The following is a 54,609-nucleotide window of genomic DNA, read 5'->3' as shown; positions in this document are numbered from 1 at the left end:
GCTCCGGCATGTTCTCTCCTGATTTGCTGCAAGTGCGCATTCCAACGCCTGCACCATGTCGTCATGTCCGGTTACATATCTCAGAAACCTCGCCCTCTGCCCATCCCGAACCATGCAGGAAACCGAGTCCGGTAAGATATCATTGGCAAAATTCTTTCGCGCTTAATCCAGCTTTTCACCAACTCCTTCCGTGCGGCGAACGCGTGAGATCGTGCGATAGGCTGCCCACGCCCGCCAGGTGACAAATAGAAGAGGCAGACCAACACTTAAAAATATTGCAATAACAGTGAATTTTGGCATGTCAAAAGAACCACTTATCTAAACTGTCTACCGTCTTAAGCAACGACTTGGGAAAATCTGTGGCACATCTGCCAATTCGTCGCCCCCTGCTACCATTTCGCGCGATTGTCTTCCCGGCGCTGAGCCCTATAAGGATGGGCAACACTGGCAAAGGCGTCACTTTCATGTCCGACACCAACGACAAGACCACTCATTTCGGGTTTGAAACCGTGCGCGAGGCTGACAAGGCCGGGCGCGTGCAAGGCGTGTTTAACTCGGTTGCCTCGAAATACGACGTGATGAACGATGTCATGTCGATGGGCATTCACCGGGTCTGGAAAGACGCGATGATGGATTGGCTGGCCCCACGCCCGGGTCAGCGCCTGCTGGATGTGGCGGGCGGTACTGGCGACATTTCGTTCAGATTTCTGAAACGCGCGGGCCATGGCCACGCCACCGTTCTGGACCTGACCGAGCCAATGCTGGTCGAAGGCCGCCAACGGGCCGAGGCTGATCAGATGGCCGACAGCCTGAACTGGGTGGTCGGTGATGCCATGTCCCTGCCCTTCGAGGATAACACGTTCGACGTCTACACCATCTCTTTTGGCATCCGAAACGTGACCCGCCCGCAAGAGGCCCTGAACGAAGCGTTCCGCGTTCTGAAACCCGGTGGTCGCCTGATGGTTTTGGAATTCAGCCAATTGCCAAATGACGGGCTGCAGAAACTCTATGATCTTTACAGTTTCAACGTCATCCCTCGGATGGGCAAGCTGATCGCCAACGACTACGACAGCTATCAGTATCTGGTGGAATCGATCCGCAAGTTCCCGGATCAGGAAACCTTTCTGAACATGGTTCGCACCGCCGGGTTCGATAACGCCAAATACCGCAACCTCAGCATGGGCATCGCCGCGCTGCATTCCGGCTGGAAGATTTAATGCGTGGTCCTCACAACATCATCCGCCTGATCCGCACAGGTGCCACGTTTGAGCGCACAGGCGCCATGAACGTGGTGCTCGACGCATTTGAGGCCCCCCGTGCGCTGCGCTTTCTGGCACATGCTTTGGGCAAGCCGTTTCAATGGCTGGGCTACAAGGGCGATCCCAACATGCCGCCCGCCACGCGCGCGCTGACAGCGCTGGGTCCGGCTTATATCAAATTCGGTCAGATTCTCTCGACCCGCCCCGACGTGGTGGGCCACGAACTGGCCGCGCAACTGCGCGTGCTGCAGGACAAGCTGCCGCCTTTTTCCCGCGCCGAGGCCATGGCCGAAGTGGAAAAAGAACTCGGCCAACCGGTCGAAGAGGTTTTCGAAGACTTCAGCGAACCGATCGCTGCTGCTTCGATCGCTCAGGTCCACAAGGCCCGGCTGGTCAAAACCGGTGAATACGTTGCCGTCAAAGTCCTGCGGCCGGGAATCGAGCGCGCCTTTCACAAGGATGTGGATGCATTTTATTTCGCCGCTCGCATCGTCGACCTGTTTGCGCCAGGTGCCCGTCGCCTGCGCCCAATGGATGTGATCGAACATTTCGACGGTGTCGTACGCGGCGAACTTGACCTGCGTTTGGAAAGTGCCGCCGCCTCGGAATATGCCGCCAACACCAAGGACGATGCCGGGTTCTGGCTGCCCCCTGTGGTTTGGTCTTTGTCGGCACGGCGGGTGATGACGCTCAGCTGGGCGGATGGGATTGCACTGGGTGACAATGCGGCGCTGGATGCTGCTGGTCACAATCGCCGCGATCTGGCCGAACGGGTGCTGCGGCTGTTCCTGCTGCATGCCTTGCGCGACGGGTATTTCCACGCTGACATGCATCAAGGCAACCTCAAGGTCGCGGCCAATGGCGACATAGTTGCCTATGACTACGGCATCATGGGTCATATCGACGAATACACCCGCCGGGTCTATGCCGAGATCCTCTTTGGTTTCATCCGCCGCGACTACAAGCGCGTGGCCGAAGTGCATTTCGAGGCAGGCTATGTTCCCGCCAACCAGGACGTTGACGAATTTGCTCGCGCGTTGCGCGCTGTGGGCGAACCGATATTCGGCATGGACGCCACACATATATCCATGGGCCGGTTGCTGAGCTACCTGTTCGAAGTGACCGAACGATTTGGAATGGAAACCCGGACCGAGTTGATCTTGCTGCAACGCACAATGGTTGTGGTCGAAGGGGTTGCGCGCTCGTTGGATGACCATATCAACATCTGGGAAACCGCCCGCCCCGTGGTCGAGGATTACATTAAACAATCCATCGGCCCGCGCTCCGCCTTGCGGGACTTCGGCAAAACCGCAATGGTTCTTGCCCGCTTCGGACCGCGCCTACCTGCCTTGGTCGAAAACGCGCTGATCGCGCAGACACAAAAGGACGAACCACAAAAGTCACCCTTGTGGTCCGCCGCCCTGCCCGCCGCCATCGGCGCAGCTGCGGGCGCCACATTGGTCTTGGTGATCACCGCGTTCAGCTAATCGCCGCGCGCTTCATCTGGCTAAAAATATCTTCGGGGGGAATCGCGCCCGAGCGCGATGGGGGGCAGACAGCCCCCCTGCCCGGTCACCAATCAGAGCCGCTCGATGGCAAGCGCGATACCCTGCCCACCACCGATACACATCGTCACCAACCCCTTGGAACCGCCGATACGGTTCAATTCATACAACGCTTTCAAAGTGATGATTGCCCCAGTCGCCCCAACCGGATGCCCCAGGGCAATCGCCCCACCATTTGGGTTTACCTTGGCCGCTTCCAAACCAAGTTCCTGATTGATCGCCAGCGCTTGCGCCGCAAAAGCCTCATTACTCTCGATGACATCAAAGTCGTCCACTGACAGGCCGGTTTTTTCCATCAGGTTCCGCACAGCGGGAACCGGTCCGATCCCCATCACCTCGGGCCGCACGCCAGCGTGGGCATATCCCAATACGCGCGCCTTGGGCTTCAACCCGGCTTTCTCGGCAGCATCCGCTGTTGCCAATACCATCGCCGCCGCCCCGTCATTGATGCCCGAGGCATTGCCCGCTGTCACACGCCCATCCTTTTGGAACACCGGCCGCAACCCGGACAGAGCCTCGATGGTGGTGGCCTTGGGATGCTCGTCGACCTTGAAATCAACCATGTCCCGCTTGACCTTGACCTGAACGGGCGCGATCTGGCTGTCGAAATACCCCGCATCGATAGCTGCCGCTGCGCGCGTCTGGCTGGTCATCGCAAACTCATCCATCTGCTCACGGCTAATCTGATGTTCGTCGGCGACGTTCTCCGCTGTCACACCCATATGCCCGGTTCCGAACGGACAGTTCAGCGCCCCAAGCATCATGTCCAGCGATTTCACATCGCCCATCTTCGCGCCCCAGCGCGCCTGCGACACGACATAAGGGCTGCGCGACATGCTCTCGGCTCCGCCCGCCACAGCAAACTTGGCATCACCCAGCATCAGCGCCTGAACCGCCGAGACAATCGCCTGCGCGCCCGAACCACATAACCGATTCACGTTCATCGACGGCGTCCCGTTCGGAATCCCCGCCTGCATCGCAGCGACGCGAGACAGGTACATGTCCTTAGGCTCGGTATTGATCACATGGCCAAAAACCACATGATCGATCTGCGCGCCTTCAACTCCTGAACGCTCCAGCGCGGCTTCGGTCGCCACAGTGGCCAAGTCAATCGGAGAGGTCGAGGCCAGCGCCCCTCCAAAGGTTCCGATCGCCGTGCGGGCGCCGTCCAGAATCACGATGTCGGTCATGGGTAACTCCTCCTGCATTTGCGCGCAGTATGCATGTGCCGCTGCCACCTGTCCCATGAGACGTCCCGTCACGGTTGGAATTGACAATCCCATCCGCAAAGCGCATGAAATTCCGTCATGACGGACAACACTGACGATATCCTGACACGCCTGCCCGCCCGCCTGAAAGAGGCCCGCCGGGCCAAGGGGCTGTCTCTGGAAGCGGTAGCTAATCTCAGCGGCGTGTCCCGCTCGATGGTCAGCCAGATCGAGCGGGGTGAAAGTAGCCCCACCATCTCGACCCTTTGGAACCTCACACGCGCCTTGCAAGTAGATTTTGCTGGCCTTCTCGAAGAGAGCAACACAACTGACCAGGTCGAAGTGCTGCGCAAGGCAGAAGTACCCAGCATCGACAATATGGGGCAGAGTTGTCGCATCCGCATCCTCTCCCCCCCAGAAGAAGCCGGTGGCCACGAGGTCTACGATATCGAGTTTGATGCGGACGGAGCCCTAAACAGCCAGCCGCACGCGCGCGGCGCACGGGAACAGCTGACCGTGTTGGCAGGCGCAGTCCGTGTGACCTCGGGTGTCGCATCCCGCGATCTGCAGCAGGGCGACACTGCGCGCTATGCCGCTGACGTGGCGCATTCGATCACTGCTGACGGTCCGGCTCGGGTTTTCTTGATTGTGAAAAACGCCTGACACCGGCAAAAATCCGCCTTTACGGAATTTTGTCTTAAATACTGTAATTCCCCCATTTGGGAATCATATCCGTTATGTTAGATATGCGACTCATGTAAACGGAGACCGCCATGGCAGATGCATTCCTGTCCCACATCACGGACACCCTCGCGCAGATCGAAGCTGAAGGTCTGTATAAACGCGAACGAATGATTACCTCGCCACAAGGCGGTGAGATTACGGTTGGCGATCGAAAGGTCATCAACTTGTGTGCCAACAACTATCTGGGACTGGCCGATCATCCGGCGCTAATCGTGGCCGCAACAAATACCATGGAGCCTAAAGGCTTTGGCATGGCCTCGGTCCGGTTCATCTGCGGCACACAGGACATTCACCGTGAGCTGGAGCAGAAGCTGGCAACATTCCTGAACAAAGATGACGCAATCCTGTTCGCCGCCTGTTTCGACGCCAATGGCGGTCTGTTTGAACCCCTGCTTGGGCCTGAGGACGCCATCATATCGGACAGCCTGAACCACGCCTCTATTATCGACGGGGTGCGGCTGTGTAAGGCCAAGCGCTATCGCTACATGAACAATGACATGAGCGACCTCGAAGCCTGGCTGAAACAGGCGCGCGAGGATGGCGCGCGGCACATCATGATCGCCACCGACGGTGTGTTTTCGATGGATGGCTATCTGGCCAACCTGCCGAAAATTCGCGAACTGGCCGACGAATACGACGCCATCGTTATGGTCGATGATTGTCACGCCACCGGCTTCATGGGGCCGAACGGCGCTGGAACGCCGGATCACTTCGGCGTCGACGTAGATATTCTGACGGGAACCCTGGGCAAGGCACTTGGGGGGGCAATCGGCGGTTATATCGCCGGGCCGCAGCCAGTGATCGATCTGCTTCGGCAGCGGGCGCGGCCCTATCTGTTCTCAAACTCGCTGCCACCCTCCATCGTCGCTGCCGGTTTGGAAGCCATTCGTCTGGTCGAAGACGGCGACATGCTGCGCGCGCAACTGTTCGGCAATGCCAAATACTGGCGCGCGGGGCTTGAGAAGCTGGGCTTTGATCTGCTTCCCGGTGACCACCCGATCATTCCCGTCATGCTGGGTGAGGCACCGCTGGCGCAGGAGATGGCATCCCGTCTGTTCGATGAGGGCGTCTATGTCTCGGGCTTTTTCTTCCCCGTCGTCCCGCGTGGACAGGCACGGATCAGGACGCAGATGAATGCGGCCCTGACGAAGGACGAGTTGGACCGTGCCCTGGCGGCCTTTGGCAAGGTCGGCAAGGAATTGGGAGTGATCTGATGCGACCCAACACGATGAAAGCGCTGGAGAAATCCAGGCCCGAAGAGGGGCTTTGGATGGTGCAGGCTCCAGTTCCAGAAATCGGCGCGGATGAGGTCCTGATCCGCATCAACAAAACCGGTATCTGCGGCACCGACATTCATATCTGGAACTGGGATGAGTGGGCCGCCGCCACCGTGCCGGTGCCGATGATCACCGGCCATGAATTTGCCGGTGAGATCGTGGAAATAGGGCGCAACGTGACCGGTCTTGAGATCGGGCAGCGCTGTTCCGGTGAAGGTCACCTGATCACCACCGACAGCCGCCAGAGCCGAGCGGGCAAGTTTCACTTAGACCCCGGCACGCGGGGCATAGGCGTCAACGAACAGGGCGCTTTCGCGCAATACCTGAAACTGCCCGCCTTCAATGTCGTCCCCCTGCCCGATGACGTGCCTGATGAGATCGGAGCCATCCTCGACCCGCTGGGCAACGCGGTGCATACCGCGCTGAGTTTCGACCTGCTGGGTGAGGATGTTCTGATCACCGGCGCTGGCCCCATCGGTATCATGGCCGCGGCTGTTGCCCGCCATGCAGGCGCGCGCCATGTGGTGATCACCGATATTAACCCGGACCGTCTAAAACTGTCCGAACATGTGGTGCCGACTGTGCGCACCGTTGATGTATCCAAAGAAGAATTGCAGGACGTCATCACGGAACTGGGCATGAAAGAGGGTTTCGATGTGGGCCTTGAAATGTCGGGCTCGCAGATTGCCTTGGACCAGATGGTCGAGGCGCTGGTGATGGGTGGTAAAATCGCTCTGCTGGGAATTCCACCCGGAAAATCCCCGGTCGACTGGTCCCGCATCGTGTTCAAGGCCATAACCATCAAGGGCGTTTATGGGCGTGAAATGTTCGAGACCTGGTACAAGATGATCGCGATGTTGCAGAACGGTCTGGATGTCAGCCGGGTTATAACGCACGAGCTGAAAGTCGACGATTTCGCCGATGGGTTTGCCGCGATGAAATCAGGACGGTCGGGCAAGGTGGTGCTGGACTGGACCTGACGCTCTGGCGCAGTGCGGGTTCTGCCCCTAAACATGGGGAAACTCAGGCGTTTGGAGGAGCACATGGGCGACAAAGACGATCGGTATCTAGAACGCGGGATCGAGGACTCTCTGGTCACCGATTTCGCGCAGACTCACCGCAAGAGCTATGGCGATTTCCTTCAACTCAAGACTCTGCTGAACCTGCAAAAGACCTTTCAGAATCCTGCACAACCCGACGAGATGCTGTTCATCATCATCCATCAGGTCAGTGAACTATGGCTGAAGCTGATGCATCATCAACTGGTCGAGACGCGCCACTTCCTGCAACAGGACGCATTCGGCCCGGCGATGAAGAACCTCGACCGGGTGAAGGCGATCCAGCGACAGCTGATCTCGGCCTGGGAAACGCTGTTGACCATGACGCCTGGCGATTACATGACTTTTCGGCAAGCTTTGGGCAATTCATCAGGTTTTCAAAGCTATGGGTACCGCCAGATCGAGTTCATTCTGGGCAACAAGGACGCCGCGACCCTAAAGGTGCATGAACACGACCCAGAGGTCATGGCGATGCTGAAGGAAGCGCTTGCGAAACCGTCGCTCTATGACGAAGTGCTGTTTATGCTGGCACGCCAAGGGTTTGACGTGCGGCAGGATCTACTGGATCGCGACTATGCGCACCCCTATTCCGGCGACCCGCGAGTGGTGAAAATCTGGGCGCAAGTGTATCGTGACACGGATCGGTACTGGGACCTTTATGCGCTGGCCGAAAAACTGATGGATGTGGAATCCCTGTTCCAGCGCTGGCGGTTCGATCACGTGACCGCGGTAGAGCGCGTGATCGGAGACCAACCTGGCACCGGCGGGTCCAGCGGTGTCTCATTCCTGCGCAAGGCCTTGGATTTGCGCTTTTTCCATGATCTCTACGATGTGCGTACCGAACTGATGTATGCCGAGCAGGAGTAAGCGATGCTGTACCGGGGATTCACGCGGGAAGAGCTGGATCAGGAATACTCTCCCAGCTCGATGATCGGCGGCGACCTGACGCCTTATCTGGACAGCTACGCCGCGCTGAGCGCACAGCACCGCGCACGGTTGGAGGTGAAGGAGAACCTCTCTTATGGTGACAGCCCCGCGCAAGTTCTGGATTTCTTTCCGGCGCGCGTGACCAACGCACCCCTGCACATCTTCATCCACGGCGGCTATTGGCAGGCCCTGAGCCATCGCGACTCCGCCATGATGGCACCCGCCATAGTTGAGAACGGGCAAGCCTTTGCGACGCTTAATTACACGCTCGCCCCAACCGCGCGCATCAGTGACATGATCACCGAGTGCCGAGATGCGCTGGTGTGGCTGGCATCTCAGGCCGATACGCTGGGCTTTGATCCCTCGCGGATTACCCTGTCAGGACACAGCGCCGGGGCGCATTTGGCAACCATGGTGATGGCGACTTCGGCCAAAGAACTGGCCCACGCAGGACTACGCGTACGCGATGTGATTCTGATCAGCGGCATTTATGATCTGGAACCGATCAGCCTGACACCGGTTAACGACCCGCTGCAACTGACGCCAGTCGAAGTGCACGACTTGTCACCCATCCTGCACCTGCCCACCCCCGGCCCGCGCTATCACGTGACAGTGGCCGAACGCGACACGCCCGAGTTTATCCGCCAGAGTCGGGATTATGCGGAACTGCTGCGCAAGGGAGGGCATTCGGTCAGTTTTGATCTGAGAAAAGGGATGCAGCATTTCGACATCATCATGCATCCGGGGACGTTTTTGGCCACGTGGTGATAATAAGGGGTATTGAGCATTAGACAGATTTGGCCTTTGCCTCAAAAAGCCAACACAACCAATTCAAACCGTACTTTTTTGACCGAGCCTCGAATGTCCGGTTCGAGCCCAAAGCTTCCGGTCAAAGAGCGGGCCACTCGCGTCTTAGGAGATTAAGAAATTCAGCCATACAGCCATACTATGTGTCCCTCTCTTCATTGGGGTTTGAGCAATGATAATTTGCTGAATGGTCAGTGAGAGCGTCCCTAAACAGAACTAGGTTGCTACGCTCATGATACGTCATCCGAAATACATGGGAGAGCAATGTCAGTGAACCGGTCCTACTATGATCGGTCCACCGATTCAAATACTTGATCTGCGGCAATCTGCTCCATAATTCAGCTTCAATTTCTGCTGCCTCGTGACCTTTAAGGTTTGAAGAAGTATGCGGCCAATTCGACTTTGGGTAATTGCGTAGAACCCAGGACCTGAAGCTGTATATTTGAGACTCGTACTGGTAATACCTATTATTTAGAGGCACTTCGGCAATGTAGAGATATCCGCGATCAGTTGCCCTGCTGCGAATTTCATATGCTTCGCTGAGGTCTAACGTTCGTAGGTTAACGTGCCGATCATACTTCGTTATATAATTGTTGCGCTCCGTAGGAACGATCTCTCGTGAAAAGGAAACTGTACATCCGTCGATGAAAATATCGGAGTAACCCATGCCCTGTAGCGCACTGAGAACCTTCGCATCGCTGGATGTCTCAGAGGTAGACAGACTTGGAGCGAATGCTGCAGCCCAAAAAGCGATGCCTGAAATGGCTAGAGTTACTCGCGACGGCCATTTTGTCATGTTCGACTCATCTTAGTTCAGTGTGGCTCAGACGATGTAGTATGTCGCGACCAGATAGTGGCTTCAACGGCAGCTTTGTCCGCACAGCCGACGTTTACCCAGACTCACCTCTCATACAGGACAGAATTGTAAGAATTGCGGCACTGGCTGGAATCAGAAAATCTCGCACAAACCAACGAGGTCCTGCGGCCTTCCAAAAAAAACAGCGGCCCTTTCGGGCCGCTGTTTTCTATTTCTATACCGTACCGGATCAGTCCAGCGTCCGGGTGACCTCTTCGCGTTCGAAGATTTCGATCACGTCGCCTGCGCGGATGTCGTCGTAGTTCTCGAACGCCATGCCGCATTCCTGACCCGACTGAACCTCGGCCACTTCGTCTTTGAAGCGTTTCAGTGTCTTCAACGTGCCTTCGTGGATCACCACGTTGTCGCGCAGCAGGCGGACTCCAGCCGAGCGGCGGGCAACGCCTTCGGTGACCAGACAGCCAGCAACCTTGCCGACGCCAGTGACCTTGAAGACTTCGCGGATCTCGGCGTAACCGATGAACTTCTCGCGGATCTCGGCGCTCAGCAGGCCGGAGGCGGCGGCTTTCACGTCGTCTACGAGGTCATAGATCACCGAGTAATAGCGAATCTCGACACCCTTCTGGTTCGCCGTGTTCCGTGCCGATGCATTGGCCCGCACGTTGAAGCCAAAGATCGGAGCGCCCGACGCTTCGGCCAGACCGACATCTGTTTCAGTGATCGCGCCAACACCCGAGTGCAGAACGCGTACGCGCACTTCGTCGTTGCCGATTTTTTCCATCGCCTGGACGATAGCCTCGGCCGAACCCTGCACGTCCGCTTTCATCAGAATCGGCAGCTCGGTGACGTTTTCGTCTTCCTTGGCCTTCTGCATCAACTGCTCAAGGGTGGTCGCGGCACCAGCGGCGGCGCGTTTGTCCTTGGCGGCTTGCTCACGATAGGCGGCAATCTCACGCGCCTGCGCTTCGGTCTCGGTCACGTTCAGAACGTCACCAGCCTCGGGCGTGCCGTTGAGACCCAGAACCTCGACCGGAACCGACGGACCAGCTTCCTTGACGCGGTCGCCCTTATCGTTGATCAGCGCACGAACTTTACCGTACTGCTCACCCACAACGAAGATATCGCCCTGACGCAGCGTGCCGTTCTGAACCAGAACGGTGGCCACAGGACCACGGCCCACATCAAGCTGCGCCTCGATCACGGCACCTTGGGCGGCGCGATCGGGGTTGGCTTTCAGCTCCAGAATCTCGGCCTGCAATGCAATGGCTTCCAGCAGTTCGTCCAGACCCTGACCGGTGATGGCCGAGACTTCGACGTCCTGAACCTCACCTGACATTTTCTCGACGATCACTTCATGCTGCAGCAGATCTGTGCGCACCTTGTCCGGGTTTGCATCCGGCTTATCAACCTTGTTGATCGCCACAATCATCGGCACTTCGGCGGCCTTGGCGTGGTTGATCGCCTCAATGGTCTGCGGCATCACCGCGTCATCCGCTGCAACGACCAGAACCACGATATCCGTGACCTGAGCACCGCGCGAACGCATCGATGTAAAGGCGGCGTGACCAGGCGTATCCAGGAAGGTCAGCGTGGTGCCGCCATCGGTTTTCACCTGATAGGCGCCAATGTGCTGTGTGATACCACCGGCCTCACCCGCAACAACGCGCGCGTCGCGGATCGCATCCAGCAACGAGGTTTTACCATGGTCAACGTGACCCATGATCGTGATGACCGGCGGACGCGGCTGCAGATCCTCTTCCTTGTCTTCGACCTCTTTGATGACGTCTTCGACGTCCGAATCAGAGACGCGGGTGACCTTGTGGCCAAATTCCTCGATGATCAGTTCCGCAGTGTCAGCGTCGATGGTCTGGTTCTGCGTAACCATCATACCCATCTGCATCAGCGATTTGACAACATCAGCCACACGCTCGGCCATACGGTTGGCCAGTTCCGAGACCATGATCGCCTCGGGCAGCTGAACGTCGCGGATCACCTTTTCTCGCTCGACCGGACCGCCCATGGCTTTCTGACGCGCGCGCTCCTGCTTGCGCTTCATTGACGCCATCGAGCGCTGACGATTGCCTTCACCACCCGTGGCCTGACCCAGTGTCAGTTTGCCCGAACGGCGGTTGTCATCACGACCCTTGCCACGGCCGCGCTGTTCACGTTCGCGATCCTGCTTGCGCGGAGTCGCAGCCGGAGCAGGCTTGCTGGCCGGGGCGCGGGCGGCTTTGGGTTCTTCCGGGGCCGGGGCGGCGGCAGCGCGTTTGGCAGCTTCTTCTGCCTCTTTGCGCTTGCGATCTTCTTCTTCGGCCTTCTGGCGCGCGCGTTCTTCAGCCTCACGCTGTTCGCGTTCCTTGGCCTCTTGTTCCGCGCGGCGGCGGGCGCGTTCTTCTTCACGCGCCTTTTCGGCGGCCTCGCGGGCGGCGGCCTCTTCGGCCTCGCGCGCTTTGGCGGCTTGCAGCGCCTTCATCCGGCGTGCCATTTCCGCGTCAGAGATACCCGCAGGGCGGCGCGACGGATCACCCGACGGCGTCGCTCCGCCACCCGGTTTGCCGGCGCCCGGCTTGGGAACCACCACGCGTTTGCGTTTGGTTTCCACCACGACATTCTTGGTACGTCCGTGGCTGAAACTCTGTTTCACATTTCCGGGGCGTGCCCCGCCACGAAGACCCAATGTCTTTTTGCCGTCATTCTCGCTCATAAAGCTTCTTACCCTTCCGTGCGGCCCCTGCCGCCGTCATCCGTTTCGCGCAAGCCACGCAGGCGCTGCGCTTCCTCTACAACACGTTTGGCGAGTCCACCAGAGGCCAAGGCCGCATGAATCACCGTTTGGCGCCCAAATGCCTGCCCTAACTCGTCCGCCGTCAGCCAGCCGATGTATTTTCCAAAGTGCGGCGTGCTCAGTTTCGACTTGCCGCGCCCCGATCCATCTGCGGCCTGAATCAGTACCTGGGCCTCTTCCCGGTCCAGCCACGTCTTGACCTTTTCATACCCTGCGACTGCGTCGCCGGATTTGCGCGCCAAGCTGAGCAATTCAACCACACGGCGCGCAACTTGCTTTTCAACTTCTTCCGTCAGGTCCTTTGGCACAGTGACCTGCACCTTGAACCCACGCGCAAACAGCTTCTTGCCCACGGCCTTGTCCAGCGCAGCACGATCTGCCGCCACATAGACCCCGCGTCCCGGCAATTTCGCCGCGACATCCGGATAGACCTGACCGTCCGGCCCCGTCACAAAGCGGATCAGCCCGTATTTCGGCTGCACCTCGCCTGTGGCGATGCACTTGCGCTCAGGTCCCTCGGACCGATCCTTATGGACGCCACCGCGACTCATGCACGCACCCCAAGGCCTGGGATCAGGCCTCGGCTTCCTCGTCTACAGCTTCGCCATCTTCTTCGGCTTGCTCCAGCTCGGCCGGATCAACCCAACCCAGCATGATGCGCGCGGTCATAACCAGATCCTGTGCTTCTTCCAGCGAAACGCCGAAAGGCTCAAGCACACCATCATCCTTGATACGCTCACCGTCGACCGTGGTCCAGCCACCGGCCAGTTCCCAGTCAGCGCATGTGGCAAAGTCTTCCAACGTCTTCACGTCATCCTTTGCCAATGCCTCTACCATCTGGGGTGTCAGGCCCTCGAATTCAATAAGGCTGTCCTCAACGCCCAGAGCCCGAGCAGCATCCAGAGCCGCCTTGGCCTGCGCTTCAAGGAACTCACGAGCACGGGTTTGCAGCTCCTGTGCAGTGCCTTCGTCAACGCCGTCGATGACCAGAAGTTCGTCGATCTCCACATAAGCCACCTCTTCGAGGTTGGTGAAACCTTCGGAAACCAGCAGCTGAGCGAAGAATTCGTCCAGATCCAGCGTTTCCATGAACAGCTGCGTACGGGCTTCGAATTCCTTCTGACGACGCGCTGACTCTTCGGCCTCGGTCATGATGTCGATGTCCAGGTTGGTCAGCTGGCTGGCCAGACGTACGTTCTGACCACGGCGGCCGATAGCGAGGCTCAACTGCTCCTCTGGAACCACAACCTCGATCTTGCCAGCTTCTTCATCCAAAACCACCTTGGAGACCTCGGCGGGCTGCAGCGCATTCACCAGGAAGGTCGGCTGATCTTCGTTCCAAGGGATGATGTCGATTTTCTCGCCCTGCAATTCGTTCACAACGGCCTGCACGCGGCTACCGCGCATACCAACGCAGGCACCGACGGGGTCAATCGAGCCATCATACGAGATCACGGCAATCTTGGCGCGCGAACCGGGGTCACGGGCCACGGCCTTAACCTCGATGATGCCGTCATAGATTTCCGGCACTTCCATCTTGAACAGCTCGGCCATGAATTCAGGCGCGGTGCGCGACAGGAAGATCTGGTGGCCACGAACCTCGCGGCGCACTTCCTTGATGTAGGCACGCACGCGGTCGTTCGGGCGATAGCTTTCGCGACCGATCTTGTCATTGCGGCGCAGAACGGCCTCGGCACCGCCCAGATCGACGATGACATTGCCGAACTCCTCGCGCTTAACAGCACCGTTGATGATGGTGCCTGCGCGATCCTTGAATTCTTCGTACTGACGATCCCGCTCCGCTTCACGCACCTTTTGCAGAATGACCTGCTTGGCGGATTGCGCGGCGATTCGGCCCATCTCCACGGGAGGCACTTCTTCGACGAAGACATCGCCAACCTCGGGCGATTCCATATACTGCTTCGCCTGCTCGACAGTCATCTCAGCCTGATAATTCTCAAGCTCTTCATCTTCGACGACAGTACGGACGCGGGTGAAGGTTGCCTTGCCAGTCTTGCGGTCGATGCTGACGCGGATATCCATTTCGGCGCCGTAACGGCTCTTGGCGGCACGGGCGAGCGATTCTTCCATCGCTTCGACAACCAGACCGGGGTCGATCATCTTTTCGCGGGCCACGGCCTCGGCGGTCTGCAGCAGCTCCAGCTGGTTGGCTGAGGTGATTGCCATCAGTTCGTCTCCTCTTCGGACCCTTCGGTCTCAATCTCGTCGAAAGCGTTTTCGTTCAAGGCACCGGCGTCTTTGCGCTGGCGCAGCATTTCCTTGATCAGGTCATCGGTCAGGACCAGCTTGGCGTCGCTCAGCCAGTCGAATTGCAGACCGATGGTGATGGTCTCATCGCCCTCGGGGATGTTGATCAACACCTCATCCCCTTCGATCCCGGCCAGCTCACCCTTGAACCGGCGGCGGCCATCGATCAGTTCAGCGGTTTCGATCTTGGCTTCATACCCCTCGAAGGTCTCAAAATCCTTGAGGCGGGTCAGAGGGCGGTCGATGCCAGGGCTGGAGACCTCAAGCGTATAGGCATCGAGGATTGGGTCCTCGACATCCAGCGTGGCGCTGACGGCGTTTGAAATCTCGGCGCAGTCATCCACTTCGATGCCGCCATCCGGCTTATCGGCCATGATCTGCAGCGTGGTCTGCTTGCCGCTCATCAGGCGGATTCGCACCAGCTCATACCCCAGATCCTCGATCACCGGCGTGATGATCTCGGCCAGTCGCCGGTCAATGGCAGCTTTGGCAATAAGGTCGTTTGTCATCAGGTTCTCTACCCTTCATCCGGGCACAAAAAAACGGGCGCGCGGCCCGTCGAAATTTCCGGTGGAGCCCCGGACCGAAGCCCGACACGCCGCTGTTGAAACTGCATATACGCAGGGTTTGTCGAAACTGCAACCCCCGGCGGGATTCGTGAACGGATTTACGCCCGCCACCACCGTTCGGCAATGCGCCCGTCGTCCAGCGCGCGCTGTGCCCCGATCTGGCGCGGCATACCTACATTCGGGGCCACGGCCAGCGCCATATCCGATTCGCTGGGATGATACCGCAGGCCGCGCTGGCCTTTCAAATCATCACTCGCGGGCAGCGCCGCAACATCCACATAACCGTCTCGCAGCGCCTCGGCGCGAACGCGTGCGTCGGGGATGACGATAATCTCGAACGCCTCGGCCCACCCGGCCGCACCGTCCTTGTAGTGCCCCGCCACCTTACGTCCAAGGAAATGACGGTCATCTTCGGCCCGTTCCACGCGGTAGCATCCAGTGCCGTTGGCTGTGGGCAGAGGCGTCACACCCTGCCCGTCCCGCGTGATGACAAAGCGGCTGTCGGCCAGTAAGAAAGGCAGGCCCGGATTGGCCTCTACCAATTCCAACCGCACCGAGTCGGTCGTCAGCGCCTCGGCCTGTCCAACCTCACGAAGAACCGCGACCACATCTTCTACTGCCAGCGCCGCGCCATCGTGGAACGTGATGCCTTGGCGCAGGTCAAAGCGCCAGATACGCGCGTCGGAATCGGTCTGCCAGCCGGTCGCCAGTTCACCGCGCAAGGTGCCGTCGGGCGCGATCTCGGTCAGGGTGTCGAACACGGCGCCCCGGGCCACCTGCTCTAGGCTGTCATCGCGCGGCACGGCCAACCGCAATGTGCCGCCCTTTTTCGGCATATCCGCCAAAGACGCGCCCGTGGCTGCAAGCAGCGCAGCCGCAGCACCCGAGGCGAACAGAGCACGGCGGTCCATCCGGGTCATGCGACCCCCTCCGCCACGCGGTCCATAATGCGGACCAACTCGGCGCTGATACCGGGTTCGGACAGAGCATGGCCTGCATTGCGGATCATCTTCAGCTCAGCAGTCGGCCAGCGTTCAGCCAGTTTCCACGCAGCTTGCGGTGGGCAGATCATGTCGTAACGCCCTTGTACGATATGGCCGGGGATGTGGGCGAGCTGGTCCATCTGATCCAAAATCTGGCCATCTTTCTCAAGGAAAGCGCCATTGATGAAATAGTGATTCTCAAGCCGCGCAAAGGCTCGGGCATAATCGCCGGGGCTTTCTCCGACGCCACCCGGTGCGTGGACCGAGGCCAGCGCGTTTTCCCAAGCTGACCAGGCGCGCGCGTACAGAATCTCTGTGGCGCGGTCACCCGAGAACAAGCGCTTGTTATAGGCTCTGATCGTGTCGGACAGCTCATCCTCGGTCAGCAGAGCGGTGAATTTGGCCCATTGTTCGGGCCAGAACTTGCCTGCACCGCCGCCATAGAACCAATCCAACTCAGCCTGCGTAGCCAGGAACACACCGCGCAGCACCAGACGAGCCACCCGATCAGGATGTGCCTGAGCGTAGATCAAAGCCAGGGTCGCCCCCCAACTGCCGCCGAACACAATCCAATCGTCGATATCCAGCAGGGTCCGCAGCCGTTCGATATCGGCCACCAGATGCCAAGTGGTGTTGTCGGTCACCGACGCATGTGGCCGCGAGCGCCCGCAACCGCGTTGATCAAACAGAATCACCCGATAGACATCGGGATCAAAATACCGCCGCATCGCCGGGCTACAGCCGCCACCCGGTCCTCCATGCAGCACCACAACCGGTACCCCTTTCGGATTTCCGCATTGTTCCATATAGATGCGATGGCCTTGGCCCACATCCAGCATGCGCTGATCGAAGGGGTCGATCGGCGGGTGCAGATATTGAACTGCGCGCTTTTGGTCCGGGTACTTGTCCATTATGGCCCTATATAGTCCTTAAACGTAAAAGAGCATACGGAGACAGGAATGCAAGCGCATCCGAACACTGTGGACCCGTCCGAGATCGCAAAATTCGAAGCGATGGCGGCAGAGTGGTGGGACCCTCACGGAAAATTCAAACCGCTGCACATGATGAATCCGTGCCGTCTGGATTATATCACACAGCAGATAGCGGGCGAGTTTGACCGTGATTTGAAGGCGCCAAACCCGTTTGAGGGCCTGCGTCTGCTGGATATCGGCTGCGGTGGTGGCTTGCTGAGCGAACCTATGGCGCGTCTGGGGGCTGAGGTCGTGGGCGCCGACGCCGCCGAAGGCAACTTGCCTGTCGCGCGCATTCACGCCGAGCAATCCGGGCTGGACATCGACTATCGCCACACCACCGCCGAGGCGCTGGCCGAAGCCGGCGAGCAGTTCGATGTGGTCCTGAACATGGAAGTGGTCGAGCACGTAGCGGACCCGCTGTCCTATCTGAAAGCCACGCGGCAATTACTGAAACCCGGCGGGTTGGAGATTTGCTCGACGATCAACCGCAACCCGAAATCCTATGCCATGGCGATTGTCGGAGCCGAGGTCGTCATGCGCTGGCTGCCTCGCGGGACGCATGAATGGAACAAATTCATCACCCCAGATGAGCTGTACGACCTGCTGAGCCAAGCCGGGCTGGAGCCAGTGGACCGCAAGGGCTTCGTTTTCAACCCGATCCTCTGGAGCTGGTCAATCTCGGATCGGGATCTGAGCGTGAATTATGTGACGGCGAGTGTGAAGCCCTCTTGAAATGAAGTATTTCTTTGATGTTCCCGTCTATCGACTTCCAGAAGCGGACTACCGCTCAGCACTTGAGGCGGAGCGGGACAGCGCATTTGATGCGCCAATCTGGAACGAAGTAAGTTCTGAGGTCATTGAGCGGTCCAGAAAGCAACGTGGTCAGCACTTGCATGACACCTATGGCCCATGGGTTTTTAACGAGATCGTTGGTTACATTCGGTTGTACTTTTTGGGCACGCAAATTCGCGGAGAGTATTTCACTTCGGAGAAACGGCGAACGCGTAGGACGAGAAAAAAGGTTTTCGCCTTCCGAGACTACAAACTTGCTGCCGAAATCAATTTTCGACACGACGCCGATAGCCTAGAAATTTACGAGAACATTCTTAAATATATCGCCCGATGCAGACGTGACATTCCATCTTCACGTTTCATTGACATCAGCCATTTAACTACAATTGGTCCACATACTGACTGGCGGGCAGTCTGGGGCGAGTAGAATTGTTTCTCTACTCCCCCTCCAACTGCAACCGCAAATCCCGCAGCACTGGCAACGTACTCCGCACCCGCTCCAACCCCAACTCCCCAACCACTCGGTTGATCAGCGGGGCTATCGACGAAATCGCCTGATCCCGCGCCCGTTTACCGGCGGGGCTGATTGCGACCATCTTGCGGCGGGCGTCGTCCCAGTCGGGGCGAATGTGGATGTATCCGGCCCATTCCAGCTTGGCCAACGTGTTGGTCATCGCACCGCGCGTAACGTGAAACGTATTGGCCAGCTGCGCCGGGGTGCGCTCGTCGCCGACAAAAACCAGATGGTTCAACACCGAGAAATGCGAGATTTCCATGCCCTTGGGCAGCACCCGGCTCAGCCGGTTGCGCAATAACTGGTCGGCGGTCAGGATCTCGCTGAACAGCGTGACCGCAAGGGCATTTTTCTCGTCCGTCATAGCTCGGTTCTGGATCAGGGCCCGTCGAAAGGCCGCACGTGAGTCAATGAGGGCACCCGACGGCGCGCCTCTGTCACAGAACTATCATCCAAATCGAAAAAGTGAATGCCTGGATCGGTCCCTGCGTCGATGACGACCTCTCCCCACGGGGCTAAAACCATGCTGTGACCGTATGTAAAGCGCGTCTTACCACGGGTTTTCGGGTGTTCGCCTGTCTGCGCCGGGGCCAGCACCCAGCAGCCGGTCTCAATCGCGCGTGCTCGCAACAGCGATTCCCAATGTGCAGCACCAGTGACCGGTGAAAATGCCGCCGGAACGGTAAGGATTCGCGCGCCCGCCTGCGTCAGCGCGGCGTATAGGTGTGGAAAGCGAATATCGTAGCAAATGGTCAGGCCAACTTTGCCGAAATCGGTCTCGGCAATCACTGCTTTGCCACCAGGGCGGTAGTTTTTAGACTCGCGGAAGGTTTCGGTTTCCGAGACCTGCACGTCGAACATATGAATCTTATCATACCGCGCCACGATCTGCCCCTGTGGGTCGATCATGAAAGAACGGTTGGCAAAGCGCCCGTCGGCATCATGGGTCTTGATTCCAAGGGAACCGATCAACAGCCAGACGCCCAGCGCGGCGGCCTGATCCCGCAGTCCCGCCAACGTCTGGTCATCCTCTTCGTGCTGCAGAACCTCGCGCTGCCGCGTCGTGCTGGTCGAGACGCAGTTTGTCACCTCGGGCGTCAGGATGAACCGCGCGCCCTGACCTGCAGCCTCGGCCATCATGTCACGCACGGTGGCCAGATTTTCGGCCGGGTCATCCGACGAACAAAGCTGCAGCAGCGCGGTTTTCATTACGCCGCCAGCAGAGGATCCAGCTTGCCCTGACGCTCAAGCTCATAAAGATCGTCACAGCCGCCCACATGCCGCGTTCCAATGAAAATCTGCGGCACGGTGCGCTTGCCACCAGCGCGTTTGATCATCTCGGGCTTACGTTTGGGATTCGTCAACACATTGACCTCTGTAAACTCGACGCCTTTCTGTTTCAGCAAACGCTTGGCCGCATGGCAAAAGCCGCACAGCGGCGAGGTATAGATTTCAACCGGTTTCATTTTCGTCCCTTTGGTTTCGCACAATCTTGAGCGAATTAGGCATCCTTGGCAACGCGCGCCAGTGCCAACACGAAAATATGATTTGCCCCCGCTGCAAGGCAGACACGCGCGCAGGCCGCCAATGTCGCGCCCGAGGTCATGACGTCATCCACTAGCAATACATCCCGCCCTTGCAGCCGGTGCAGCCGCCTGGGATGCGGCGCAATCGAACCGGAAAGGGTCTCTGCCCGCTCAGCTGCCGTCTTGCCATCGAGGACCGGCGTTCGAACCCGGCGCTGCAGAAGGTCCGGACAAACGTCCAGCCCGGTCTGCAGCCCCAATTGCCGGGCCAGAAGTGCCGACTGGTTGTAACGCCGCCGGAGCAGCCGCGACCAATGCAGCGGAACCGGCGCAATCAGCATGTCATCGTGAAACAAGCCCTGCCCGGCCCGTGCCATCCAAAGTGCAGCAGGTCGTGCCAGCTCGGGCCGGTCCCCATGTTTCAAGGCCAGAATCAACGACCGGGCCCGCCCGTGATAGAGCAGCGCTGCCCGCCCGTCTTTCCACGGGCGGGGTGTTTTCATGCAGTCATCGCACTCGATCCGGTGGCCATCTGCCTCGCCTGGCAAGGGCACTCCGCAACTTTGACATACTACCCCGCCAATAAACGGTGTGTCGCGCCAGCAAGTACCGCAGAGCCCGAAATCCGACTCAGTCAATTCCCCGCAACCCAGACAACGCGGCGGGTATATCAACTCAACAGCGGTTTGAATCCGCTGCCACATGCGATAATTGCGCCTTATGAAGCTGCCTGACTCCACCGCACCCTCTTTGTTTGATCGCCAAACCCTAAAACGCCGTCGCGCCCGCGCGCAGCACGAGGCGCTGTTTCTGCACCATGCCGCCGTGGACGAGGTACAGGATCGGCTCTCCATGGTTAATAAAACCTTTACGGTCCCGGCGATCGTGACGCCGTTTACTCATATCTGGCAGGATGTGCTGCCCGAGGCGCGGATCGTCGAAGATGCAGACGTACTGGACCTGACCCCGGGCGCGCATGATCTGGTGATACACGCCATGGCGTTGCATTGGGCCAATGATCCGGTTGGACAGCTGATCCAATGCCACCGCGCGCTGCGGCCCGACGGTTTGCTGCTGGTGGTGTGCCTGGGTGGCGAAACCCTGCACGAACTGCGCGCAGCCCTTGGGCAGGCCGAGATCGAGGTCACAGGTGGCCTCAGCCCCCGTATCGCCCCGATGGCCGAGCTGCGCGATCTGGGCGGTTTGCTGCAACGCGCGGGGCTTGCGCTGCCGGTCGCCGACACCGCACGTCTGACGGCGGAATACCGCGACCTGACACACCTGATGCGCGATCTTCGGACAATGGGCGAGACCAACAGCCTGTCTGGCCGTGTGAAACACCCCACAAGACGGCAGGTCTTTGCTCGGGCGCAGCAGATCTATGCCGATCACTTCACCACCCCTCAAGGCCGTCTGGCCGCCACGTTCGAGCTGATCTGCCTGACCGGCTGGTCACCCGACGAAAGCCAGCAGAAACCGTTGCGCCCCGGATCGGCCAAAGCGCGCCTTGCGGATGCGTTAGGGACAAAAGAAGGCAAACTGTCCGATTGACGACTGCGCAATTCCGGTTATCTCAGCCGGTACAGAGAAATCTCAGGAAGCTTGAAATGTTTGATGCCACTCGTCCCGATCATGCACCGGCAGACCACCCCAAGGTCAAAATGGGCCGTGTCGGCATTCTGCTGGCAAATCTGGGTACGCCTGACGACTACAGCTATTGGCCGATGCGCCGGTATCTGAACGAGTTTCTGTCGGATCAGCGCGTCATCGACTATCCCAAGTGGAAATGGCAACCGATCCTGCAGGGCATCATCCTAACCAAACGCCCCTTCAGTTCGGGCGAGGCCTACAAGTCGATCTGGAACCACGACAAGGGCGAAAGCCCGCTGATGACGATCACCAAAGACCAGACCGCCAAGCTGCGTGACGCGATGCAGGCGCGTTATGGCGATCAGGTGCTGGTTGAATTCTGTATGCGTTACGGCAACCCGTCGACCAAATCCAAAGTGCGCAAGATGGTGGCCGCGGGATGCGACCGCATCCTGTTCTTCCCGCTTTATCCGCAATACGCGGGTGCCACGACCGCCACGGCAAACGATCAGTTCTTTCGCGCCCTGATGGAAGAGGCATGGCAGCCCGCCACCCGTACCGTTCCTGCCTATTTCGACGAACCCGCCTATATCGACGCTTTGGCCGGATCGGTGGAAAAGGCCTATGCGGCGATGGAGACCAAACCGGACATTCTGGTCTGTTCCTATCACGGCATGCCTGAGCGGTATCTGCAGCAGGGTGATCCATACCACTGCCAATGCGCCAAGACATCTCGGCTGCTGAAGGAACGTCTGGGCTGGTCTGATGATCAGCTCGTATCAACATTCCAGTCGCGATTCGGGCCTGAGGAGTGGCTGAAACCCTATACCGTCGATCACGTGGCCGAACTGGCCAAACAGGGCAAAAAGAATATCGCCGTAATCGCACCAGCGTTTTCCGCCGATTGCATCGAAACGCTGGAAGAGATCAACGAAGAGATCAAGGAAAGCTTCGAAGAAGCAGGCGGTGAGAGCTTCACCTATATCCCTTGCCTCAACGATGATGATTCGCACATCGCGGCCCTGGGCAAGGTGATCGAAGACAATCTAAAGGGCTGGCTGGACTAACTGGCCCTTTTCATCAGCATTCGGTCAATCAGGCATGAAAAAAGGCGGTGGAGCGATCCACCGCCTTTTCTCTAGATGACGCTCGTCAAATTAGCTTGCTGCAACAGCTGCGGCAACAACGACCAGCAGGATCAGCGGCAGGATGATGCCCTGCGACGAACCTTGAGTTTCCTCAACAACAACCGGTGCTTCAACAACCGGCTCTTCCAGGTTACCGGCATATGCGGTCGAAGCAGCAGCGGTCAGTGCAGCGGCGAGAACGAGTTTTTTCATATTAACCTCCAGAATTTGCACGGCTCCAGACAGCGAAACCGCGCACCCAAGACTTACCTCGTATGTTTTTACTAATCAGCTATGCGACTGGAATGCAATTAGAACTTGCGTTGCAAGCGGCTTCGTGCGCGAATTTGTCGTCAAATTAGCAACACTTGCGTACCAACTTTCGCCATTGAAAACAGTTCCTGGATATCCTCGTTGAACAATCCGATGCAACCGTTCGACGATCTGCGACCAATTTTGCGCGTATCATGCGTTCCGTGGATGCGATAATACTTCCAGCTCAGATACAAAGCGTGTGTTCCCAATGGGTTATCTGGTCCAGGCGGAATATAGTCCGGCCATTCCGGATTTCGTTTTTTCATCGACGGCGTCGGAGACCAGCTGGGTCCTTCCACTTTTCGGATCACGCTGGTGCGGCCACGGCGGGTCAATTCCTCGGTCAATGGCACCGAGGATGGGTAGAGTTTGTAGATACTTTGGTCATCCGACCAATAATGCAGGGCGCGCGACACGGTATCGACCAAAATGGCGCCGTTTCTCGTGTTCGAGAAATAGGGTTGCCAGTCCAATGCACGAAAACCCGAGATGTTGCGGCGCACTTGCGGCTCTGGCTCTGGCGCAGGGCGCAGTGGATCACCGGGGATGTATTGAGCTATCGCAGGCGAGGCCAGTACGGCGGACGCTCCGGCAAGAAAACCCCGGCGCGTAGATTGTTGAATGTGTTTCTTGACCATGAGGAACGGTCCTTTGCTAAGGCCAAACTGAAAATCTGTCGCATTCTATTGCCAGAATGCTTCAGTCGCAAATCAAACCGGCAGATTCACGCGGAACAGGCTCAATGTGCGTTTGCCCAAGTCCGTCGGTCGCGCTATGCCGTAGGATAACTCAATAATCAGGTCGATCATGACGCGTATCCTTTCTTTACTTATTGCCTGCTTTTTCGCGCTGGCTGCATGTACCCCAAGCAGTACCCCAACCTACGGAGCGGACGGTCGCCCGCTGCCGACGGTCTACAAAATCCGGGGCAACCCGGAAAAACTGCAGTTCCGTATGTTGGATTCGGTCAACGCATTGCGTCAGGCGCGGGGGCTTCAAGCAGTGCAACTGAACGCCCAACTCAACGCCGCGGCGGCAACACATGCCAAGGACATGGCACGCCAAAACCGGCCCTGGCACTTTGGATCAGATGGATCTTCGCCAATCGACCGGGCTGCGCGCGTCGGATATTTTGGCACCTTCCTCGGCGAAGCGATTTCCGAGACCTATGAAACCGAGACCGAAACCCTGGCCGCCTGGATGCAGGAGCCTGGCCCACGTTCGGTGATTATGGATCCGAAAGCCACTCAGATGGGCTTTGCCTGGCATCAGGAAGGTGGCGGTAAAATCTGGTGGACGCTGGAAATGGGTACTGGCGGTTAACGACAACCATTTCCAAAAACAAAAAAGCCCCCGAAAACCGAGGGCTTTTTGGTAACTTCAAGAACTTATGCGGCCTGCATCGACTGCGCTTCGGTCAGAATTGCATAGAGTTTGACCGGATCCGGATTAGCCCGCAACTTGGCGCAAACCGAGGTATCACGCAGGGTGCGGGATACCAACGCCAGCGCCTTCAAGTGATCCACGCCAGCCTCTTCCGGCGCAAACAGCGCAAAGGCGATATCAACCGGCTGGCGATCGACCGATCCAAAATCAATCGGCTTTTCCAGCATGACGAATACGCCGGAAACGCTTTCCAGTTCTGACATGCGGGCATGGGGCAGGGCCACACCGTGGCCAACACCGGTCGGCCCCAGGCTTTCCCGTTCGAGCAGCCCGTCAACAACAACCTGAGCGTCAAGACCAAGGGTCACCTCAGCCACGTCGGCAATTTCCTGAAACAGCCGCTTCTTGCTGGAAGCGGCGGACAGTACGCGAACTGCTTCGGGCTTCAGTATGCTCGAAAGCTCCATGATTACGCTCCACGGCGACGCCCCCGCAGATACAGGGGCACGCCTTTGCTATTCTTGCCTGTTACGGATCAATCCAGCCGATATTACCGTCCTCGCGGCGATATACGACGTTCAATCCGTCCTTGTTTTCATTCCGGAACACCAGCACCGGAGCGCCAGCCAGTTCCATCTGCATAACGGCTTCGCCAACACTCAGCGATGGGATTTTGGTTTCCATCTCAGCCACAATCATCGGCTGCAGAGAATCGGGTTCGTCAGCCGAGTCAGACTTGTCAGAGGCGAGGATATAAGACGACGCCCCAAAGAGTTCAACAGGTTCAGCACGATCCTTGTGATGGTCTTTCAGTCGCCGCTTATACCGGCGCAGCTGGGTTTCCATCTTATCGCAGCAGCCTTCAAAGGCCGCATAGATTTCGGTTGCGTGAGCCTTAGCCTGCGCGGTGAGGCCGGTAGATAGATGCACGGTGGTTTCGCATACATATTCATGCGCTGAACGGGAAAAGACGACGTTGGCATCTGTCGGACGCTGGGCATATTTGCCCACAACCTCGCCCAGTTCGGTCTGCACGTGAGTTTGCAGCGCCGCACCGATGTCGATCTGTTTTCCGCTGATTTGGTAACGCATGTGATCTCCTTCACAATTCACACCCATTCTGACGTCACGTTACGCGACGCATGTGTTTTTATCGGGTGGGGGGTAGAGACATTTCCTGTGGTAGCCGAACCTTCCGCCCTTCGACGAAGGGGCATCGTGATCCAGACGGGAACCGTAGAAATGCCATGACCCAATTGAGGCAAGAGACGGCGGAAGAGTCAATCAAAACAGACGTGTATATACGTGATTTCCGCCATGCACTCGGCACATTTCTGCGCAACCTCATGAAATCCGGAAATTTTCACCCAAATAGACGCGGCGGACGTTTTCATTTTCCACCACTTCGTCCGGAGTGCCCGACATCAGCACCTGCCCATCATGCAGGATATAGGCGCGGTCCACAATTTCCAGCGTTTCCCGCACGTTATGATCCGTAATCAGAACGCCAATGCCGCGCTTTTTCAGGTCGGCGACAAGGTGGCGGATATCACCCACACTGATCGGATCAACACCCGCAAAGGGTTCATCCAAAAGCAAATATTTCGGGTCAGCTGCCAGACAGCGCGCGATTTCAACACGGCGACGCTCACCTCCTGACAGTGCCAAGGCTGGCGCGCGGCGCAAATGTTCGATCGAGAAATCCGACAGCAGTTCCTCAAGTCGCTCCTTGCGGCGATGGGCGTGTTTTACCGTAATGTCTAGAACCGAGGCGATATTGTCTTCAACACTCATGCCGCGAAAAATTGACATCTCCTGCGGCAAATAGCCGATCCCCAAACGCGCCCGGCGATACATCGGCAGGGTGGTTACCGTCTGCCCGTCAATCGTGACCGTGCCCGCCTCGGGAAAGACCAGACCCGCGACCGAATAGAAGGTCGTCGTCTTGCCCGAACCGTTCGGCCCCAGCAGGGCCACGACCTCGGACCGATCCAGCGTCATCGAGACATCCCGGATCACGGTCTTCTTGCGGTACGATTTCCGCAGCTTTTCAATCCTGAGGCCGGAATTACCTTCGGCCACAGTCAGTTCAGGCCGCGCCATTAGTTACCACCTTGCTGCAGGATGGTTTTGACGTTGCCGATCATCGTTGCCGTGCCGGTGGTCAGGTTAGCGCTCATCTGATCGCCGCTGATGGTGCTTGGCCCCTGCGTCAGCAGCACATTGCCCTTCATAACAATCACGCCCGAGTCGATGGTGTATTCGGCCCAATCACCCTGTGCGGCATCGGGGGGGCTGGTAAGCACCACATCCTCGGTCGCCTCCATACGTTCAATTCCTGAACGTTCTTCGTTGTAGACGACCAACACCCGTTCGGCAGTCAGGCGCATTTCACCCTGAACGACGATAACTTTTCCGAGAAACTCGGCCGACCCGTCCTCTTGATTGACGTTCAGCGTTTCCGAGGTCACCTCGACCGGCAAGGTGGGGTCAGCTTTGACAGCGCCAAAAGCAACCTGCGCTTCCTGCGCTATCGCAGAAAAGGCACTGGCACTCAGCACTACACAAAGAGGGACAAATCGAAAATCGAACACAAGTTATCTTTCTGCTTTTTGCGGCTCGTATACCAGTTTAACGCCGTCTGTAAAAATAATATGGACCGGGCCATCCTTTTTGTTCGCCCCGAAACTCATGCCGCCTGCGGTAAAGTTTCCGATGATGCCGGTACCATTAATCTGCCCCGGCGCATCCCCACGAATTTCGTCCAGCGACGTGTTCAGAAGATCGGTGGTAATTTCTGTGCCATCCGTCGAAGTGATGATCACATCGCCAACAAACGTTGCGGTATTCTGGTCGGGCCGGATCATTCCGGAATTGGAATCCAATGTGATGACGCCGCCACTCAACAGACCCAGCCGACCCTGAAATTCGGCTGCGGTCGGAACTGATCCTTCGCCGCCTTGCGTCGCTCGGATCGCTTCGATCTGAACTTCTTCACCTTTTCGTGTTGTGCCCCGGTATTTTGGATGCGTCACGACCTGATCGCTCAGGCGTTCATCAATGTCCTTTTGGCTAAAAGGAACAGACACGTTGGTTTCGATAGTGCGCGACAGCAAGAACACGGTGGACAGCATCAGAATGGCCACCAGCGGCAGCAATACCTTGAGAAACTGTACCCTGCGAGAGTGTCCGTCCACCGCGTTACCCTCCGCCTAACCCAGCCCGACGCGCAGGCAGTCGTGGATGTGCAGCAGGCCCTGCGCCGGACCCTGGGTTTCGGGGTCTACCACAAACAGCGACGTGATCTTACGGTCGTTCATAATCGCAACGGCCTCTTCTGCCATTGCATTTGGGGCAATGGTCAGAGGATCACGGGTCATGACCTCTTCGGTGCTCTTGTTTAGCAAACCGTCCATGTTACGGCGCAAGTCGCCATCGGTTACGATGCCTAACAGGTACCCTTGGCTATCGGTAACGCCGACGACGCCAAAGCTCTTCTGGCTCATCACCAGCAACGCCTCGCTCATGGGTGTGCCAGCAGGAACAAGCGGCAAATCTTCGTGCATCAGGTCGCGAACAGTAGAAAGCTGAGCGCCCAACTTACCGCCAGGGTGGAACGCACGGAAATCCTCGGGTTTGAAATCGCGGTATTTCATCAACGCAATCGCCAGCGCATCGCCCATTGCCAGCGTCAGCGTGGTTGAAATCGAAGGCACCATGCCAAAGCCGCAGGCCTCGCCCATCGAGGGTATCAGCAGGTGCACATCGGACTGCTTCATCAGGGTGCTTTCAGGCTTGCTGGACAGGCCGATCAACGGAATGCCAAAGCGGCGGGTAAAGGCCAGCAAGTTGACCAGTTCAGGTGCCTCACCGGAATTCGAGATCGCCAGAACCACGTCACCTTTGGACACCATACCCAAATCACCATGGCTGGCCTCGGCCGGGTGCACGAAATAAGCTGGCGTGCCGGTGCTGGCCAGTGTCGCGGCAATCTTGTGTCCGATATGACCCGACTTTCCGATACCGCTGATGATAATGCGGCCTGTAGCCTGCAGGATCATCTGCACGGCTTCGGCAAAGTCCTCGTTCAGGCCGTCGGCCAGCACGTCCAGCGCACGGGCTTCGTCAGTGATGACCTGTCGGGCGGTTCTCAGGAATGCTTCGGTATCGGTCATGAGTGTGCAAAAATATCCGTTTCAGGCCAACCGGCGAGGTCGAGCTTCGCACGCATCGGCAGGAAGTCAAAACAGGCTTGCGCCATTTCGGTGCGGCCTTCGCGGGCCAGTCGCCCATCCAGCGCCTCACGCAGCTGGTGCAGATACAGAACATCCGAGGCCGCATAGTCCAGCTGTGCTTCGGTCAGCGTCTCGGCGCCCCAATCGCTCATCTGTTGCTGTTTCGAGATATCAACGCCAATCAGTTCCTGACACAGATTCTTCAGACCGTGCCGGTCGGTATAGGTGCGCACCAGGCGGCTGGCGATTTTGGTGCAGTAAACAGGTGCGGCCAAAGCACCAAAGGCATGATACATCGCGGCAATGTCAAACCGACCGAAGTGGAACAATTTCAGCACGTCGGGGTTTTCCAACATTGCGCATAGATTTGGCGCTTCGGTCTGCCCTTTTTCCACTTGCACGATATGGCTGTTGCCATCACCGCCCGACATCTGGATCACGCACAGACGATCACGATGCGGGTTCAGCCCCATGGTTTCACAGTCAATGGCCACAACTGGGCCCATATCCAACCCGTCCAGCAGGTCGTTTTTATAGAGGTGGTTCGCCACGGGGCTTTTCCTTTATGCGATATCGCACCCGAGATAGGGGGTTTGGCTCGCAAACTCAACGCTATCAATACAATACATCTGAAACGCGCAGAATTCTTGACCCCGAGGGCATTGGCGGGAAAATACTCTCGTGAACTGAACCGTCGCAATTCTGGCTACGTCGGCCCGCCAAAACTGTAAAAAGGTTTCTACCACCGATGCTGAGCGTCCTGAAAAACCGGGTGTATCGCCACCTACTTGCCGCTCAGGTTGTGGCGCTGACAGGTACTGGGCTGGCAACCATTGCGCTGGGCCTTCTGGCATATGAACTGGCCGGGGACGCCGCTGGGCTGGTTCTGGGCACAGCTCTGACGATCAAGATGGTGGCCTATGTGGTCATCGCTCCCATCGCGGCGGCCTTCGCAGAACGGCTTGATCGCCGCCGAATGCTGGTGGCGCTGGACCTTGTTCGCGCGGCTGTTGCCGTCTGCCTGCCTTTCGCAACTGAGATCTGGCAGGTCTATGTGCTGATATTTGTCCTGCAATCGGCCTCAGCCGGGTTCACGCCAGCCTTTCAGGCCACCATCCCCGATGTGCTGACGGATGAACAGGATTACACACGCGCCTTATCCCTGTCGCGTCTTGCCTACGATCTTGAAAGTTTATTGAGTCCGATGCTGGCGGCAACGCTGCTAGTATTTGTCAGTTTCAACAGCCTGTTCTGGGGCACCGGCCTGGGCTTTATCGCTTCTGCACTTTTGGTTGTGTCGGTCGTTCTACCCTCACCCAAGCCATCCAAGCGTCGGGGCATATACGACCGAACCACACGCGGCATTAGCCTTTACCTGAGCACCCCTCGCCTGCGCGGGTTGCTGGCCCTGACTTGGACAGCAGCAGCGCTGAGCGCAATGATCATCGTCAACACGGTCGTCATCGTTCGCTCTGATCTGGGCTTGCGTGAAAGCGCGGTTGCCATTGCATTGGCAGGTTTTGGCGGCGGCTCAATGCTGGCTGCGTTCGTTTTGCCCAGGTTGCTGGACAGGTACATGGACCGCAGCGTCATGATGATTGGGGCCACATTGGGCACGTTCGCCATGGGCATCTCGGCCATCTTGTTTGCGCTGGTCCCGATATCACTGACCGGCCTCTTCCTGCTTTGGGTCTGCATCGGGTTCGGTTATTCTGCGACGCTGACACCGTCCGGGCGATTGCTGACCCGCTCGGCCCGGCCCGAAGATCGACCGGCAGTATTTGCCGCCCAGTTCACTCTGTCACATGCCTGTTGGCTGGTGCTTTATCCACTTGCCGGTTGGATCATGACCACAACCAGCACGGCGGCCACGCTCGGCTGGATGACTTTGGCCGCCGCGCCCGGCCTGATAGCAGCTTGTCTAATCTGGCCAAGGCGACCGAAAGCCGTTTTAAAAGAACAGGCTGACACGCCTTGAGCCCCCCGCACCCTGTGCATTACACCTTGAAGCATCATGGATCAGCTAGACCGTCGCATCATCGCCGCCCTGCAACACAACGCCCGCGAGTCGACCTCGAAAATCGCCGCTAAACTGGGTGTGGCACGGACAACCGTGCATGAACGCATCAACCGCATGGAAGAGAGGGGGGTGATCGCGGGATATTCAGTTGTTCTCAGCAGCCCTGATGACACGCCGCGCGTACAGGTGGTCGTGTTGCTGGAAGTGCAGCAAAAAGAAACCAGACGCATCATCAAACGGCTCGAGGCCTACCCCGAGGTTAAACTTTGCCTCTCCATTAACGGCGAGTTTGACCTCCTGCTGTCGGCCGAAGCCCCGCGGATCGAGGATCTGGATATTCTGGTCGACGATCTGGCTAAAATTCCCGGCGTGCTGCGCACCAATACCAGCGTAGTCTTCGGTCGGCGAATTGATCGAAACTGAGCGGCTGATAACCCTCTGTAAACCGTAGCGCGCCTAGCTTGGCCGGGACTGATCAGAATCCCGGACCGGCAGAATGCCCTATCGCTTGATCTTTGGCCTGAGTTTCCTTGCGCTCTGCGTGGCGCAAGAGGGCATCGCCATGCCCGAAACCCGCGTTTCTGGGATTTGCGACTCCGCCGCTCGCCATGCGGCTCAAACCGAAGGTGTCCCGCTGAATGTGATGCGCGCGATTGCGCGTGTGGAAACCGGGCGCTTGCGAGATGGGCGGCTGGAGCCCTGGCCCTGGACCATCAATGTCGAAGGGCGGGGATTCTGGTTCACCTCTGAATTCGAGGCAAAATCCTACGTCTTCAACATCTTCAAGGCAGGTAAGCGCAGTTTCGATATCGGCTGTTTTCAGATCAACTACCGCTGGCACGGCAAGGCCTTCCGCTCCATCGACGCCATGTTCGATCCGGATGAGAACGCCACCTACGCCGCGCGTTTCCTGAAAGACCTCTATGTCGAGCTTGGCTCTTGGCCCGCTGCCGTGGGGGCCTATCATTCCCGAACCCCATCTCTGGCCAAGGCTTATTCCGGTCGATTTCAGACCGTGCTTGCGCAACTGGATCAGCCTTATACCACCCCCGAACGAAAGATGCGCGACCCGTTCACCGCAGCGACCAGCCCGCTGATCCCATTGAACCTGCCGCAATCTGGCCGCGGTGCGCTGGGGTCACTTGTTCCACCAACCGGCACAGCCACAGCCTTTATCTCGTTCAACTAGGAGAGCCGCGTGCCAAAACTCGACGCCCGTTCCCTGTTTTCCCCGACCGTGCTTTTGGCGCTGGCGTTGATGACAGTCATCGTGATGATGATCCTGCCAATGCCTGCTTGGGTGCTGGATGTGGGGCTGGCAGCCTCGTTCGCGTTGGCGATCCTGATTTTCACGCTGACACTGTTCATCGAACGACCTCTGGATTTCTCGTCCTTTCCGACGATCCTGCTGGCCTCGCTAATGTTGCGATTGTCTCTGAATGTGTCCTCGACCAAGCTAATCATCGGCCAGGGGCACACCGGGCCAAATGCCGCCGGGGATGTGATCGAAGGTTTTGCCGACTTTGTTATGGGCGGCAGCATTTTCTTGGGTCTCGTGGTGTTTGGCGTGCTGCTTATCGTGAACTTCATGGTCATCACCAAAGGTGCCGCGCGCATGGCCGAAGTTGGCGCGCGGTTTGCCTTGGACGGGATGCCCGGCAAACAACTGGCCATCGACAGCGACATGTCCGCCGGGGCCATCGACCACCAGCAAGCCAAAGAACGGCGCGAACGGGAACAGCAGGAAACGACGTTCTTCGGCTCGCTCGACGGGGCGTCGAAATTCGTCAAAGGCGATGCGGTTGCAGGGTTGCTTATCACATTGCTGAATCTTGTGATGGGCCTGATCATGGGCGTGGTTGTGCATGGCATGCCGATTTCCTCGGCGTTTGAAACCTATGCCATCCTGACCGTCGGTGACGGGCTGGTTTCGCAAATCCCGGCTGTAATCATATCGATCGCGTCAGCTCTGTTGCTGGCACGCGGCGGCACGCAGGGGGCGACCGACAACGCCATCTTTTCGCAGTTAGGACGGCATCCGGCGGCACTGGGAACGGTTGCTATCCTGATGGTGCTGTTTGCGCTGGTGCCCGGCCTGCCCTTTCTGCCATTCATCCTGGGGGCGGGTGTGCTGGGCTATGCGGCCTATAACGTCCATCGCAAACAAAAGATCGAAGAGGCCAAGACGCTGGACCCAGCGCCGCAGGATGACGCGCCTTTGTCTCAGGCCATCGGAGACATTTTGGATCTGGACGACGTGCATCTGGAATTCGCGCCCGATCTGGTCAGCATGGTCCTGAACCCCGGAACCGGGCTGGACGCGCGGATTGCCAATATGCGCACCTACGTGGCCTCAACCTTTGGTTTGATCCTTCCAGATATCCGCCTGACCGACCGGGCCGACCTGCCTTTGGGGACCTACGTGATCAAGGTACATGGCGTCGAACAGGCACGCGGGGTTTTGAACCCGGATCTTGTGCTGGCACTGGTTCAGGATGATCGCGACTTGCTGCCCGAGGGTAACGATGTGACCGAACCCGTGTACGGTGCCCCCGCCCGTTGGATTCTACCCAAAGATCAGGAGGCCGCAGCGATGAGCGGGGCCACCATCGTCACTCCACCCGAGATTCTGGCGACGCATCTGCTGGAGATCATCAAACAGAACTTCTCGCGCTTGTTAACGCTGAAATCCCTGCGACGCCTGCTGTCCGAGATGACGCGCCTCAGCGATCCGGTTCGGGCCGAAGCCAACCGCAAGCTGCTGGATGAGCTGATCCCCGACAAGGTACCGATCGACACTTTGCATGCAGTGCTGCGGCTGTTGCTGGATGAACGCGTTTCAATCCGCAACATGGCCCTGATTCTGGAAAGCGTGGCCGAAGCACGTCTGACAACCACACAACCCGAAGGAATCTGCGAACTGGTTCGCCAACGGCTGGGGTTCCAACTGGTGGCCGAGATGAAACGCGAAGACGGCTCGATCCCTCTGATCCAGCTGGCACCGGAATGGGAAGATACTTTCACCACCTATCAGGTCGATACACCTACTTCGGGCCTGGACGTCGCACTGCCGCCGAACCTGTTCAACAAGCTGGCCGACAATGTGGTCGACAGCGTGGCGCACTCTACTGATCACGGAATGTTCCCTGCCTTTGTCACTTCGACGCGGCGGCGCAGGTTGTTGCGGACTATTGCGCACGCACGCGGCGTGACCAACCCTGTGTTGTCGTTTGAGGAAATCGGGCTCGAGGCGCGTCCGGCGCTGGTCGGAACGGTGCCCGCGTGATCGCGCTGCCGCCAGAACTTTTGCCTCAATTGGGCGAGGGCCTGTGGCACCTTTTCACCGTGTTTCTGCGCGTCTCTGCCATGGTCTCATTGCTGCCCGCCTTTGGCGAGCGGAGCATCCCGATCCGCGTCAGGTTCGGGATTGCTGTAGCTTTTACCATGATCATTACACCCGCAGTTCTAGCACCATCTACGGAACCCAACTTGTTGCCTATGGTCGGCCTGGTCCTGACCGAAGTGCTGATCGGGGTGGCTCTGGGAATATCGCTGCGGTTATTCGTACTGGCCCTCCAAACGGCCGGGTCGATCGCAGCCCAAGCGACATCTCTATCGCAGATCCTGGGCCCAGCAGCAGCAGACCCGGTCCCCGCTATGGGGCATCTGCTGACACTGGCCGGACTGACATTGGCGGTGCTGCTTGGCCTACACATCCGAGTGGCACAGTTCCTGATCCACAGCTACACGCTTTTTCCGATAGGCACTGCACCTTTGGCCCAAAACCTGTCGCAATGGGGCGTGCAACAAATCGCGCGCAGCTTTGGGCTGGCATTTGCGCTGGCCATGCCATTTGTCATTGCCTCGCTGATCTATAACCTCGCGCTTGGTGTCATCAACCGCGCTATGCCGCAACTGATGGTGGCGTTTGTCGGCGCTCCGGCGATTACCTTTGCGGGCCTGTTCCTGCTTTTCGCAGGTGCACCCCTGATCCTTTCGGTCTGGTCCGATGCTCTGATCACCTTCATCCTGAACCCGTTTGAGGCCCCCGGATGAGCGGGCAGGACGACGATAGCGATAAGCCATACGAGCCTACGCCGCAGAAGCTACAGAAAGCACGTGAAAAGGGTGAGGTCGCCAAGTCCAACGACCTCTCCGTAGTCGCGGCCTATGCCGGGTTCCTCATCGCGTTGTTCGCCGCAGGGCAATTCGGGGTTCAACGCATGGGGACCCTGTTTGTTGTCCTGATCGAGCAGGCCGACGAAATCGCCCCATTGTTGATCGATGTCCCCGCCACCAGCCCTGTAGGAGGAATGCTGAAAACAGCCTTGCTATCGGTCGCGATCCTGTTCGCCCTGCCCGCCTCGGCCGTTTTGCTAAACCTGGTTGCCCAGCGCGCACTGATATTCGCACCCGGCAAGCTGAAGCCAAAGCTTTCTCGTATCTCTCTCATCTCGAATGCGAAAAACAAATTCGGCCGAGGCGGCCTGTTCGAATTCGCCAAGAGCTTTGTCAAACTGGTGATCTATGGCGCCTGCCTGGCGCTGTTCCTGAAGGCAAATCTGAACGAAATTCTTTCGGCAAGCGCGGCATCTACCCGGTCTTCGGTGATGCTGATGATGGCCTTCCTGTTCCGCTTTCTGTTCATCGTCATCGCCATAGCACTGGTAATCGGTGCGGTAGATTACCTGTGGCAACACGCCGAACACATGCGCAAGAACCGCATGTCACGCAAAGAAATTCAGGACGAGACCAAAGACGCCGAAGGCGATCCGCATGTCAAGCAACAGCGCCGCCAACGCGCTCAGGAGATTGCCGCCAACCAGATGATGGCCGACGTTCCAAAGGCCGACGTGGTAATCGTAAATCCATCACATTACGCGGTGGCACTAAAATGGGCCCGAACAGCGGGCTCTGCCCCAGAATGCGTCGCCAAGGGCGTTGACGAAGTGGCTGCCACGATCCGCGCGAGTGCCATTGAGGCCAGCGTCCCCATTCACTCCGATCCACCCACGGCACGCGCCTTATATGCTTCGGTGGAGATCGGGCAGGAAATCGCGGAAGAGTACTATCGCCCTGTCGCCGCGGCGATAAGGTTCGCTGAGGCGATGCGTAAACGGGCGAAAGGACAGATCAAATGAAACAGAGAGAACTGTCCGAGCTTGGTAAAATTGCCGAAGCCGCCTTTCAAAAGGAATACAACGATTTGCGTCCCCTGATAGAAGCCGAGGCGCGCGTGCAGCAGCAACTGATACGGTTGGACTCGCAGGCAAAACAGTCTCGGCTGGATAGCGCTTCGGCCGAGGGCTATCGCGTGACCGGCACCGATGTCTTGTGGAATGGCTGGGAGTCGGCCACACGTCGCCAGCTGAATATAGAGCTGGCGCGGCTTCGGGCGCAGAAGCTTGCAGCGCTGCAAGCATTGCGCACCGCCTTTGGCCGCAAGCAGGCCGTCACCAATTTGTCGGCAGTTCAGAAAGATGCGCGACGACGTACCCTGAACAAAAAGCTGTCGTCGCTCTGACCCCGTCGCCGGGATCAGACGTCCTGACGGCTGACGCTCATTATCAGAACCTGCGACACGTCATCCCCCAGATCCTTACGCGCAGTTTCCAGAAGGGCTTTGCGCAACACGGTCATATTGTCCGATTCCGTAAATGCTCCGTCGAAGCCGCCAATATTGGCGTGGTCGAACATCACCTGCAAGAACCCGTCGCGCAGCTTAGGCTCCAGCGCATAAAAGGCCTCGGTCATGCCGGGCGTAACCTCAAGGCTCAGCGACATCGTGACCAAAGCTGCGATGCGATCCGAGTCCACGACAGGGACCACAAACTGCTTGGTCAGCTTCAGGTACTCATATTCGCTTGCCTTGTCTTTTTTGTCCGTCTTTTTGGCGGATTTATCCTTTGCCTTCGGTTTGTATTCCTTGGCCTTGGACTTTTCTTCTTTCGCGGCCTCTTTCACGTCACCGGACGGGGCCAGAACAACTCCGGCGCCGATACCGGCGCCCAGCCCGACCAGCAAAAACACCACAGGTAGCAGTTTTTTCATCACATCTGTTCCCTAATACGGCAGCAGCGCATCAAGGATTTGCTGGCCATATCGCGGCTGCTGCACATCGGTGATCTGTCCGCGCCCGCCATACGACACGCGGGCCGAGGCAATCTTGTCATAAGTGATCTCGTTTTTGCGTGAGATGTCCTGCGGACGCACGTAACCCTGAACCAACAGCTCGCGCAGTTCGAAATTGACCCGCAATTCCTGTGAGCCCGAGATCGACAGCACACCGTTTGGCAACACGTCAATCACGGTGGCAGCGACCCTCAGCGTCAGCTTTTCCTTTCGCTTGACCGACCCCTCGCCCGCACTTTCCGACGACGAGTCGATCTCAACAGCGTCCGCCAACGAGGCACCTTCCGGTAAATGCTTGTTCGCACGCTGCGGCAAGCCAAACAGACCGACGATCCCAAGAGTCTCAGAAGCCGAGCGCGAGCGTTCCGTATCATTCGAGAACTCGGCTTTCTCGTCCAGCTCGATCACGACCGTCAGGATATCGCCCTTCTTGATCGCCCGCTGATCACCCAGCAAAGAGTTCTGCCCGCCACTCCACAACGAGGACTGATCGACGTTTCGCTGCGGCTGTGTATGTAACGGCAGACCCGGCCACAGCATGGCGACATGCTCGGGCGAATCCTCATTCGGGGTAAAGCTCGGTGGTTTTCCCAGATGATCCACCCGTCCGCAGGCCGATATCACCAGCACGGTGCACAACAGAGATTTTGAGAGTACTGACATCATTTTACCTCGATCTGACCGTCCGCGCGAATTACCCCGGCAATGGTGGTCCGAGAGGACAGGTTCATGACCCGAATACGATCTCCGGCGGCACCACGACCCAGTGCACGGCCTTCCGCTGTGATAGACAAAGGTTGGCGATCGAATATCAGAACAACCAGATCGTTGCGGTCCACCAGAGCGGGCGGTCCCACATCCTCGGCACGGATGGGACGGCCGGGATAGAGAGCGACACGAGCTTCTTGCCCAATCAGAGACGCAGGATCGGTAACAACCCCGGCAACCTGCTGAGGTTTGAGCTCCAAATCGGTAACCGAAATGACTTCCTTCGCGCGGATGGTACGGGTTGGAACGACAATTTCGGCATGCGCGGAAATCGGCGGCAGCAGCCCGAGTATCAGGGTCAGGAACCGCATCACCGCACCTGCGTTGTCGCGCCCATCATCTGATCGACAGCCGAAATGACCTTGGCGTTCATTTCGTAACCCCGCTGCGCTTCGATCAGTTCGGTCACTTCGCGCACCGCATCGACCGAGCTGTCCTCAAGATAACCCTGCCGCAGTGTACCCAAACCATCCTCGCCCGGTGTTCCAACCACCGGCGCGCCCGAGGCTTCGGTTTCCTTGAACAAGTTGCTGCCAATCGCCTCGAGCCCCTTGGCGTTTGAGAAGCTGGCAAGCGTGAATTCCCCCAGCAACTGCCCGTCGGCGGTATCGTCGAAATAGGCATAAACCTCACCCGAGGCGTTGATTGAGATCGACCGGGCATCGTCGGGAACTGTGATTTCCGGCGCAACGGCAAACCCGTCGGAGGTGACGATAAGCCCCTCGGCCGAGCGTTTCAGGCTACCATCGCGGGTAAATCCGGATTGGCCGTTGGCCAGCGTCACCTCAAGGTAACCGCGCCCTTCGATGGCGACGTCCAGATCATTGCCGGTGGCCGACAACCCGCCCTGCGCCAGCTGCACTGTCACCGCCGCAGGGCGCACACCCAGACCCAGCTGAATGCCGGTGGGCAAAACGGTACCGTCATTGGCGTTCACCGCCCCGGCCCGCGCCATCTGTTGATAGTGCAGGTCCGCAAACTCGGCTCGGCGTGCGTTATAGCCTGTGGTGTTTGTGTTCGCGAGGTTGTTCGAGATTGTCTCGACCCGCATCTGCTGCGCAGTCATGCCCGTTGCCGCGATTTTCAAAGCCCGCATATCAATATCTCCTTTTCACAGATCAGCGCATTAGCGCCTTGAGCGCGCCGCGCAGGCGTTCGTCTTCAGTTTCAAGAAAGCTCTGCCCCAGCTCGTAGGCGCGCTGGATTTCCACCAACCGGGTCACCTGATGAACCGCGTTGACATTGGACCCTTCGAGGAACCGATGCACAACCACCGGATTTTCCACCGGGTCAATCTCACCCTCGGCGCGGAATTGCGTGCTGCCTTCGCGCACCAGCGTGCTGGGGTCGGCCACGCGGTAAACCCCGATCTGCCCAAGCAACTGCCCTTCGATACTGAGCGTGCCGTCGTTGCCCACATCGATCGAGGCCGCATCCGGCGGAATGAAAACAGGCGCGCCATTACTGTCCAGCACTCGGTGGCCGTCCATCGTGACCAGATCGCCCTCGGCACTGGACGAGAATGCCCCTGCCCGGGTCAGCCGGTTGCCTGATGGCGTTTCCACCATGAAGAACCCATCGCCCTCGATGGCGAAATCGAACTGGCCTCCGGTCTCGGTCAGCACCCCCTGCTGCTGCGAGGTATTGCGCGCCTCGGCCCGGCTCATCGACAGGGACGGATTGCCCGGCATGTCGCGGACGAATTCGGAAAACACCAAGCCCTGCGCCCGGTATCCGGTGGTGTTGGCATTGGCGATATTGTTCGCCACCAGCCGCATTTCATTCATCAGCCCGGACTGGCGGGACAGGGTGGTATAGGCGGTATCCATCAGCGGCCTCCTGCGATCAGCGGGATCAGGGTTGTGGTGAAAAACGTCACCAGCGTCTGGGTCATGAAACCCATCGAAATCCAGAACACGATGACGATGGCGATCAGCTTGGGCACGAAGGTCAGCGTCATCTCCTGCACCGAGGTCAGCGCCTGAAACAGGCCGACGATCAGGCCCGACACCAGCGCCACCGCCAGGATCGGGACCGAGGTGATCACCGCGACCCACAGCGCCTGACGCACGATGTCATAGAAGAGACCTTCGCTCAGCATCTCTTCAGACCGGCATCCGCAGGATTTCCTGATAGGCTTCGACCACCTTGTTGCGCACGATCACGGCGGTTTCGACGGCCAGTTCGGTCTGCGCCAGCGCCTGCACCAGCGCGTGCGGATCGGCCTGCCCGGTCATGGCGGCCTCGGACATCTGCTCGGAGTGTCGCAGTGTCGCGGTAAAGTCCTGAAACGTGCTGCGCAGCCCCTGTGCCATTCCGGCGTGATCGGGATCGGCCTGCGTTGCAGGGCGTGCCACCGCATAATTCTGGGCGGCATTTAGGGCTCGGATATCCATTCTGGTGTCCTTTATTTTCTGAGGAGTTCCATCAGGCTCGACGACATCTGGCGTGTCTGGTCGAACATCTTGAGATTGGCTTCGTAGCTGCGCTGCGCCTCCCGGGCGTCGGCGATCTCGATCATCAGATCGACATTCGAACCGCGATAATGACCGGTGTCATCGGCCATCGGGTGGCCGGGGTCATAGATGCGTGTCCCGTCGCGCCGATCCAGCTTGACGCGCCCGGCCTGCACCACTTCGCGCCCGTCTTTCTGCACGGTCTCAAACGGCACCGTCTTGCGGCGATATCCCGGCGTGTCGGCGTTTGAGATATTCTCGGACACATGCCGCAGGCGGGCGGATTGCGCGCGCAAGGCGCTGGTCGAGGCGGCGAGGGAATGGGAAAAATCACTCATGTTCTTGCCCCTTACGACCGGCCAATACTGCTGCGCAGGATGTTCATCGAGGATTTGTAGATGGTCAGCGCGCGGTCATGCTGGCGCTTGACCTCAACGGCTTTGAACATCTCTTCCTCGACGGACACGCCGTTGCCATTGGGATCGCCCGAGGGCGCGACCTCATATTCGACCCAAGGCTGAGGGCCAGAGGCACCACTCAGGTGACCGGCCCGCGTGGCGGTCATGGCGACCTCACGCCCTGAGTTTTCGAACGCTTTTTGAAAAGCCTCGATATCGCGGGGCTGGTAGCCCGGCGTATCCGCGTTGGCCATGTTGCGCGCGATGACGGCCTGCCGTTGCCCGGCATGGGTTGCCATTGCGTGCGCGGTCTTAAAGACGTTCAGGTCATAGAACATCGGGGCTTCTCCCTCGATCAATTTCAATCAAGGCTTAACCCCGATTCCTTTAGAAAGCGTTTTCAGAAACCCGTTGGAGAACCCACGATGTCCGATCTCGAACCGATGCTTCTGAAATGCGAATTCGACCGCCTGTCAGCCGTACGCCACATGGGCCGCGTTTCCGGCGTGGCGCGGGGTGTCATTGAAATTCAGGGGCTTGAGGGGCAGGCGCGGATCGGCGACCACCTGACCTTGCGGCGACGCAGCGGACCGGATCTGCCCGGCGAAGTGCTACATGTCGAATCGAATGTGATTCACATGATGCCGACCGCCGCGCCCGATGGGGTCTGCCTGGGCGACCGGGTGATTCTGGATCAGACCCCCGCCTTTGCGCCGGGAATGCACTGGCTGGGGCGGGTGGTTGATCCGTTCGGTAAACCGTTGGACGGAAAGCCTCTGCTATCAGGCGTGCTGGAGCAAGATATCATGCGGGCACCTCCCCCGGCTGTTGCGCGCAAACCGTTGGGCGCGCGGATGGAGACCGGACTGGCCATGCTCAACACCATGTTGCCCGTAGTGCAGGGGCAGCGCATTGGCCTGTTCGCCGGGTCGGGTGTGGGTAAATCCACATTGCTGGCGACATTGGCGAAATCGATGCAGGCGGATGCGGTCGTGGTGGCGCTGGTGGGTGAACGTGGGCGCGAGGTGAACGAATTCGTCGAGCACGCGCTGGGGGCCGAGGGGATGAAACGCGCGGTCGTGGTGGCGGCCACATCCGACCAGTCGGCGCTGGCACGGCGGCGCTGTGCCTGGTCGGCCATGTCGGTCGCGGAATACTTGCGCGATCAGGGGCTGAACGTGCTGTTTCTGGCCGATTCGGTAACCCGCTTTGCCGAGGCGCATCGCGAGATTGCCGTTGCGATGGGAGAATCCCCCTCGCTGCGCGGCTTTCCTCCATCGGTCACACCGTTGATTGCCGGGCTGTGCGAACGCGCCGGACCCGGCACCGCAGATCAGGGCGACATAACCGCCGTGTTCAGCGTTCTGGTCGCCGGGTCGGATATGGATGAACCCGTCGCCGACATCCTGCGCGGCGTGTTGGACGGGCATATCGTGCTGAGCCGCGACATTGCCGAGCGCGGGCGGTTCCCCGCCATCGACCTCAGCCGCTCGGTCTCGCGCAGCCTGCCGGGGGCGGCGACACAGGAAGAAAACCAGATGATCTCGGAAACCCGCAAACTGGTCGGCAGCTATGAACAATCCGAGGTGATGATCAAGGCCGGGCTCTATACGGAGGGCGCAGACCCGTTGCTGGATCAAGCCGTGCGGGTGCACGAGGAACTGGATGCGTTCTTCGGCAAGGCTGAACCTGACGGCATCCAAAACAGCTTCAACCGCCTGCAATTGATCCTGCGGCGGGCCAGCGCCACCCTGCCGCGCTAGGGAAGTCCGGACAGTTTTAAGTGTTAAGCCCACCTTAAGACCTTGCCGGCTACCCCTGTAGTCGGGTGATAAAAAAGGTGGTGGAGATGGGTGCGCAATCCAATGCGGCGCCAATCATCATCAAGAAGAAACGTGTGTCAGGTGGTGAAGGCCACCACGGTGGCGCGTGGAAGGTCGCATATGCCGACTTTGTCACGGCCATGATGGCGTTCTTCATGTTGATGTGGCTGCTGAACGCAACGACTGAGAAACAACGCAAAGGTCTGGCGGATTACTTCTCGCCGACGATTCCGGTAAATCCGGTGTCGGGTGGCGGTGACGGGGCTTTTGGCGGCAATAACATGTTTTCCGAAAAGACAATGGTGATGGATGGCTCGGGGGCGGCTAAGCGACATCCCACGGTTGCCCGGCAGGCACGGGGTTCGATCGGGGTTCATCCGGATGGTGGCAAAGAAGTGTCCGACGATTTCTCGACGCTCGAGGCCCAGCTGCTGGGGCATACCGGGGAGAGCATGGTCTCGGACAAGGTGCTAAAACACATCGTCACGCGCGTCACCGACGAAGGTCTGGTGGTCGAGTTGTTCGATACCGAGGATCAGCCACTGTTCGAATCGGGTACGGATGAGCCAACAACGATGATGCGGGCGCTGGCGCTGCTGGTGGCGCGGTCATCGGATCTGGTGACCAATGACGTGGCGGTCGAGGGCCATGTCAGCGCGTCGCCCGTGGTTCTGGCGCGCGATCCGTCCTGGGATATCTCGACCTCACGCGCGCAGGTGGTGCGGCAACTGCTTGAGGATAAGGGGTTTACGACAAAGCGGCTGGATCGTGTGACCGGTCACGCCGACCGGGAATTGTCAGATAAAAATCCGATGGCGGTGCGTAACAACCGGATCGAAATCATCTTTCTGCGCGACACCTGACGGCCAAAGGATAGAACGCATTTTACCTGTTAGCGCACTGTTAAGGGGCAGTGCGTTAGCTGTTGCATCAAAGATTGACGCAACAGAAGGGCGTGCCAATGACGATTTCCTCCTCGCTGAATGCCGGTGTGGCCTCATTGAAGGCCAACGCCAACCGGCTGGCCACCATTTCGGACAACATCGCGAACTCTTCGACCTTCGGCTACAAAAGGGTCGAGACGGATTTTCATTCGATGGTCACGTCGGGCCAGGGTGGCAGCTATTCGGCGGGCGGGGTCAGAACTACCAGTCAGCGGCTGATTGATCAGCGCGGATCGCTGGTGACCACCAACAACTCGACCGATCTGGCGGTGCGGGGCCGGGGCATGTTGCCGGTGCGCCCAAGCTCGCAGATCGCGGGCGGTTCGAATGAGATGCAACTGACCACCACCGGATCGTTCCGAACCAATGAAGAAGGGTACCTTGTCACCGAATCCGGGCTGGTCCTGTTGGGGTGGCGTGCGAATGCAGATGGTTCCATCCCGGCAGTGCCCCGCGATACCCCTGCAGCGCTGGAACCTGTACAATTAAGCGTCAATCAACTGTCCGGCTCTCCGACCACGCAGATGAATTTGCGTATGAATCTACCGGCCACGGCCACAGATGCCGGAGCACCGGGCGACACGCAGCCCCTGTCAGTTGAGTATTTCGATAATCTCGGCAAGTCCGAGAGCGTCGATATCGAATTGGTGCCAACGGTTCCCGCAAACGGCAGCAGCAACGAATGGACCATGATTTTGCGCGATTCAGCCTCGGGCGGGGCAATAATAGGGGAATACACGTTGACCTTCACAGATAGCCGGACGGCGGGTGGCACTCTGGCCAGCGTCACACCGGTTTCGGGTGGAGCTTACGATCCGGCAAACGGCAGCGTAGTCGTCAATGTCGCCGGAGGCCCGATGGAAATCAATATCGGCCAAATCGGCGACCCGGACGGCATCACGCAGCTGTCGGACACCTTTGCGCCGGTTTCGATCACACGCGACGGCTCAGCTGTGGGCACGATGACCAGCGTTCAGGTTGATGAAAACGGCTATGTCTATGCGTTCTATGACACCGGTGTCAGTCGACGCATGTTCCAGATTCCGCTGGCAGACGTTCCGAACCCAAATGGCCTGACCGCGCTCGACAGCCAGACCTATGCGCCGTCGCGTGAAAGCGGCACCTTCTTCCTGTGGAACGCTGGCGAAGGCCCGACGGGTGACCTTGTATCCTTCGCGCGCGAAGAATCGACCACAGACATCGCGACCGAGTTAACCTCGCTGATTCAGACCCAACGCGCCTATTCCTCAAGCGCGACGGTGATTCAGACAGTGGATGAGATGCTGCAGGAAACCACCAACCTCAAGCGCTGATTTGGATTCTAGTCTGGAAAGAGGGGCGGTCTCATGAACTTGTCGACAGCATTCAACAACGCAGTCAGTGGCCTGACGGCCTCCAGCCAGGGCACTTCCGTTGTGTCGGACAATATCGCCAATGCGCTGACACCGGGCTATTCCCGCAGGTCGCTGGAACTTACGACAAACGCCATCTCGGGCACCGGGGTGCGCACGCTCGGCGTGGTCCGCAATCACGACCCTGTCCTGACCGCCAATCGTCGCGAGACTGATGCAAATATGGCTTATCAGACTGCGGTTTCCAACTTTCACACCGGTGTAGACGCCGTCGTTGGCACGATCGATGACCCCATATCGCTGGCCAATCGGCTAGCCGCATTTGATAGCAGCCTTATAACCGCCGCCAGTCTGCCGGATTCATCCGAGCGCTTGGATCAAGTTGCCCGCACCGGTCGCGATCTGGCCAACAGCATCAACAAGGCGTCCGAGGGCGTAAGGCAGCTACGCTCGGACGCGGATCGAACCATTGGCAGGCTAGTGGACAGCCTGAACCAGACCCTCAAGGATATTGAACAGCTGAACGCCAAAATCCCACAGGTCAAACATTCGGGCGGCGATATCGGTGCCTTGCTGGATCAGAGGCAAGTACTGGTCGATCAGGTCAACGCGTTGATGCCGGTAAATGCAGTGCCACGGGCGAACGATCAGATTTCTCTATATTCTGATGGTGGATTGATCCTTTTGGAAGGCACCGCCGCCGAGTTTTCCTTTACCACCACGGGCGACACCAAACCACATATGACCGTGGGCAATGGGCTGCTGTCGGGGTTGGAGATGAACGGAAACCCGGTGCGCACCAGCGGTGACAATAGTCAGATACGTGGCGGTGCGCTGATGGCACAGTTCGAAATCCGCGATGAGCTGGCGGTTGAAGCGCAAGCTAATCTCGACTCGGTCGCGCGGGATTTGATTGAACGGTTCGAAACACCTGGTCTAGACCCTACCGCTTTGCCCACGGATCCAGGGCTTTTCACGGATGCTGGCACCCGGTTCGATGCCACTGCGCCAGAGGGGCTGGCGTCGCGTATCAGCCTGAACACGATTGTCGATCCCGACAATGGCGGCGACAGCTGGCGCCTGCGCGATGGGCTAGGTGCAGTGACCCCTGGCGATCCGGGCGATGCCACGCAACTGCAGACCTTTGGTGCAGTTTTAAACGCGTCGCGCCCGGTCGCGGGGTCGCCCTTTGGAACCGGTGACATGCGCGCCTCGGACCTGACCGAGGCGCTGATGTCTAGAACCGGCTCGGACGCCCATACCGCCAGCCAACGCCTGACCTTTGCCAACAGCGCACAACTGGAAATGGCCAGAATCGAGGCGGAGCACGGCGTGGATACCGATCAGGAGCTGCAAAACCTGATCAAGATCGAGCAGGCCTATGCCGCGAATGCGCGAGTCATCTCGGTAGTGGATGAATTGATGGAAACCTTGTTGAGGCTGTGATGATGAATTTGACGTCTATTGGCGATCTGGCGCGGGGCATGACATTACAGACCCGCTCGACCGAGCTTAGAAACCAGATAGAAACTCTGTCTTATGAGATGTCCACTGGCAAGGTTCAGGACGTGTCCGGGCGATTGGATGGTGATTACTCTCACATGCTGGATCTGGATCGCAGCCTGTCGCGGCTGAACGCCTATCAGGTATCAACTGCCGAGGCTGGACTGTTCACAGATGCCATGCAGCTGAGCCTGACCACGATCAACGATTCCGTATCCGAGCTCACCTCATCCCTGCTGGCTTTCGGCACATCGAATCAAGCGGTCAGCCATGAGAACGCATCCGTTCAGGCCCGCAACGAGCTGGACACGATCATATCGGCACTGAACACACGCGCGGGTGGGCGCAGTTTGTATTCCGGTACGGCCACCGACATGTCCCCTCTGCCCTCAACCGACACGCTGTTGACGGCGCTTGCGGCAGAACTGAGCGGATACACCACAACGGCGGATATTCGTCAGGCGGCAGAAGACTGGTTTAATGACCCCGCCGGATTTGACGCAATAATCTATCAGGGCTCGGGCACCGCATTGGCACCAATGCAGATATCCGAGAATGAAAGTGTCAGTCTAACGATCACGGCCACCGACCCCGCGATTAAGGATGCAATACGGGATATTGCCGTTGCAGCTCTGGTGTCCGACGATGCCCTGAACCTGCCGCGAGACCAGCGCACTGCCCTGTTTACACAACTGGGGGTAAATCTGGCCAATACACAGAACGATGTGGTTAACTTGCGCGCTCAGGTCGGCTCGGCAGAGGCACGGATAGAACAGGCCGCCACGCGCAACAATGCGGCGCAGACCAGCCTGGAAATCAGCCGGAACAAGTTGATCGCCGCAGACCCATACGAGACTGCCACGCAGCTGCAGACCGTCCAATTCCAGTTGGAGAGCCTGTATTCCGTCACCGTTCGCAACGCGAATCTGTCGCTGGTGAACTTCCTCAGATGAAACTCCTCGCTTTTCTATTGATGCTGCTGCCCGGGATTGCCTGCGCTGGAACGATCCGCCTGAAGGACCTTGTGGACTTCGACGGGGTGCGGGGCAACGATCTGGTGGGTTATGGTCTGGTTGTAGGGCTGAACGGCACCGGTGACGGTCTGCGCAACTCGCCCTTTACCGAAGAGATCATGTCAAACATACTCGAGCGGCTGGGCGTCAACGTGAACGGCGAAGACTTTCGGCCCAAGAACGTGGCCGCTGTACTGGTTACCGCCAGCTTGCCTCCATTTGCACGGGTTGGCGGACAGATCGACGTGACGGTATCGGCCATCGGCGATTCAAAAAGTCTGCTGGGTGGCACGTTGATCATGACGCCACTCAACGCCGCGGACGGTCAAATTTACGCAGTCGCACAAGGCACGGTTCTGGCCGGAGGCGCCGTGGCCGAGGGTGAGGCAGCATCTGTCGTGCAAGGCGTACCGACCTCTGGTGTGATCCCTTCGGGCGCGCGGGTCGAGCGTGAGATCGACTTTGACCTATCAACGCTGACGCAGATGCGGCTCGCCCTGCGCGAACCGGATTTCACCACTGCCAGCCGTATCGAGGTTGCCATCAACACCGAATTCAACCGGGCGGTGGCAATCATGCGGGATTCCGGCACGGTCGAATTGAACATCACTGCCACCCAATCGTTTTCGACCGCGCATGCGCTGGGTCGGATTGAGAACATTCTGGTTGAACCGGAAACCAAGGCGCGCGTGGTGGTCGATCAACGTTCCGGCACCATTGTCATGGGGCAGGAGGTCCGGATTTCGCGGGTCGCAGTATCGCAAGGCAATCTGACCCTGACGGTTGAGGAATCTCCGATCGCTATCCAGCCAAACCCGTTTGCGCGCGGCGAAACGGTTGTTGTCCCCCGCACATTCGCCGGTATCGAAGAGGAAGAAGGCACCGGGCTGGCCGAAATCCCCGAAGCCACCACGCTGTCCGAGGTCGTGGCCGGGCTGAACGCGTTGGGCGTGTCGCCCCGCGATATGATCGACATTCTCAAAACGATTAAAGCCGCAGGGGCACTTCATGCCGAATTCATCGTTAGGTGAACTTCACCGCACGGAGGGACGGTAACGATTTACTTGGACTTCCAACTATCCAGCCAACGACGCAATCCGTGGCGTTTCTCTTCGATGGCATCGCCTGCCGCGTAGAACCCATCTTCGACGTTTTCCAGCATAGGGTCGATCTTGGCCTGCCGGAACCTGCGCCAGCGCACCCATATCGCCCACACAAGCGCAAAAAACAACGTCAAGAAAATGATGTTGAACCAGGGAATGATGCGAACATCCGGGCCGTCGACATGCTTGATGAACACCGCGTTGGGGAAAATCGACATGAACTCATTTCGCCAGCCATAGTGAGTCACTACTACCCATTCCGGCTCATTCTTGTTCGAAATCGCATCATTGGCTTCGGTATAGAGATTGGCTGTGTCGAACTTGAAATAGGGCGGCCACCCCCAGCTGGTATCTTCGTTCCGATAAACAATCGGCTTGCCATTCGCACGCACAGCCTGAATGAACTGCACGTCGCGGTTTGACAGGCTGGTCGACTGATCATCCGGTTCAGACCAGAAGATACGAGTCCAGTCGTTCAGATCCTGCCGCTCTTCATAGGTATTGACGATCCGAACGATATCACGCTGTGGCAGCGAGTATTGCAGGACCACGGCAATCGTGCCCCAGAAGATGATGATGAACGCCCATTTCAAATAGGCCATGCCGTAAACCTCACATATAATTCACGATATAGATCAGCGCGCCGATTGCCACCCATGGTACAATATAGACACCCAGGATCAGTTTGCGCCGGAACGAATTGTCATAGACGTGCAGCCCACGCGCGACAAATGCTTCTTTGTTGCCCGTCTTGCCCTTTTCATCCCACCAGTTTTCCAGTTTCCGGCGACGCACACCGCGCGAGTACAGTGACAGCGCAAAATAGGCGATTGTCTGGACGATCAGCAGGATCAGAAAAAGGCGTAGCGCTCCGAACATATCAACCCTTTCTCACAGCGCCCCAGGGACCGACACGCGCAATGATGTCATCACTGACACGGTCATTGCCACTCATGTCCGGTTCGTGCCCGAACAGCGCGGCGCGGGCGCCGGCCTTGTCCACCTGATACTCGCGCGCGAGGAAGTCGGCAACATAGGCTTTCTTGGTCTCGGGCCAGGTGGAATAGGTGCTGTAGAACAATTCCTTATGGCAGATGAACATCTGGCGCGGGTCCAGAGCGGCCAGCTCGGCCAGCAGCATGTTCACCAGATCCCGGTGTGGCGTGTCGGCTGCGCGCAGGGTGTAGAAATAGGCCGGATGGTCCGAGGTGATGCGCGGCCATGGGCCCCCATCGGTCGCCCAGCGCAGCAATTGGGCAAGGCCGTGATAGGCCGGCGGCAGCCGATCCGCGTGGTTACGGGCCAGTCGACGCATGTCACTGCGGTCCAGGCCCGTGAGGTCGACATCAGCATCCGCGGCGGCGTCGATGGTCAGGAAATCCATCTTCTGCTGCAGGATCGCGGCAGCATCCACACCCCGCGCTTTGACGATAGGTTCAACCAGATCGTTATAGTCGAGAAACTTGGCAATCTGGTTCCGCTGCGATGGGCTAAATGTGTATTTGATCGGCAGATCGTCGGGCTTTTCGCCCATGCAAATCGCCGCTGGATAATCCAGATCGGGGAACAGGTAGAGCCCACCGAAATGCGCCGTCCAGAAGTTGCGCTGCTCGAACGCGGTGTGGCGCAGGTGGACGGGGTTGCGGGTGACGTCGCCGGTTTCCTTGGCGGTTTCGATCATCCTGGCGATCAGCACATCATCGAACCAGGCGTCTTCTTCGGTTTTGAACCGTTCGACCATGCCCGCAAGTTGCTCGGCCTTGCGCAGGGTGCCGCCGACCGTGTCGGCCTCAATCTCGATCTTGCGCAGGTTCAGCAGATCGCGCGGCGTAGTGAGTTTAAAGACCGAGTTCACCAGCTCTCCGGCCACGGCATCGGTGGCGGTCAGGGCAAACAGCTGCGCCTCGTTCATCTCGATGAATTCGCGCAGGATATCGCGCGAGGTCGAGAATTTGACGTTCAGCAGAGGCGCGCGTTTCTGTTCAGTCGTCAGCAGGATGAACTGCCGGTTGACCCCATTGGGGTTGAGGTAGAGCGGGTCGTCCAGCTCAATCCCCACCTCCGGCGAATAGCCCGAGATATCGACGTGGAAATCCGTCAGCTCCGTGGTCTTGCCCGCCAGATGCTGCAGCGCGCGGTTATACCGCTCGACCAGAGCCGGGCTGGAGATGTGGACGAGGTTGCCGAACATCAGGCCTTTTTCGATGAGGCGGATCATTGAGTCGGGGTCTCGTAAAACAGTTTCAAGGCTTCCTCAATTTCTATTGAGCCCCCTTCTTCTTCCCAAATATTGTGATCGAGTATCTTCAATAGAGATTTACGAGATCCGTCTATTTCCAGCCTCCCAAAGCGCGTTATTTGATCTGCCCCTAACCTTTTAAGAGTACTTTGTGCGCTGTCGTATAGCTTGAGGAGGTCTCGGAAAGTTCTTTCAGAGTTGCAAGGCCTCTTTATTGTTCCATGGAACTTCCCGTATCTAATCATAATTTCAAATCTATTGAACGTACCAAACATTTCAGAAACTAAGTCATCCCCGGCCGTGAGGATCGGTTCCCGAAACAATAGCACCTCGGAAAATTCATTGTCCTCGCTGTCTTCGTCGGACTTAAATGTGGGTCCTTTTTGGTATTTCGAGATAGACCGACATTTGTTTTCAATACTTTTTACTATGCTATCTAACTGCCGCTCAGCTTCCAACTCGCGACTACGCCTTTGTTCATTATCGAGAGACGCAGACTGTTTAGATAAAGCACTGGCCATTTCTTGACTGGCTTTGCGCTGCTCTACCATTTCTTTGCGAGTTAAGGTCAACTCTTGCCTTTGAGCAGCCAGTTCTTTGCCTTGTAGCAACACTGTTACGACTATCCAAAGGAACGCTAAACCGCCAGCAAGTCCAGCCAGTGTATCACCAACTTCGTTTGCGGGCGCGTCAAGGAAGGCGTTCAATCGGCTTTCGCAAACGAGAAAGTTGCACGTGTCATCAAACGCAAGCAAAGCAACTAGCCCTAAAAAGGCTACTGTCGCCAACATGCCAAACTTAATTAAACTATCCACACCAGCCCAATAACGACGCGCGTAACGATACAGAAGATCGTCGCTCCTGCTGTCGATCATCCACCATACATAAGCATAAATTAGCCAAACCGCGACTTTGTTCACCCCTTCCCCTCCAGATACCGCCGCTTGACCTCTTCCATCCGGCCCATCTCGCGGACGGCATTTTCGATGGCGACCTCGTCGCTCTTGTCGGCATAGCGGAACTCACTGTCGGCGTAGCGGTTGATCTCTTGCATCACCATTTCCACCGTGATCGGCTGGCGCAGGTCCTCGATCATCGCCTTCTTGGTGTCGTAGTCGCGGAACAGGAACAGGTCGGGGTTTTCCATCCATTCGTCGGGAAGTTCGAAGTCCATCGCGCGGACCTTGACCGCGTCGGTGATGTTCTTGATGGCACGCCCCGTGAACCGCTCATCCGCCTGCTGGATCGCCTTGAGGTAGGTGCCCAGTTTGGCAATCGTGTCCATCTGGCCGATCTCGCCGGAGACCCGGTCATAGACCTGCAACAAAGCACCCTCATGCGGGCGGGAATGGCTTTCGAAACTGGCGGCGACGGCCTTCTTGATCTCCTGCGCGGCATAGGCTTCGTGTGCGCCCAGCGGGATGTCGTGGTTGCGGCCCATCAGCAGGTGCAGGATGTCGATGTAATCCTCGCGCGTCTGCGGCCCGTCCACCAGAAACCGCGCGCCGGCCCGCTGGCGCAGGGCGTCGTCCACATTCTCGGGGTAGTTTGAGAACATGCCGAAGGTGCAGTTGCCGCGCACGACGGTGTTGGCCCCGGCAAAGCTCTCCATCAGCACGGCGGTGATTTCGAGTTGCCCGGCTGACGACTGCCGGTCACCGCGTTTGCCCGCCAGCTGGTCGATATCGTCGATGGTGCCGAAGCCGATAACCGAGGGGTCGATGATCGTGTTGATGAAGGCCTTGGCGTTCTGGCCGGATTTGCCTTGATAGCTGTCGATATTGTCGGTGCTGAGGTTCTGATAGCGGAACGGATAGCCCGCGTTCTGGCAATAATCGTTGATCAGCCCCGCCATCATCTGGATCAGAGTGGTCTTGCCGGTGCCCGGTTTGCCATCACCCATGAAGGTGAAGATGAACCCGCCAAGCTCGGCAAACGGGTTCAGGCGGCGGTCAAAGTCATAAGCCATCACCATCTTGGCCAGCTTCATCGCCTGATACTTGGCGATATGGTTGCCGACCACCTCGTTCGGTTTCTTGAACGTCATGGTCAGGGTGGTGGATTTGGCCTTTGACGCCGGTTCGAACCCTCGGATCGTCAAGTCATCGGCTTCGATATGCCAGGCGGCGTTCTGGAACGGGGCCAGCTGGCCTGCGGACTGGGCGCGCAGGGCGGCCTTGTCAATCAGCTGTTCGGCGTAGGCGCTAGTGGCGGCGATCAGATGGGCGTCGTCGGGGGCGTGTTTGGCCAGCGTCTGGTCCAGCTCCCACAGCGCGCCGTGCAGGGCGAGTTGGCCATTGTCGGTTAGAACCTCTTCGATCTCGCCGATTTCAACAGTTGTTTCGCCCAAATGCGAGGACATCAGGTAAGCCAGCGCGTTACCGAACACGTGCGACGTAATGAGCGCCTCCGCCGTCAGCAATTCCGAAAACTCAGTTTTGCGCACGGCGGACAAGTCCCCGGCCAGATTCGCGCGTTTCAGATCGGCCAGCGGGGTCTGTTCCGCATAAGCCTCACCCACGGCCAGAGCGATGGCGATGGCGCGGCGGATCGCCTGCTGTGTCGTCGCTTGAGGCGGCGAGACCAACGTATCGCCATCATCCGAGGCCTCAATCCGTTCGACCAGATGAACGCCATCCGCGCGGACGGTGCGCCGTGTCACCAACCCCGGCGTCGTGGACCGGAAGCGCCGCCCAGTCGACACCCCCGGCGACCGTTCCGTCGACGTCTCAACCACCTTTGCAATCCGCGGTGCATGTTCGAACCCGTTCAGCAAATCGGTCGCGGCCGGATAATGCTTGCGAATGTCGACTTCGCGTAATTCCATCTGATCTGACGTCAAACTCATTTCAAAAACCGCCCTTGCTTCATCTTTTCAAAAATACTCTCGCCGAAGGCGAAATCTAATATCTCAACACCTGCCCAGTCGTGCTGACGACGAACTTGCGCACATCGGCAAAGCCCGGAGGATTGCGCTCAGCCAGCACCTGAAACGGTCGCTGGGGCAGGATGATTGAGCGTTGTGTCCGTGTCGCTCCGGTCTCGGCCCCCTGCCCGCCGAACGGGTCCAGTGCGAACACCTCGCGCTCTACGGTGGAAAACCAACCTGCGCGTTCCTTGATCACGTCCTCGCTCTCCAACTCTTCCATGGTCCAGGCCAGCGCCCAGTCCTGCCCTTCGGGCGCCTGCGCGTCTTCCAGTACTTGCCGCAAAGGACCGGATTGCTCGGTATAGGCCGAGGAATACATCGGGCCCACATGGATGCGGCGCAGGTGTTTGGGGTGCAGGTCGTCGAAATCCTGATCGAACCCCTTGGCAATCGTCACCAGTTTCAATCCACCCAGAGACTGCGCCATCAGATGCGCCTGTACTTCAGGCCAGCGGCGCTGGTCCTTGGGCAGGGCGGTCTTGCCGCTGTCCTCTAGCTGCATCAGGTAGATGACCGGCAGGTTGATCTGGCTGTCATAGACCGCCCAATGGACCATGAACCTGCGCCGCTCGCCTTCATTGCCAATCCAGTGGCATTCGGGGTCGTTACGCGCCCAGAACAGCTGACCTTTCAGCAGTTCCTCGTAATAGAGTCTTTGGGACAGCGCGAATTGCAGCTTGGTGGGGATCTCTTGGTCGCCAATGATCGTCCGCACCATGTCGGTTTTTAGATCGTCTTCCGAGGGCATATTCGCCAGATGCACCTGCGCCTGCTGCGCGTCATTGGCCATGGTCAGCAACTCAGCCGCCACCGGAAACCCGCTGTCGCGCTTGTCCATCGCAAGGCTGCCAAAGAACCGCCCCGTATCGCGCCCGACCAGCAGGTATTTCATGCTGAGCGCGCGGAAGGTGTAGAGCAGCCCCGAAAGGTAGCGCGACACGATCCGCACCTCTTGCTTGCTGATCGCGCCCTCAGCCTCCATCGTCGCGGCCACGCGCAGGAGGTGGACGGTGATCACCTCGAATTTGCGAAAATAACGGCGCGAGGCGAAGGTGTCGGTCAGGCCGACGTGGTCTTGGGTGGGGTCGTTAGAATCAATCATTACCTGTCTCTCGGGATAAGAGACCGTAGGTCCGCCAACTCGTCATGCGGATCAACATTGGAGTAGAAGTCATATTCCAAATTAACTCCAAGATCGGATAT

Annotated in this window: 62 protein-coding genes (2 of these 62 running past the window's edge); 25 read left to right on the top strand and 37 right to left on the bottom strand. The window is 58.3% G+C overall.

Annotation, left to right across the window (positions count from 1 at the left end):
* Window positions 1-10, bottom strand: the 5' portion of a protein-coding gene (gene mutM, locus ACR0D7_RS12855) for a bifunctional DNA-formamidopyrimidine glycosylase/DNA-(apurinic or apyrimidinic site) lyase (RefSeq protein WP_480679357.1). 842 nt of this gene lie to the left of the window's left edge; only the first 10 of its 852 coding nucleotides appear in the window; it begins with the start codon at window positions 8-10; the stop codon falls past the left edge of the window.
* Window positions 11-464: 454 nt separating this feature from the next.
* Between mutM and ubiE the strand changes: the two genes are divergently transcribed.
* Together ubiE and ubiB are read left to right on the top strand one after the other, a co-directional pair.
* Window positions 465-1,217, top strand: a complete 753-nt coding sequence (gene ubiE / locus ACR0D7_RS12850) for a bifunctional demethylmenaquinone methyltransferase/2-methoxy-6-polyprenyl-1,4-benzoquinol methylase UbiE (protein ID WP_480679391.1) — start codon at window positions 465-467, stop codon at window positions 1,215-1,217.
* Complete coding sequence (gene ubiB / locus ACR0D7_RS12845) at window positions 1,217-2,746, top strand: 2-polyprenylphenol 6-hydroxylase (protein WP_480679356.1); 1,530 nt, start codon at window positions 1,217-1,219, stop codon at window positions 2,744-2,746. The genes ubiE and ubiB overlap by 1 nt, the downstream gene beginning before the upstream one ends.
* Window positions 2,747-2,838: 92 nt before the next feature.
* Here ubiB and ACR0D7_RS12840 read toward each other — a convergent pair whose 3' ends face one another.
* Window positions 2,839-4,014, bottom strand: coding sequence for an acetyl-CoA C-acyltransferase family protein (locus ACR0D7_RS12840; protein ID WP_480679355.1), 1,176 nt, complete (start codon window positions 4,012-4,014; stop codon window positions 2,839-2,841).
* 117 nt (window positions 4,015-4,131) lie between these two features.
* Here ACR0D7_RS12840 and ACR0D7_RS12835 point away from each other — a divergent pair, with 117 nt between their 5' ends.
* The 5 genes from ACR0D7_RS12835 to ACR0D7_RS12815 all read left to right on the top strand — a co-directional run bounded on the left by ACR0D7_RS12835 (window position 4,132) and on the right by ACR0D7_RS12815 (window position 8,806).
* Window positions 4,132-4,695, top strand: coding sequence for a helix-turn-helix domain-containing protein (locus tag ACR0D7_RS12835; RefSeq protein ID WP_170386840.1), 564 nt, complete (start codon window positions 4,132-4,134; stop codon window positions 4,693-4,695).
* Between the two features lie 110 nt (window positions 4,696-4,805).
* Complete coding sequence (locus ACR0D7_RS12830) at window positions 4,806-5,990, top strand: glycine C-acetyltransferase (RefSeq protein WP_480679354.1); 1,185 nt, start codon at window positions 4,806-4,808, stop codon at window positions 5,988-5,990.
* 14 nt (window positions 5,991-6,004) lie between these two features.
* Entirely contained in the window at window positions 6,005-7,033 is a 1,029-nt protein-coding gene (tdh, locus tag ACR0D7_RS12825) for an L-threonine 3-dehydrogenase (RefSeq protein ID WP_480679390.1), read from the top strand.
* A gap of 63 nt (window positions 7,034-7,096) precedes the next feature.
* A complete protein-coding gene (locus ACR0D7_RS12820; RefSeq protein WP_480679353.1) occupies window positions 7,097-7,978 on the top strand; it encodes a tryptophan 2,3-dioxygenase in 882 nt (293 codons plus the stop codon).
* Between the two features lie 3 nt (window positions 7,979-7,981).
* Window positions 7,982-8,806, top strand: a complete 825-nt coding sequence (locus tag ACR0D7_RS12815; protein ID WP_480679352.1) for an alpha/beta hydrolase — start codon at window positions 7,982-7,984, stop codon at window positions 8,804-8,806.
* Window positions 8,807-9,891: 1,085 nt separating this feature from the next.
* On the opposite strand, the gene infB is transcribed toward ACR0D7_RS12815, so the two are convergent.
* The 6 genes from infB to pip form a co-directional block, all read right to left on the bottom strand.
* Window positions 9,892-12,366: a translation initiation factor IF-2 gene (gene infB / locus ACR0D7_RS12810; protein WP_480679351.1), complete on the bottom strand. Its 2,475-nt coding sequence runs from the start codon at window positions 12,364-12,366 to the stop codon at window positions 9,892-9,894.
* Between the two features lie 8 nt (window positions 12,367-12,374).
* On the bottom strand, window positions 12,375-12,998 hold the full coding sequence (locus ACR0D7_RS12805; RefSeq protein WP_480679350.1) for an RNA-binding protein: 624 nt from the start codon (window positions 12,996-12,998) through the stop codon (window positions 12,375-12,377).
* A 22-nt stretch (window positions 12,999-13,020) separates the two neighbouring features.
* Window positions 13,021-14,634: a transcription termination factor NusA gene (gene nusA / locus ACR0D7_RS12800; protein ID WP_170386828.1), complete on the bottom strand. Its 1,614-nt coding sequence runs from the start codon at window positions 14,632-14,634 to the stop codon at window positions 13,021-13,023.
* Window positions 14,634-15,224 (bottom strand): ribosome maturation factor RimP, encoded by a 591-nt coding sequence (gene rimP / locus ACR0D7_RS12795; protein ID WP_152459779.1) that lies wholly within the window; start codon window positions 15,222-15,224, stop codon window positions 14,634-14,636. Before rimP ends, nusA begins: the two co-directional genes overlap by 1 nt.
* A 158-nt stretch (window positions 15,225-15,382) precedes the next feature.
* A complete protein-coding gene (locus tag ACR0D7_RS12790; protein WP_480679349.1) occupies window positions 15,383-16,204 on the bottom strand; it encodes an ABC transporter substrate-binding protein in 822 nt (273 codons plus the stop codon).
* Window positions 16,201-17,178: a prolyl aminopeptidase gene (gene pip, locus ACR0D7_RS12785; RefSeq protein WP_480679348.1), complete on the bottom strand. Its 978-nt coding sequence runs from the start codon at window positions 17,176-17,178 to the stop codon at window positions 16,201-16,203. Before pip ends, ACR0D7_RS12790 begins: the two co-directional genes overlap by 4 nt.
* A 48-nt stretch (window positions 17,179-17,226) precedes the next feature.
* On the opposite strand from pip, the gene ubiG reads away from it, so the two are divergent.
* Together ubiG and ACR0D7_RS12775 are read left to right on the top strand one after the other, a co-directional pair.
* Complete coding sequence (gene ubiG, locus ACR0D7_RS12780) at window positions 17,227-17,973, top strand: bifunctional 2-polyprenyl-6-hydroxyphenol methylase/3-demethylubiquinol 3-O-methyltransferase UbiG (protein ID WP_480679347.1); 747 nt, start codon at window positions 17,227-17,229, stop codon at window positions 17,971-17,973.
* 1 nt (window position 17,974) lies between these two features.
* The gene (locus ACR0D7_RS12775) at window positions 17,975-18,460 is read left to right on the top strand and encodes a hypothetical protein (RefSeq protein WP_480679346.1); all 486 of its coding nucleotides are present in this window, start codon (window positions 17,975-17,977) and stop codon (window positions 18,458-18,460) included.
* Between the two features lie 10 nt (window positions 18,461-18,470).
* Here ACR0D7_RS12775 and ACR0D7_RS12770 read toward each other — a convergent pair whose 3' ends face one another.
* The 4 genes from ACR0D7_RS12770 to ACR0D7_RS12755 are packed head-to-tail and all read right to left on the bottom strand — an operon-like array spanning window position 18,471 to window position 20,777.
* A complete protein-coding gene (locus tag ACR0D7_RS12770) occupies window positions 18,471-18,911 on the bottom strand; it encodes a MarR family winged helix-turn-helix transcriptional regulator (protein WP_170386816.1) in 441 nt (146 codons plus the stop codon).
* Between the two features lie 14 nt (window positions 18,912-18,925).
* Window positions 18,926-19,756 carry a carbon-nitrogen hydrolase family protein gene (locus ACR0D7_RS12765; protein ID WP_480679345.1) on the bottom strand — a complete coding sequence of 277 codons (831 nt, stop codon included), beginning with the start codon at window positions 19,754-19,756 and terminating at the stop codon, window positions 18,926-18,928.
* Entirely contained in the window at window positions 19,756-20,013 is a 258-nt protein-coding gene (gene grxC / locus ACR0D7_RS12760) for a glutaredoxin 3 (protein WP_170386812.1), read from the bottom strand. The genes ACR0D7_RS12765 and grxC overlap by 1 nt, the downstream gene beginning before the upstream one ends.
* 35 nt (window positions 20,014-20,048) lie before the next feature.
* Window positions 20,049-20,777, bottom strand: a complete 729-nt coding sequence (locus ACR0D7_RS12755) for a double zinc ribbon domain-containing protein (RefSeq protein WP_480679344.1) — start codon at window positions 20,775-20,777, stop codon at window positions 20,049-20,051.
* Window positions 20,778-20,793: 16 nt separating this feature from the next.
* Between ACR0D7_RS12755 and ACR0D7_RS12750 the strand changes: the two genes are divergently transcribed.
* Both ACR0D7_RS12750 and hemH read left to right on the top strand, forming a co-directional pair.
* Entirely contained in the window at window positions 20,794-21,624 is an 831-nt protein-coding gene (locus tag ACR0D7_RS12750; RefSeq protein WP_480679343.1) for a methyltransferase domain-containing protein, read from the top strand.
* A 56-nt stretch (window positions 21,625-21,680) separates the two neighbouring features.
* Entirely contained in the window at window positions 21,681-22,730 is a 1,050-nt protein-coding gene (hemH, locus tag ACR0D7_RS12745; protein WP_480679342.1) for a ferrochelatase, read from the top strand.
* 90 nt (window positions 22,731-22,820) lie between these two features.
* Here the strand turns inward: hemH and ACR0D7_RS12740 are convergent, their stop codons facing one another.
* Window positions 22,821-23,003, bottom strand: a complete 183-nt coding sequence (locus tag ACR0D7_RS12740) for a hypothetical protein (protein ID WP_010442520.1) — start codon at window positions 23,001-23,003, stop codon at window positions 22,821-22,823.
* Window positions 23,004-23,143: 140 nt separating this feature from the next.
* Window positions 23,144-23,743 carry a L,D-transpeptidase gene (locus tag ACR0D7_RS12735; protein ID WP_480679341.1) on the bottom strand — a complete coding sequence of 200 codons (600 nt, stop codon included), beginning with the start codon at window positions 23,741-23,743 and terminating at the stop codon, window positions 23,144-23,146.
* A 169-nt stretch (window positions 23,744-23,912) separates the two neighbouring features.
* Here ACR0D7_RS12735 and dalA point away from each other — a divergent pair, with 169 nt between their 5' ends.
* Window positions 23,913-24,428, top strand: coding sequence for a divisome-associated lipoprotein DalA (dalA, locus tag ACR0D7_RS12730; RefSeq protein WP_480679340.1), 516 nt, complete (start codon window positions 23,913-23,915; stop codon window positions 24,426-24,428).
* A 65-nt stretch (window positions 24,429-24,493) separates the two neighbouring features.
* Here the strand turns inward: dalA and ACR0D7_RS12725 are convergent, their stop codons facing one another.
* From ACR0D7_RS12725 to ACR0D7_RS12695, 7 genes are all read right to left on the bottom strand, one after another.
* Complete coding sequence (locus ACR0D7_RS12725) at window positions 24,494-24,958, bottom strand: PTS sugar transporter subunit IIA (RefSeq protein WP_170386799.1); 465 nt, start codon at window positions 24,956-24,958, stop codon at window positions 24,494-24,496.
* 61 nt (window positions 24,959-25,019) lie between these two features.
* On the bottom strand, window positions 25,020-25,583 hold the full coding sequence (gene hpf / locus ACR0D7_RS12720) for a ribosome hibernation-promoting factor, HPF/YfiA family (RefSeq protein ID WP_170386797.1): 564 nt from the start codon (window positions 25,581-25,583) through the stop codon (window positions 25,020-25,022).
* Window positions 25,584-25,835: 252 nt separating this feature from the next.
* Window positions 25,836-26,594 carry an LPS export ABC transporter ATP-binding protein gene (gene lptB, locus ACR0D7_RS12715; protein ID WP_170491247.1) on the bottom strand — a complete coding sequence of 253 codons (759 nt, stop codon included), beginning with the start codon at window positions 26,592-26,594 and terminating at the stop codon, window positions 25,836-25,838.
* A complete protein-coding gene (locus tag ACR0D7_RS12710; RefSeq protein ID WP_480679339.1) occupies window positions 26,594-27,085 on the bottom strand; it encodes an LptA/OstA family protein in 492 nt (163 codons plus the stop codon). The genes lptB and ACR0D7_RS12710 overlap by 1 nt, the downstream gene beginning before the upstream one ends.
* A 3-nt stretch (window positions 27,086-27,088) precedes the next feature.
* Window positions 27,089-27,688, bottom strand: a complete 600-nt coding sequence (gene lptC, locus ACR0D7_RS12705; RefSeq protein WP_480679338.1) for an LPS export ABC transporter periplasmic protein LptC — start codon at window positions 27,686-27,688, stop codon at window positions 27,089-27,091.
* Window positions 27,689-27,703: 15 nt separating this feature from the next.
* Window positions 27,704-28,666, bottom strand: coding sequence for a KpsF/GutQ family sugar-phosphate isomerase (locus tag ACR0D7_RS12700; RefSeq protein WP_480679337.1), 963 nt, complete (start codon window positions 28,664-28,666; stop codon window positions 27,704-27,706).
* Complete coding sequence (locus ACR0D7_RS12695; protein WP_480679336.1) at window positions 28,663-29,277, bottom strand: ribonuclease D; 615 nt, start codon at window positions 29,275-29,277, stop codon at window positions 28,663-28,665. The genes ACR0D7_RS12700 and ACR0D7_RS12695 overlap by 4 nt, the downstream gene beginning before the upstream one ends.
* A 197-nt stretch (window positions 29,278-29,474) precedes the next feature.
* On the opposite strand from ACR0D7_RS12695, the gene ACR0D7_RS12690 reads away from it, so the two are divergent.
* The 7 genes from ACR0D7_RS12690 to ACR0D7_RS12660 all read left to right on the top strand — a co-directional run bounded on the left by ACR0D7_RS12690 (window position 29,475) and on the right by ACR0D7_RS12660 (window position 36,270).
* Entirely contained in the window at window positions 29,475-30,704 is a 1,230-nt protein-coding gene (locus tag ACR0D7_RS12690; RefSeq protein ID WP_480679335.1) for an MFS transporter, read from the top strand.
* Between the two features lie 36 nt (window positions 30,705-30,740).
* The gene (locus ACR0D7_RS12685) at window positions 30,741-31,169 is read left to right on the top strand and encodes an Lrp/AsnC family transcriptional regulator (RefSeq protein WP_170386784.1); all 429 of its coding nucleotides are present in this window, start codon (window positions 30,741-30,743) and stop codon (window positions 31,167-31,169) included.
* Between the two features lie 73 nt (window positions 31,170-31,242).
* Window positions 31,243-31,935: a lytic transglycosylase domain-containing protein gene (locus tag ACR0D7_RS12680; RefSeq protein ID WP_480679334.1), complete on the top strand. Its 693-nt coding sequence runs from the start codon at window positions 31,243-31,245 to the stop codon at window positions 31,933-31,935.
* Window positions 31,936-32,004: 69 nt separating this feature from the next.
* Window positions 32,005-34,032, top strand: a complete 2,028-nt coding sequence (gene flhA, locus ACR0D7_RS12675) for a flagellar biosynthesis protein FlhA (RefSeq protein WP_480679389.1) — start codon at window positions 32,005-32,007, stop codon at window positions 34,030-34,032.
* The gene (locus ACR0D7_RS12670) at window positions 34,029-34,802 is read left to right on the top strand and encodes a flagellar biosynthetic protein FliR (protein ID WP_480679333.1); all 774 of its coding nucleotides are present in this window, start codon (window positions 34,029-34,031) and stop codon (window positions 34,800-34,802) included. The genes flhA and ACR0D7_RS12670 overlap by 4 nt, the downstream gene beginning before the upstream one ends.
* Complete coding sequence (gene flhB, locus ACR0D7_RS12665) at window positions 34,799-35,887, top strand: flagellar type III secretion system protein FlhB (RefSeq protein ID WP_480679332.1); 1,089 nt, start codon at window positions 34,799-34,801, stop codon at window positions 35,885-35,887. Before ACR0D7_RS12670 ends, flhB begins: the two co-directional genes overlap by 4 nt.
* Complete coding sequence (locus tag ACR0D7_RS12660) at window positions 35,884-36,270, top strand: hypothetical protein (RefSeq protein ID WP_480679331.1); 387 nt, start codon at window positions 35,884-35,886, stop codon at window positions 36,268-36,270. The genes flhB and ACR0D7_RS12660 overlap by 4 nt, the downstream gene beginning before the upstream one ends.
* Before the next feature lie 14 nt (window positions 36,271-36,284).
* Here the strand turns inward: ACR0D7_RS12660 and ACR0D7_RS12655 are convergent, their stop codons facing one another.
* The 9 genes from ACR0D7_RS12655 to ACR0D7_RS12615 are packed head-to-tail and all read right to left on the bottom strand — an operon-like array spanning window position 36,285 to window position 40,838.
* On the bottom strand, window positions 36,285-36,800 hold the full coding sequence (locus tag ACR0D7_RS12655; protein ID WP_480679330.1) for a flagellar basal body-associated protein FliL: 516 nt from the start codon (window positions 36,798-36,800) through the stop codon (window positions 36,285-36,287).
* 9 nt (window positions 36,801-36,809) lie between these two features.
* The gene (flgH, locus tag ACR0D7_RS12650; RefSeq protein ID WP_170386776.1) at window positions 36,810-37,541 is read right to left on the bottom strand and encodes a flagellar basal body L-ring protein FlgH; all 732 of its coding nucleotides are present in this window, start codon (window positions 37,539-37,541) and stop codon (window positions 36,810-36,812) included.
* Window positions 37,541-37,957 carry a flagellar basal body P-ring formation chaperone FlgA gene (gene flgA / locus ACR0D7_RS12645; protein WP_480679329.1) on the bottom strand — a complete coding sequence of 139 codons (417 nt, stop codon included), beginning with the start codon at window positions 37,955-37,957 and terminating at the stop codon, window positions 37,541-37,543. Before flgA ends, flgH begins: the two co-directional genes overlap by 1 nt.
* Window positions 37,957-38,742, bottom strand: coding sequence for a flagellar basal-body rod protein FlgG (gene flgG / locus ACR0D7_RS12640; RefSeq protein WP_480679328.1), 786 nt, complete (start codon window positions 38,740-38,742; stop codon window positions 37,957-37,959). Before flgG ends, flgA begins: the two co-directional genes overlap by 1 nt.
* Window positions 38,743-38,764: 22 nt before the next feature.
* Window positions 38,765-39,475 carry a flagellar hook-basal body complex protein gene (locus ACR0D7_RS12635; protein ID WP_480679327.1) on the bottom strand — a complete coding sequence of 237 codons (711 nt, stop codon included), beginning with the start codon at window positions 39,473-39,475 and terminating at the stop codon, window positions 38,765-38,767.
* Window positions 39,475-39,747 (bottom strand): flagellar biosynthetic protein FliQ, encoded by a 273-nt coding sequence (locus tag ACR0D7_RS12630; protein ID WP_058282142.1) that lies wholly within the window; start codon window positions 39,745-39,747, stop codon window positions 39,475-39,477. The genes ACR0D7_RS12635 and ACR0D7_RS12630 overlap by 1 nt, the downstream gene beginning before the upstream one ends.
* Before the next feature lie 4 nt (window positions 39,748-39,751).
* Complete coding sequence (fliE, locus tag ACR0D7_RS12625; RefSeq protein ID WP_480679326.1) at window positions 39,752-40,042, bottom strand: flagellar hook-basal body complex protein FliE; 291 nt, start codon at window positions 40,040-40,042, stop codon at window positions 39,752-39,754.
* 11 nt (window positions 40,043-40,053) lie between these two features.
* Complete coding sequence (flgC, locus tag ACR0D7_RS12620; RefSeq protein WP_480679325.1) at window positions 40,054-40,440, bottom strand: flagellar basal body rod protein FlgC; 387 nt, start codon at window positions 40,438-40,440, stop codon at window positions 40,054-40,056.
* An 11-nt stretch (window positions 40,441-40,451) separates the two neighbouring features.
* A complete protein-coding gene (locus tag ACR0D7_RS12615) occupies window positions 40,452-40,838 on the bottom strand; it encodes a FlgB family protein (RefSeq protein WP_480679388.1) in 387 nt (128 codons plus the stop codon).
* A gap of 105 nt (window positions 40,839-40,943) precedes the next feature.
* Here ACR0D7_RS12615 and ACR0D7_RS12610 point away from each other — a divergent pair, with 105 nt between their 5' ends.
* The 6 genes from ACR0D7_RS12610 to ACR0D7_RS12585 all read left to right on the top strand — a co-directional run bounded on the left by ACR0D7_RS12610 (window position 40,944) and on the right by ACR0D7_RS12585 (window position 48,166).
* Window positions 40,944-42,263: a FliI/YscN family ATPase gene (locus tag ACR0D7_RS12610; RefSeq protein WP_480679387.1), complete on the top strand. Its 1,320-nt coding sequence runs from the start codon at window positions 40,944-40,946 to the stop codon at window positions 42,261-42,263.
* Between the two features lie 86 nt (window positions 42,264-42,349).
* Window positions 42,350-43,186: a flagellar motor protein MotB gene (locus ACR0D7_RS12605; protein ID WP_480679324.1), complete on the top strand. Its 837-nt coding sequence runs from the start codon at window positions 42,350-42,352 to the stop codon at window positions 43,184-43,186.
* 98 nt (window positions 43,187-43,284) lie between these two features.
* Window positions 43,285-44,580: a flagellar hook protein FlgE gene (locus tag ACR0D7_RS12600; RefSeq protein WP_480679323.1), complete on the top strand. Its 1,296-nt coding sequence runs from the start codon at window positions 43,285-43,287 to the stop codon at window positions 44,578-44,580.
* 33 nt (window positions 44,581-44,613) lie between these two features.
* Window positions 44,614-46,065, top strand: coding sequence for a flagellar hook-associated protein FlgK (gene flgK, locus ACR0D7_RS12595; RefSeq protein ID WP_480679322.1), 1,452 nt, complete (start codon window positions 44,614-44,616; stop codon window positions 46,063-46,065).
* A 2-nt stretch (window positions 46,066-46,067) separates the two neighbouring features.
* Window positions 46,068-47,075, top strand: coding sequence for a flagellin (locus ACR0D7_RS12590; RefSeq protein ID WP_480679321.1), 1,008 nt, complete (start codon window positions 46,068-46,070; stop codon window positions 47,073-47,075).
* Entirely contained in the window at window positions 47,072-48,166 is a 1,095-nt protein-coding gene (locus tag ACR0D7_RS12585; protein WP_480679320.1) for a flagellar basal body P-ring protein FlgI, read from the top strand. Before ACR0D7_RS12590 ends, ACR0D7_RS12585 begins: the two co-directional genes overlap by 4 nt.
* Before the next feature lie 29 nt (window positions 48,167-48,195).
* Here ACR0D7_RS12585 and ACR0D7_RS12580 read toward each other — a convergent pair whose 3' ends face one another.
* The 7 genes in view from ACR0D7_RS12580 to ACR0D7_RS12550 are tightly spaced (at most 55 nt apart) and all read right to left on the bottom strand, a layout consistent with a single transcriptional unit that may run on beyond the window.
* Window positions 48,196-48,840: a DUF1523 family protein gene (locus tag ACR0D7_RS12580; protein ID WP_480679319.1), complete on the bottom strand. Its 645-nt coding sequence runs from the start codon at window positions 48,838-48,840 to the stop codon at window positions 48,196-48,198.
* A gap of 10 nt (window positions 48,841-48,850) precedes the next feature.
* A complete protein-coding gene (locus ACR0D7_RS12575; protein WP_170386751.1) occupies window positions 48,851-49,117 on the bottom strand; it encodes a hypothetical protein in 267 nt (88 codons plus the stop codon).
* 1 nt (window position 49,118) lies between these two features.
* A complete protein-coding gene (locus ACR0D7_RS12570) occupies window positions 49,119-50,456 on the bottom strand; it encodes a DUF6638 family protein (protein ID WP_480679318.1) in 1,338 nt (445 codons plus the stop codon).
* On the bottom strand, window positions 50,453-51,397 hold the full coding sequence (locus tag ACR0D7_RS12565) for a hypothetical protein (RefSeq protein WP_480679317.1): 945 nt from the start codon (window positions 51,395-51,397) through the stop codon (window positions 50,453-50,455). The genes ACR0D7_RS12570 and ACR0D7_RS12565 overlap by 4 nt, the downstream gene beginning before the upstream one ends.
* On the bottom strand, window positions 51,394-53,325 hold the full coding sequence (locus ACR0D7_RS12560) for an AAA family ATPase (RefSeq protein WP_480679316.1): 1,932 nt from the start codon (window positions 53,323-53,325) through the stop codon (window positions 51,394-51,396). The genes ACR0D7_RS12565 and ACR0D7_RS12560 overlap by 4 nt, the downstream gene beginning before the upstream one ends.
* Before the next feature lie 55 nt (window positions 53,326-53,380).
* Window positions 53,381-54,508, bottom strand: a complete 1,128-nt coding sequence (locus ACR0D7_RS12555; RefSeq protein WP_480679315.1) for a hypothetical protein — start codon at window positions 54,506-54,508, stop codon at window positions 53,381-53,383.
* Window positions 54,508-54,609 carry the 3' end of a DUF4279 domain-containing protein gene (locus ACR0D7_RS12550; RefSeq protein WP_480679314.1) on the bottom strand. Its footprint extends 393 nt past the window's final position, so 102 of the gene's 495 nt are visible here — the last part of the coding sequence; its start codon lies beyond the right edge, outside the window; the stop codon is at window positions 54,508-54,510. The genes ACR0D7_RS12555 and ACR0D7_RS12550 overlap by 1 nt, the downstream gene beginning before the upstream one ends.

The sequence above is a fragment of the Ruegeria sp. BB7 genome (assembly GCF_056539365.1).
Note: the sequence above shows the minus strand (reverse complement) of the source record. Positions and strands in the feature narration are given on the sequence as shown.

What these genes read in the sequence shown, in the direction of transcription:
- ubiE (WP_480679391.1), top strand. Translation starts at nt 465, where the DNA reads ATGTCCGACACCAACGACAAGACCACTCATTTCGGGTTTGAAACCGTG.
- ubiB (WP_480679356.1), top strand. Translation starts at nt 1,217, where the DNA reads ATGCGTGGTCCTCACAACATCATCCGCCTGATCCGCACAGGTGCCACG.
- ACR0D7_RS12840 (WP_480679355.1), bottom strand. Translation starts at nt 4,014, where the DNA reads ATGACCGACATCGTGATTCTGGACGGCGCCCGCACGGCGATCGGAACC.
- ACR0D7_RS12835 (WP_170386840.1), top strand. Translation starts at nt 4,132, where the DNA reads ATGACGGACAACACTGACGATATCCTGACACGCCTGCCCGCCCGCCTG.
- ACR0D7_RS12830 (WP_480679354.1), top strand. Translation starts at nt 4,806, where the DNA reads ATGGCAGATGCATTCCTGTCCCACATCACGGACACCCTCGCGCAGATC.
- tdh (WP_480679390.1), top strand. Translation starts at nt 6,005, where the DNA reads ATGAAAGCGCTGGAGAAATCCAGGCCCGAAGAGGGGCTTTGGATGGTG.
- ACR0D7_RS12820 (WP_480679353.1), top strand. Translation starts at nt 7,097, where the DNA reads ATGGGCGACAAAGACGATCGGTATCTAGAACGCGGGATCGAGGACTCT.
- ACR0D7_RS12815 (WP_480679352.1), top strand. Translation starts at nt 7,982, where the DNA reads ATGCTGTACCGGGGATTCACGCGGGAAGAGCTGGATCAGGAATACTCT.
- infB (WP_480679351.1), bottom strand. Translation starts at nt 12,366, where the DNA reads ATGAGCGAGAATGACGGCAAAAAGACATTGGGTCTTCGTGGCGGGGCA.
- ACR0D7_RS12805 (WP_480679350.1), bottom strand. Translation starts at nt 12,998, where the DNA reads ATGAGTCGCGGTGGCGTCCATAAGGATCGGTCCGAGGGACCTGAGCGC.
- nusA (WP_170386828.1), bottom strand. Translation starts at nt 14,634, where the DNA reads ATGGCAATCACCTCAGCCAACCAGCTGGAGCTGCTGCAGACCGCCGAG.
- rimP (WP_152459779.1), bottom strand. Translation starts at nt 15,224, where the DNA reads ATGACAAACGACCTTATTGCCAAAGCTGCCATTGACCGGCGACTGGCC.
- ACR0D7_RS12790 (WP_480679349.1), bottom strand. Translation starts at nt 16,204, where the DNA reads ATGACCCGGATGGACCGCCGTGCTCTGTTCGCCTCGGGTGCTGCGGCT.
- pip (WP_480679348.1), bottom strand. Translation starts at nt 17,178, where the DNA reads ATGGACAAGTACCCGGACCAAAAGCGCGCAGTTCAATATCTGCACCCG.
- ubiG (WP_480679347.1), top strand. Translation starts at nt 17,227, where the DNA reads ATGCAAGCGCATCCGAACACTGTGGACCCGTCCGAGATCGCAAAATTC.
- ACR0D7_RS12775 (WP_480679346.1), top strand. Translation starts at nt 17,975, where the DNA reads ATGAAGTATTTCTTTGATGTTCCCGTCTATCGACTTCCAGAAGCGGAC.
- ACR0D7_RS12770 (WP_170386816.1), bottom strand. Translation starts at nt 18,911, where the DNA reads ATGACGGACGAGAAAAATGCCCTTGCGGTCACGCTGTTCAGCGAGATC.
- ACR0D7_RS12765 (WP_480679345.1), bottom strand. Translation starts at nt 19,756, where the DNA reads ATGAAAACCGCGCTGCTGCAGCTTTGTTCGTCGGATGACCCGGCCGAA.
- grxC (WP_170386812.1), bottom strand. Translation starts at nt 20,013, where the DNA reads ATGAAACCGGTTGAAATCTATACCTCGCCGCTGTGCGGCTTTTGCCAT.
- ACR0D7_RS12755 (WP_480679344.1), bottom strand. Translation starts at nt 20,777, where the DNA reads ATGTGGCAGCGGATTCAAACCGCTGTTGAGTTGATATACCCGCCGCGT.
- ACR0D7_RS12750 (WP_480679343.1), top strand. Translation starts at nt 20,794, where the DNA reads ATGAAGCTGCCTGACTCCACCGCACCCTCTTTGTTTGATCGCCAAACC.
- hemH (WP_480679342.1), top strand. Translation starts at nt 21,681, where the DNA reads ATGTTTGATGCCACTCGTCCCGATCATGCACCGGCAGACCACCCCAAG.
- ACR0D7_RS12740 (WP_010442520.1), bottom strand. Translation starts at nt 23,003, where the DNA reads ATGAAAAAACTCGTTCTCGCCGCTGCACTGACCGCTGCTGCTTCGACC.
- ACR0D7_RS12735 (WP_480679341.1), bottom strand. Translation starts at nt 23,743, where the DNA reads ATGGTCAAGAAACACATTCAACAATCTACGCGCCGGGGTTTTCTTGCC.
- dalA (WP_480679340.1), top strand. Translation starts at nt 23,913, where the DNA reads ATGACGCGTATCCTTTCTTTACTTATTGCCTGCTTTTTCGCGCTGGCT.
- ACR0D7_RS12725 (WP_170386799.1), bottom strand. Translation starts at nt 24,958, where the DNA reads ATGGAGCTTTCGAGCATACTGAAGCCCGAAGCAGTTCGCGTACTGTCC.
- hpf (WP_170386797.1), bottom strand. Translation starts at nt 25,583, where the DNA reads ATGCGTTACCAAATCAGCGGAAAACAGATCGACATCGGTGCGGCGCTG.
- lptB (WP_170491247.1), bottom strand. Translation starts at nt 26,594, where the DNA reads ATGGCGCGGCCTGAACTGACTGTGGCCGAAGGTAATTCCGGCCTCAGG.
- ACR0D7_RS12700 (WP_480679337.1), bottom strand. Translation starts at nt 28,666, where the DNA reads ATGACCGATACCGAAGCATTCCTGAGAACCGCCCGACAGGTCATCACT.
- ACR0D7_RS12690 (WP_480679335.1), top strand. Translation starts at nt 29,475, where the DNA reads ATGCTGAGCGTCCTGAAAAACCGGGTGTATCGCCACCTACTTGCCGCT.
- ACR0D7_RS12685 (WP_170386784.1), top strand. Translation starts at nt 30,741, where the DNA reads ATGGATCAGCTAGACCGTCGCATCATCGCCGCCCTGCAACACAACGCC.
- ACR0D7_RS12680 (WP_480679334.1), top strand. Translation starts at nt 31,243, where the DNA reads ATGCCCTATCGCTTGATCTTTGGCCTGAGTTTCCTTGCGCTCTGCGTG.
- flhA (WP_480679389.1), top strand. Translation starts at nt 32,005, where the DNA reads ATGACAGTCATCGTGATGATGATCCTGCCAATGCCTGCTTGGGTGCTG.
- flhB (WP_480679332.1), top strand. Translation starts at nt 34,799, where the DNA reads ATGAGCGGGCAGGACGACGATAGCGATAAGCCATACGAGCCTACGCCG.
- ACR0D7_RS12660 (WP_480679331.1), top strand. Translation starts at nt 35,884, where the DNA reads ATGAAACAGAGAGAACTGTCCGAGCTTGGTAAAATTGCCGAAGCCGCC.
- flgH (WP_170386776.1), bottom strand. Translation starts at nt 37,541, where the DNA reads ATGTCAGTACTCTCAAAATCTCTGTTGTGCACCGTGCTGGTGATATCG.
- flgA (WP_480679329.1), bottom strand. Translation starts at nt 37,957, where the DNA reads ATGCGGTTCCTGACCCTGATACTCGGGCTGCTGCCGCCGATTTCCGCG.
- flgG (WP_480679328.1), bottom strand. Translation starts at nt 38,742, where the DNA reads ATGCGGGCTTTGAAAATCGCGGCAACGGGCATGACTGCGCAGCAGATG.
- ACR0D7_RS12635 (WP_480679327.1), bottom strand. Translation starts at nt 39,475, where the DNA reads ATGGATACCGCCTATACCACCCTGTCCCGCCAGTCCGGGCTGATGAAT.
- ACR0D7_RS12630 (WP_058282142.1), bottom strand. Translation starts at nt 39,747, where the DNA reads ATGCTGAGCGAAGGTCTCTTCTATGACATCGTGCGTCAGGCGCTGTGG.
- fliE (WP_480679326.1), bottom strand. Translation starts at nt 40,042, where the DNA reads ATGGATATCCGAGCCCTAAATGCCGCCCAGAATTATGCGGTGGCACGC.
- flgC (WP_480679325.1), bottom strand. Translation starts at nt 40,440, where the DNA reads ATGAGTGATTTTTCCCATTCCCTCGCCGCCTCGACCAGCGCCTTGCGC.
- ACR0D7_RS12615 (WP_480679388.1), bottom strand. Translation starts at nt 40,838, where the DNA reads ATGTTCTATGACCTGAACGTCTTTAAGACCGCGCACGCAATGGCAACC.
- ACR0D7_RS12610 (WP_480679387.1), top strand. Translation starts at nt 40,944, where the DNA reads ATGCTTCTGAAATGCGAATTCGACCGCCTGTCAGCCGTACGCCACATG.
- ACR0D7_RS12605 (WP_480679324.1), top strand. Translation starts at nt 42,350, where the DNA reads ATGGGTGCGCAATCCAATGCGGCGCCAATCATCATCAAGAAGAAACGT.
- ACR0D7_RS12600 (WP_480679323.1), top strand. Translation starts at nt 43,285, where the DNA reads ATGACGATTTCCTCCTCGCTGAATGCCGGTGTGGCCTCATTGAAGGCC.
- flgK (WP_480679322.1), top strand. Translation starts at nt 44,614, where the DNA reads ATGAACTTGTCGACAGCATTCAACAACGCAGTCAGTGGCCTGACGGCC.
- ACR0D7_RS12590 (WP_480679321.1), top strand. Translation starts at nt 46,068, where the DNA reads ATGAATTTGACGTCTATTGGCGATCTGGCGCGGGGCATGACATTACAG.
- ACR0D7_RS12585 (WP_480679320.1), top strand. Translation starts at nt 47,072, where the DNA reads ATGAAACTCCTCGCTTTTCTATTGATGCTGCTGCCCGGGATTGCCTGC.
- ACR0D7_RS12580 (WP_480679319.1), bottom strand. Translation starts at nt 48,840, where the DNA reads ATGGCCTATTTGAAATGGGCGTTCATCATCATCTTCTGGGGCACGATT.
- ACR0D7_RS12575 (WP_170386751.1), bottom strand. Translation starts at nt 49,117, where the DNA reads ATGTTCGGAGCGCTACGCCTTTTTCTGATCCTGCTGATCGTCCAGACA.
- ACR0D7_RS12570 (WP_480679318.1), bottom strand. Translation starts at nt 50,456, where the DNA reads ATGATCCGCCTCATCGAAAAAGGCCTGATGTTCGGCAACCTCGTCCAC.
- ACR0D7_RS12560 (WP_480679316.1), bottom strand. Translation starts at nt 53,325, where the DNA reads ATGAGTTTGACGTCAGATCAGATGGAATTACGCGAAGTCGACATTCGC.
- ACR0D7_RS12555 (WP_480679315.1), bottom strand. Translation starts at nt 54,508, where the DNA reads ATGATTGATTCTAACGACCCCACCCAAGACCACGTCGGCCTGACCGAC.